67 protein-coding genes (1 of these 67 only partly in view) are annotated in these 55,673 nt (G+C 35.5%); 39 read left to right on the top strand and 28 right to left on the bottom strand.

Annotation, left to right across the window (positions count from 1 at the left end):
- Positions 1-450: 450 nt before the first annotated feature.
- From lepA to ACAM30_RS07180, 5 genes are all read right to left on the bottom strand, one after another.
- Positions 451-2,247, bottom strand: a complete 1,797-nt coding sequence (lepA, locus tag ACAM30_RS07200) for a translation elongation factor 4 (RefSeq protein ID WP_369617871.1) — start codon at positions 2,245-2,247, stop codon at positions 451-453.
- A 224-nt stretch (positions 2,248-2,471) separates the two neighbouring features.
- Positions 2,472-3,146 (bottom strand): hypothetical protein, encoded by a 675-nt coding sequence (locus ACAM30_RS07195; protein ID WP_369617870.1) that lies wholly within the window; start codon positions 3,144-3,146, stop codon positions 2,472-2,474.
- A 4-nt stretch (positions 3,147-3,150) separates the two neighbouring features.
- Positions 3,151-4,143, bottom strand: a complete 993-nt coding sequence (locus ACAM30_RS07190; protein ID WP_369617869.1) for an alpha/beta fold hydrolase — start codon at positions 4,141-4,143, stop codon at positions 3,151-3,153.
- A 119-nt stretch (positions 4,144-4,262) separates the two neighbouring features.
- Positions 4,263-5,363: a helix-turn-helix domain-containing protein gene (locus ACAM30_RS07185; RefSeq protein ID WP_369617868.1), complete on the bottom strand. Its 1,101-nt coding sequence runs from the start codon at positions 5,361-5,363 to the stop codon at positions 4,263-4,265.
- A 133-nt stretch (positions 5,364-5,496) separates the two neighbouring features.
- On the bottom strand, positions 5,497-6,024 hold the full coding sequence (locus ACAM30_RS07180; RefSeq protein WP_369617867.1) for a CvpA family protein: 528 nt from the start codon (positions 6,022-6,024) through the stop codon (positions 5,497-5,499).
- 242 nt (positions 6,025-6,266) lie between these two features.
- Here ACAM30_RS07180 and ACAM30_RS07175 point away from each other — a divergent pair, with 242 nt between their 5' ends.
- From ACAM30_RS07175 to ACAM30_RS07165, 3 genes are all read left to right on the top strand, one after another.
- Positions 6,267-6,623, top strand: coding sequence for a hypothetical protein (locus tag ACAM30_RS07175; RefSeq protein ID WP_369617866.1), 357 nt, complete (start codon positions 6,267-6,269; stop codon positions 6,621-6,623).
- A 108-nt stretch (positions 6,624-6,731) separates the two neighbouring features.
- Positions 6,732-7,751, top strand: a complete 1,020-nt coding sequence (gene pheS / locus ACAM30_RS07170) for a phenylalanine--tRNA ligase subunit alpha (protein ID WP_369617865.1) — start codon at positions 6,732-6,734, stop codon at positions 7,749-7,751.
- Between the two features lie 80 nt (positions 7,752-7,831).
- The gene (locus ACAM30_RS07165) at positions 7,832-8,239 is read left to right on the top strand and encodes a hypothetical protein (RefSeq protein WP_369617864.1); all 408 of its coding nucleotides are present in this window, start codon (positions 7,832-7,834) and stop codon (positions 8,237-8,239) included.
- A gap of 75 nt (positions 8,240-8,314) precedes the next feature.
- On the opposite strand, the gene ACAM30_RS07160 is transcribed toward ACAM30_RS07165, so the two are convergent.
- The 3 genes from ACAM30_RS07160 to ACAM30_RS07150 all read right to left on the bottom strand — a co-directional run bounded on the left by ACAM30_RS07160 (position 8,315) and on the right by ACAM30_RS07150 (position 11,721).
- Positions 8,315-9,310, bottom strand: coding sequence for an NAD(P)H-dependent glycerol-3-phosphate dehydrogenase (locus tag ACAM30_RS07160; RefSeq protein WP_369617863.1), 996 nt, complete (start codon positions 9,308-9,310; stop codon positions 8,315-8,317).
- A 327-nt stretch (positions 9,311-9,637) separates the two neighbouring features.
- Positions 9,638-10,795: an iron-containing alcohol dehydrogenase gene (locus ACAM30_RS07155; RefSeq protein ID WP_369617862.1), complete on the bottom strand. Its 1,158-nt coding sequence runs from the start codon at positions 10,793-10,795 to the stop codon at positions 9,638-9,640.
- Between the two features lie 164 nt (positions 10,796-10,959).
- Positions 10,960-11,721: a type 1 glutamine amidotransferase domain-containing protein gene (locus tag ACAM30_RS07150; protein WP_369617861.1), complete on the bottom strand. Its 762-nt coding sequence runs from the start codon at positions 11,719-11,721 to the stop codon at positions 10,960-10,962.
- An 85-nt stretch (positions 11,722-11,806) separates the two neighbouring features.
- Here ACAM30_RS07150 and ACAM30_RS07145 point away from each other — a divergent pair, with 85 nt between their 5' ends.
- The 10 genes from ACAM30_RS07145 (at position 11,807) to ACAM30_RS07100 (ending at position 20,642) form a co-directional block, all read left to right on the top strand.
- Positions 11,807-12,712, top strand: coding sequence for a LysR family transcriptional regulator (locus ACAM30_RS07145; RefSeq protein WP_369617860.1), 906 nt, complete (start codon positions 11,807-11,809; stop codon positions 12,710-12,712).
- Between the two features lie 66 nt (positions 12,713-12,778).
- The gene (locus ACAM30_RS07140) at positions 12,779-13,135 is read left to right on the top strand and encodes a PKD domain-containing protein (RefSeq protein WP_369617859.1); all 357 of its coding nucleotides are present in this window, start codon (positions 12,779-12,781) and stop codon (positions 13,133-13,135) included.
- Positions 13,136-13,250: 115 nt separating this feature from the next.
- Positions 13,251-13,943 (top strand): NUDIX domain-containing protein, encoded by a 693-nt coding sequence (locus ACAM30_RS07135; protein WP_369617858.1) that lies wholly within the window; start codon positions 13,251-13,253, stop codon positions 13,941-13,943.
- A 76-nt stretch (positions 13,944-14,019) separates the two neighbouring features.
- Complete coding sequence (gene prs / locus ACAM30_RS07130) at positions 14,020-14,853, top strand: ribose-phosphate diphosphokinase (RefSeq protein WP_369617857.1); 834 nt, start codon at positions 14,020-14,022, stop codon at positions 14,851-14,853.
- 102 nt (positions 14,854-14,955) lie between these two features.
- Positions 14,956-15,483, top strand: coding sequence for an NADAR family protein (locus ACAM30_RS07125; RefSeq protein ID WP_369617856.1), 528 nt, complete (start codon positions 14,956-14,958; stop codon positions 15,481-15,483).
- Positions 15,484-15,492: 9 nt separating this feature from the next.
- Positions 15,493-16,947: an O-acetyl-ADP-ribose deacetylase gene (locus tag ACAM30_RS07120; RefSeq protein ID WP_369617855.1), complete on the top strand. Its 1,455-nt coding sequence runs from the start codon at positions 15,493-15,495 to the stop codon at positions 16,945-16,947.
- A gap of 5 nt (positions 16,948-16,952) precedes the next feature.
- Entirely contained in the window at positions 16,953-17,507 is a 555-nt protein-coding gene (locus ACAM30_RS07115; protein WP_369617854.1) for an RNA 2'-phosphotransferase, read from the top strand.
- Between the two features lie 63 nt (positions 17,508-17,570).
- Positions 17,571-18,410 (top strand): ADP-ribosylglycohydrolase family protein, encoded by an 840-nt coding sequence (locus tag ACAM30_RS07110; RefSeq protein ID WP_369617853.1) that lies wholly within the window; start codon positions 17,571-17,573, stop codon positions 18,408-18,410.
- Between the two features lie 3 nt (positions 18,411-18,413).
- Positions 18,414-19,145, top strand: coding sequence for a metallophosphoesterase (locus ACAM30_RS07105; RefSeq protein ID WP_369617852.1), 732 nt, complete (start codon positions 18,414-18,416; stop codon positions 19,143-19,145).
- A gap of 24 nt (positions 19,146-19,169) precedes the next feature.
- Positions 19,170-20,642 carry a nicotinate phosphoribosyltransferase gene (locus ACAM30_RS07100; RefSeq protein WP_369617851.1) on the top strand — a complete coding sequence of 491 codons (1,473 nt, stop codon included), beginning with the start codon at positions 19,170-19,172 and terminating at the stop codon, positions 20,640-20,642.
- Between the two features lie 262 nt (positions 20,643-20,904).
- Here ACAM30_RS07100 and ACAM30_RS07095 read toward each other — a convergent pair whose 3' ends face one another.
- From ACAM30_RS07095 to ACAM30_RS07075, 5 genes are all read right to left on the bottom strand, one after another.
- A complete protein-coding gene (locus tag ACAM30_RS07095) occupies positions 20,905-21,609 on the bottom strand; it encodes a hypothetical protein (protein ID WP_369617850.1) in 705 nt (234 codons plus the stop codon).
- Entirely contained in the window at positions 21,610-22,191 is a 582-nt protein-coding gene (nadD, locus tag ACAM30_RS07090; RefSeq protein ID WP_369617849.1) for a nicotinate (nicotinamide) nucleotide adenylyltransferase, read from the bottom strand. It abuts the gene before it with no gap.
- A gap of 96 nt (positions 22,192-22,287) precedes the next feature.
- The gene (gmk, locus tag ACAM30_RS07085; protein ID WP_369617848.1) at positions 22,288-22,860 is read right to left on the bottom strand and encodes a guanylate kinase; all 573 of its coding nucleotides are present in this window, start codon (positions 22,858-22,860) and stop codon (positions 22,288-22,290) included.
- Positions 22,861-22,950: 90 nt separating this feature from the next.
- Positions 22,951-23,811 carry a YicC/YloC family endoribonuclease gene (locus tag ACAM30_RS07080; protein ID WP_369617847.1) on the bottom strand — a complete coding sequence of 287 codons (861 nt, stop codon included), beginning with the start codon at positions 23,809-23,811 and terminating at the stop codon, positions 22,951-22,953.
- Between the two features lie 186 nt (positions 23,812-23,997).
- Positions 23,998-24,348, bottom strand: a complete 351-nt coding sequence (locus tag ACAM30_RS07075; RefSeq protein WP_369617846.1) for an arsenate reductase family protein — start codon at positions 24,346-24,348, stop codon at positions 23,998-24,000.
- 77 nt (positions 24,349-24,425) lie between these two features.
- Between ACAM30_RS07075 and ACAM30_RS07070 the strand changes: the two genes are divergently transcribed.
- On the top strand, positions 24,426-24,881 hold the full coding sequence (locus ACAM30_RS07070) for a DinB family protein (RefSeq protein WP_369617845.1): 456 nt from the start codon (positions 24,426-24,428) through the stop codon (positions 24,879-24,881).
- A gap of 76 nt (positions 24,882-24,957) precedes the next feature.
- On the opposite strand, the gene ACAM30_RS07065 is transcribed toward ACAM30_RS07070, so the two are convergent.
- The 8 genes from ACAM30_RS07065 to ACAM30_RS07030 all read right to left on the bottom strand — a co-directional run bounded on the left by ACAM30_RS07065 (position 24,958) and on the right by ACAM30_RS07030 (position 33,234).
- Positions 24,958-25,449 (bottom strand): septal ring lytic transglycosylase RlpA family protein, encoded by a 492-nt coding sequence (locus tag ACAM30_RS07065; protein WP_369617844.1) that lies wholly within the window; start codon positions 25,447-25,449, stop codon positions 24,958-24,960.
- A gap of 90 nt (positions 25,450-25,539) precedes the next feature.
- Positions 25,540-25,962: a hypothetical protein gene (locus tag ACAM30_RS07060; RefSeq protein ID WP_369617843.1), complete on the bottom strand. Its 423-nt coding sequence runs from the start codon at positions 25,960-25,962 to the stop codon at positions 25,540-25,542.
- 105 nt (positions 25,963-26,067) lie between these two features.
- A complete protein-coding gene (locus tag ACAM30_RS07055; RefSeq protein WP_369617842.1) occupies positions 26,068-28,896 on the bottom strand; it encodes a TonB-dependent receptor in 2,829 nt (942 codons plus the stop codon).
- Between the two features lie 321 nt (positions 28,897-29,217).
- Positions 29,218-30,861 (bottom strand): glucose-6-phosphate isomerase, encoded by a 1,644-nt coding sequence (pgi, locus tag ACAM30_RS07050; RefSeq protein ID WP_369617841.1) that lies wholly within the window; start codon positions 30,859-30,861, stop codon positions 29,218-29,220.
- 112 nt (positions 30,862-30,973) lie between these two features.
- The gene (locus ACAM30_RS07045) at positions 30,974-31,309 is read right to left on the bottom strand and encodes a hypothetical protein (RefSeq protein WP_369617840.1); all 336 of its coding nucleotides are present in this window, start codon (positions 31,307-31,309) and stop codon (positions 30,974-30,976) included.
- Between the two features lie 45 nt (positions 31,310-31,354).
- Positions 31,355-31,720 (bottom strand): hypothetical protein, encoded by a 366-nt coding sequence (locus ACAM30_RS07040; protein ID WP_369617839.1) that lies wholly within the window; start codon positions 31,718-31,720, stop codon positions 31,355-31,357.
- 609 nt (positions 31,721-32,329) lie between these two features.
- Positions 32,330-32,566, bottom strand: coding sequence for a hypothetical protein (locus ACAM30_RS07035; protein WP_369617838.1), 237 nt, complete (start codon positions 32,564-32,566; stop codon positions 32,330-32,332).
- Positions 32,567-32,577: 11 nt separating this feature from the next.
- Complete coding sequence (locus ACAM30_RS07030; protein ID WP_369617837.1) at positions 32,578-33,234, bottom strand: helix-turn-helix transcriptional regulator; 657 nt, start codon at positions 33,232-33,234, stop codon at positions 32,578-32,580.
- A gap of 347 nt (positions 33,235-33,581) precedes the next feature.
- Between ACAM30_RS07030 and ACAM30_RS07025 the strand changes: the two genes are divergently transcribed.
- The 18 genes from ACAM30_RS07025 to ACAM30_RS06940 all read left to right on the top strand — a co-directional run bounded on the left by ACAM30_RS07025 (position 33,582) and on the right by ACAM30_RS06940 (position 44,892).
- Positions 33,582-35,570 carry a hypothetical protein gene (locus tag ACAM30_RS07025; protein WP_369617836.1) on the top strand — a complete coding sequence of 663 codons (1,989 nt, stop codon included), beginning with the start codon at positions 33,582-33,584 and terminating at the stop codon, positions 35,568-35,570.
- A gap of 16 nt (positions 35,571-35,586) precedes the next feature.
- Positions 35,587-36,432: an AAA family ATPase gene (locus ACAM30_RS07020; protein WP_369617835.1), complete on the top strand. Its 846-nt coding sequence runs from the start codon at positions 35,587-35,589 to the stop codon at positions 36,430-36,432.
- 1 nt (position 36,433) lies between these two features.
- Positions 36,434-37,078: an ATP-binding protein gene (locus ACAM30_RS07015; RefSeq protein ID WP_369617834.1), complete on the top strand. Its 645-nt coding sequence runs from the start codon at positions 36,434-36,436 to the stop codon at positions 37,076-37,078.
- Positions 37,079-37,081: 3 nt separating this feature from the next.
- Positions 37,082-37,474, top strand: coding sequence for a hypothetical protein (locus ACAM30_RS07010; protein ID WP_369617833.1), 393 nt, complete (start codon positions 37,082-37,084; stop codon positions 37,472-37,474).
- Positions 37,475-37,479: 5 nt separating this feature from the next.
- A complete protein-coding gene (locus ACAM30_RS07005) occupies positions 37,480-37,626 on the top strand; it encodes a hypothetical protein (protein WP_369617832.1) in 147 nt (48 codons plus the stop codon).
- Positions 37,627-37,630: 4 nt separating this feature from the next.
- Positions 37,631-37,930, top strand: coding sequence for a hypothetical protein (locus tag ACAM30_RS07000; RefSeq protein WP_369617831.1), 300 nt, complete (start codon positions 37,631-37,633; stop codon positions 37,928-37,930).
- Entirely contained in the window at positions 37,917-38,645 is a 729-nt protein-coding gene (locus tag ACAM30_RS06995) for a hypothetical protein (protein WP_369617830.1), read from the top strand. The genes ACAM30_RS07000 and ACAM30_RS06995 overlap by 14 nt, the downstream gene beginning before the upstream one ends.
- 331 nt (positions 38,646-38,976) lie before the next feature.
- A complete protein-coding gene (locus ACAM30_RS06990; RefSeq protein WP_369617829.1) occupies positions 38,977-39,321 on the top strand; it encodes a hypothetical protein in 345 nt (114 codons plus the stop codon).
- Positions 39,322-39,677: 356 nt separating this feature from the next.
- Positions 39,678-40,037 (top strand): hypothetical protein, encoded by a 360-nt coding sequence (locus ACAM30_RS06985; RefSeq protein ID WP_369617828.1) that lies wholly within the window; start codon positions 39,678-39,680, stop codon positions 40,035-40,037.
- Entirely contained in the window at positions 40,034-40,366 is a 333-nt protein-coding gene (locus ACAM30_RS06980) for a hypothetical protein (RefSeq protein WP_369617827.1), read from the top strand. The genes ACAM30_RS06985 and ACAM30_RS06980 overlap by 4 nt, the downstream gene beginning before the upstream one ends.
- Positions 40,366-40,875, top strand: a complete 510-nt coding sequence (locus tag ACAM30_RS06975) for a hypothetical protein (RefSeq protein WP_369617826.1) — start codon at positions 40,366-40,368, stop codon at positions 40,873-40,875. Before ACAM30_RS06980 ends, ACAM30_RS06975 begins: the two co-directional genes overlap by 1 nt.
- An 18-nt stretch (positions 40,876-40,893) precedes the next feature.
- Positions 40,894-41,121: a hypothetical protein gene (locus ACAM30_RS06970; RefSeq protein WP_369617825.1), complete on the top strand. Its 228-nt coding sequence runs from the start codon at positions 40,894-40,896 to the stop codon at positions 41,119-41,121.
- 19 nt (positions 41,122-41,140) lie between these two features.
- On the top strand, positions 41,141-41,617 hold the full coding sequence (locus tag ACAM30_RS06965; RefSeq protein WP_369617824.1) for a hypothetical protein: 477 nt from the start codon (positions 41,141-41,143) through the stop codon (positions 41,615-41,617).
- 5 nt (positions 41,618-41,622) lie between these two features.
- A complete protein-coding gene (locus ACAM30_RS06960; protein WP_369617823.1) occupies positions 41,623-42,000 on the top strand; it encodes a hypothetical protein in 378 nt (125 codons plus the stop codon).
- Positions 42,001-42,224: 224 nt separating this feature from the next.
- Positions 42,225-43,334, top strand: a complete 1,110-nt coding sequence (locus tag ACAM30_RS06955) for a reverse transcriptase domain-containing protein (protein WP_369617822.1) — start codon at positions 42,225-42,227, stop codon at positions 43,332-43,334.
- A 144-nt stretch (positions 43,335-43,478) separates the two neighbouring features.
- Positions 43,479-43,781, top strand: coding sequence for a hypothetical protein (locus tag ACAM30_RS06950; protein ID WP_369617821.1), 303 nt, complete (start codon positions 43,479-43,481; stop codon positions 43,779-43,781).
- Between the two features lie 238 nt (positions 43,782-44,019).
- Positions 44,020-44,517 carry a hypothetical protein gene (locus tag ACAM30_RS06945; RefSeq protein WP_369617820.1) on the top strand — a complete coding sequence of 166 codons (498 nt, stop codon included), beginning with the start codon at positions 44,020-44,022 and terminating at the stop codon, positions 44,515-44,517.
- Positions 44,518-44,616: 99 nt separating this feature from the next.
- A complete protein-coding gene (locus tag ACAM30_RS06940; protein WP_369617819.1) occupies positions 44,617-44,892 on the top strand; it encodes a hypothetical protein in 276 nt (91 codons plus the stop codon).
- Here the strand turns inward: ACAM30_RS06940 and ACAM30_RS06935 are convergent.
- From ACAM30_RS06935 to ACAM30_RS06905, 7 genes are read right to left on the bottom strand one after another with little or no spacing between them, the layout of a single operon-like run.
- Positions 44,889-45,341 carry a hypothetical protein gene (locus ACAM30_RS06935; protein WP_369617818.1) on the bottom strand — a complete coding sequence of 151 codons (453 nt, stop codon included), beginning with the start codon at positions 45,339-45,341 and terminating at the stop codon, positions 44,889-44,891. The two genes, ACAM30_RS06940 and ACAM30_RS06935, sit on opposite strands and share 4 nt — an antisense overlap.
- Positions 45,338-45,904 (bottom strand): hypothetical protein, encoded by a 567-nt coding sequence (locus tag ACAM30_RS06930; RefSeq protein WP_369617817.1) that lies wholly within the window; start codon positions 45,902-45,904, stop codon positions 45,338-45,340. The genes ACAM30_RS06935 and ACAM30_RS06930 overlap by 4 nt, the downstream gene beginning before the upstream one ends.
- Entirely contained in the window at positions 45,901-46,728 is an 828-nt protein-coding gene (locus ACAM30_RS06925) for a phage minor head protein (protein ID WP_369617816.1), read from the bottom strand. The genes ACAM30_RS06930 and ACAM30_RS06925 overlap by 4 nt, the downstream gene beginning before the upstream one ends.
- Positions 46,729-46,769: 41 nt before the next feature.
- On the bottom strand, positions 46,770-48,017 hold the full coding sequence (locus ACAM30_RS06920) for a DUF935 family protein (RefSeq protein WP_369617815.1): 1,248 nt from the start codon (positions 48,015-48,017) through the stop codon (positions 46,770-46,772).
- Positions 48,018-48,019: 2 nt separating this feature from the next.
- Entirely contained in the window at positions 48,020-48,481 is a 462-nt protein-coding gene (locus tag ACAM30_RS06915; RefSeq protein ID WP_369617814.1) for a phage protein Gp36 family protein, read from the bottom strand.
- 3 nt (positions 48,482-48,484) lie between these two features.
- On the bottom strand, positions 48,485-50,011 hold the full coding sequence (locus ACAM30_RS06910) for a hypothetical protein (protein WP_369617813.1): 1,527 nt from the start codon (positions 50,009-50,011) through the stop codon (positions 48,485-48,487).
- The gene (locus ACAM30_RS06905) at positions 49,998-50,561 is read right to left on the bottom strand and encodes a hypothetical protein (protein WP_369617812.1); all 564 of its coding nucleotides are present in this window, start codon (positions 50,559-50,561) and stop codon (positions 49,998-50,000) included. The genes ACAM30_RS06910 and ACAM30_RS06905 overlap by 14 nt, the downstream gene beginning before the upstream one ends.
- A gap of 192 nt (positions 50,562-50,753) precedes the next feature.
- Between ACAM30_RS06905 and ACAM30_RS06900 the strand changes: the two genes are divergently transcribed.
- From ACAM30_RS06900 to ACAM30_RS06870, 7 genes are all read left to right on the top strand, one after another.
- Positions 50,754-51,746: an HK97 family phage prohead protease gene (locus tag ACAM30_RS06900; RefSeq protein ID WP_369617811.1), complete on the top strand. Its 993-nt coding sequence runs from the start codon at positions 50,754-50,756 to the stop codon at positions 51,744-51,746.
- A 10-nt stretch (positions 51,747-51,756) separates the two neighbouring features.
- The gene (locus ACAM30_RS06895) at positions 51,757-52,671 is read left to right on the top strand and encodes a hypothetical protein (protein WP_369617810.1); all 915 of its coding nucleotides are present in this window, start codon (positions 51,757-51,759) and stop codon (positions 52,669-52,671) included.
- A gap of 61 nt (positions 52,672-52,732) precedes the next feature.
- Positions 52,733-52,996: a hypothetical protein gene (locus ACAM30_RS06890; protein WP_369617809.1), complete on the top strand. Its 264-nt coding sequence runs from the start codon at positions 52,733-52,735 to the stop codon at positions 52,994-52,996.
- On the top strand, positions 52,996-53,451 hold the full coding sequence (locus tag ACAM30_RS06885; protein ID WP_369617808.1) for a CHAP domain-containing protein: 456 nt from the start codon (positions 52,996-52,998) through the stop codon (positions 53,449-53,451). The genes ACAM30_RS06890 and ACAM30_RS06885 overlap by 1 nt, the downstream gene beginning before the upstream one ends.
- Positions 53,448-53,954 (top strand): hypothetical protein, encoded by a 507-nt coding sequence (locus ACAM30_RS06880; RefSeq protein WP_369617807.1) that lies wholly within the window; start codon positions 53,448-53,450, stop codon positions 53,952-53,954. The genes ACAM30_RS06885 and ACAM30_RS06880 overlap by 4 nt, the downstream gene beginning before the upstream one ends.
- Positions 53,954-54,502, top strand: a complete 549-nt coding sequence (locus ACAM30_RS06875; RefSeq protein WP_369617806.1) for a hypothetical protein — start codon at positions 53,954-53,956, stop codon at positions 54,500-54,502. The genes ACAM30_RS06880 and ACAM30_RS06875 overlap by 1 nt, the downstream gene beginning before the upstream one ends.
- Positions 54,502-55,673 carry the 5' portion of a DUF2586 family protein gene (locus ACAM30_RS06870; protein WP_369617805.1) on the top strand. It continues 25 nt past the right edge of the window, so the window shows 1,172 of its 1,197 coding nt (coding positions 1-1,172); it begins with the start codon at positions 54,502-54,504; its stop codon lies beyond the right edge, outside the window. The genes ACAM30_RS06875 and ACAM30_RS06870 overlap by 1 nt, the downstream gene beginning before the upstream one ends.

Below are 55,673 nucleotides of genomic sequence, written 5' to 3'. Positions count from 1 at the left end.
TCTTTGTTTATATAATTGTTATTGTTTGCTCCAACGGAGCAAAATATTAATAGAAAATAAAAGTGATGTTTGTAAGAAGGTTTCAACGGTCTGGCTGAGCGAAGTCGAAGCCATTCTCCGTTCTATAAATCTTCGACTCCGCTCAGGGTGACATCGCGGTTGTATGAAGTTTTTATTGGTTTTATTTTTAATGAATCTGTTAGGCAGAGTTAGAGTCGAAATTCTAGTTTAATCAAGTCTCAACGGTCTGGCTGAGCGAAGTCGAAGCCATTCTCCGTTCCATAAGCCTTGGACTCCGCTCAGGATGACATCGCGTGTATGAAGTTTTTATTGGTTTTACTTTATTCTTAACAGCACTAATAAATATCCCCAAAAAAAAAACCTGACAATTTTTCATCATCAGGTTTTCTCTATATTCTTTGTTCTTTACTCTATTCTCTAAAAAAAAGCTTAGTCGTTCAATTTCAAAACAGCCATAAACGCCTCTTGTGGAATCTCAACGTTTCCTACTTGTCTCATACGTTTTTTACCTTTTTTCTGTTTTTCAAGAAGTTTACGTTTACGAGAGATATCTCCACCATAACATTTTGCGGTAACGTCTTTACGAAGTGCTTTAATGGTTTCACGAGCGATAATTTTAGCACCAATTGCAGCCTGAATCGGAATGTCGAATTGTTGTCTTGGAATCAGCTCGCGTAATTTCTCGGTCATTTTTTTACCAATGTTGTAAGCGTTGTCTTCGTGAATCAAAGCAGAAAGCGCATCCACCGTTTGAGCGTTCAAAAGAACATCCAGTTTTACCAGTTTTGAAGTTCTCATTCCAATAGGAGAGTAGTCAAAAGAAGCATAACCTTTAGATACTGTTTTCAGACGATCGTAAAAATCGAATACGATCTCTGCCAGCGGCATGTCGAAATTCAATTCCACACGTTCTGTTGTCAGATAGGTTTGGTTGGTAATTAAACCGCGTTTTTCGATACACAAACTCATTACGTTTCCAACGAAATCAGCTTTTGTGATGATAGTAGCCTTAATGAAAGGCTCTTCAACTCTGTCTAGTTTTGAAGGTTCAGGTAAATCTGATGGATTGTTTACAACTAATGGAGTTTCCGGATGTTTTTTGGTATAAGCCAGGTACGAAACGTTAGGTACAGTAGTAATAACCGTCATATCGAACTCACGCTCTAAACGTTCCTGAATAATTTCCATGTGTAACATTCCTAAGAATCCGCAACGGAAACCAAAACCTAAAGCGGCTGAACTTTCAGGAGCAAAAACCAATGAAGCATCGTTCAATTGTAATTTCTCCATAGAAGAACGTAAATCTTCGTAATCCTCTGTGTCTACAGGGTAAATTCCGGCGAAAACCATTGGCTTTACATCTTCGAAACCTGTAATCATATTGGTAGTCGGCACTTTTGCATCGGTAATGGTATCACCCACTTTCACCTCGCGTGCTTCTTTAATTCCTGAAATCAAATATCCAACATCCCCGGCAGAAACCACACTTTTGGGAACCTGATTTAATTTTAAAGTTCCAATCTCGTCAGCAAAATATTCATTGTCCGTAGCCATGAATTTAATTTTTTGCCCTTTTTTGATTTCTCCGTTTACTACTCTGAAGATAACCTCAATTCCACGGAATGGGTTGTACACCGAGTCAAAAATCAAAGCCTGTAATGGTTCTTCAGGATTTCCTTTTGGAGCAGGGATTTTTTCGATAATGGCTGCTAAGATATTTTCAACACCAAAACCGGTTTTTCCTGAAGCATGAATAATGTCTTCTAATTTACATCCCAATAAATCGATAATGTCATCACTAACTTCTTCAGGATTAGCACTTGGTAAGTCTACTTTATTCAAAACCGGGATAATCTCAAGATCATTCTCTAAAGCCAGATATAAATTAGAAATAGTTTGCGCCTGAATACTTTGAGCTGCATCAACGATCAAAAGAGCTCCTTCGCAGGCTGCAATAGATCGTGAAACCTCGTATGAAAAGTCGACGTGACCGGGAGTGTCAATTAAATTTAAAATGTACTCCTCGCCTTTGTAGGTGTATTCCATCTGAATGGCGTGACTCTTAATGGTAATTCCACGCTCGCGCTCCAGATCCATGTTGTCAAGCAATTGTGCTTTTTCTTCACGAGCTGTAACGGTTTGTGTAGCACCTAATAAGCGGTCTGCCAGTGTACTTTTACCGTGGTCAATGTGTGCAATAATGCAAAAGTTACGTATCTTCTTCATTTTAATATGTCAATTCTCTAAACGAGTTTAAGTAATTTCCGGGTCTAAATCTGCACTGTAGCAATTGCCTTAGAGCATGTTAATAAACCGCAAAGATAGCGCAAAGTTTTGGATTCTGGAATGTTGATCTTCGATAGTTGAATGCGGAATTTTAAAATAGTTTTTAAAAGACTAAATAATACAGCAAACCCGACAGCTTTTTAAAACCTGTCGGGTTTAGAAAATTATTCTAACTTAAAATTGTAACCTAATTGAAAGTACAGCGGAATCATAGGTTTTGTTTTAAAATCTTGTGTGATAGTTTTTCCCAGCCGCAAAGTAAGATCGCTTCGGCGAAACGAGTATCCGGCTTGTAGGCCAAAGTTAAAGTTACCTCCGGTAGCAGGTTCGTACCAGCCGTCTTTTGCATTGGGATAGACTTCTTTGTAAATAGCCGAGTTTTTAAAATGTGTGACAATGGCTTTGTCGAAACCAAATTCTCCGGCCACAAACCATCTCGGTTTATAGTATCCAACAATTGCGGTCGCGTCGGCACCAAAGTTTTGCAAGGTAACTAACGGATTTTCGTATCGGCGATAAATTCCGTGAATTGAGGTGGTAAAACGGAAGTGATTTATCTGATAAAGATTTATTTGTCCGCCAATTTTACTTTTAAAATCATCGAATACAGCTTCGCCTGAGGGTAAAGAAAAGGAAACATCAGCCACAATGGGTAATTTGGTTTGAAAATGGTAACCGTATGCGAGTCCATAAACAAAACTATATTCCCATCCGGCATTTGCATGTAGAAGGTGTTTTTGATTCTTGTCAAGGCTTTCCCAGTTTAAGGTTTGAGAATAGGTTTGGCCTATGAAAAGAGAGAAGATAAAGATGCTGATTAATACTACTGTTTTCATCATGGGATTATTTTAGGTCGTTTAAATAGTTCAATACAAACGGATGCACATTTTCCCATTTGAAATAAATCATTTCATGTCCGGTACCTTTTACTTCGGCTATGGTGGTATTAGGAAAAAAGGCAGCTTCCTTTTGGGCAAAGGATAGACCATAGGACTGATTTAATTCACCATACAGAAACAGGACTTTAATTTTGTACTGGCTTAAATTTGTAGTGAAATCAAAGCCTTCATTTTCAGCAATGTCAGTTAAACTTTCTAAAACGGTTGTTCCGATTCGCCAAAATGGGGATGGTCCTGAAATACCTTCCTTGTTGCCTTTTGCATAAGAGAAACCCGAAGAAACTCCTAGTTTATAGTCAAGAATTTCGTGCTGGTTTTCTTTTCCGGTTAGGAATTGATCGATATACAGTAAATTGCTGGTGGCTTCGGAGAATAATTTAATTTTACGACTCATTTCACCGTAATCGTCCAATAGCTTCTTGTTTAAACCTCCTGGTTCCGCCAAAATAACACCACTAATGGCCGTTGGGTATTTGTTGACATAGGCGGCTGCAAGCATGGCGCCCCAGGAATGTCCGAAAAGAAATATTTTTTGAGTGGGTGTTTTGTGGTAATATTTTATGACTTCGGAGAGATCGTCGATCATCAATTGAATGGAGTAGGTATTTTTGTCGTGTCTTTTGGATAATCCGGAACCTCTTTGGTCGTAAAAAATCACATAGTAACCTTCGTCGGCGAGTTGTTTTACATTCAGGCCATTTCTGTAATCTGAGCCGGGACCGCCATGCAGGAAAACCAACATTGGATGGTTGGGGTTTCCGAAAGTTTCTGCATGCAGCTGTGTTCCGTTTACCAATATCGAAGGTAACGTTGGATCCTGATCGACTGTTTTGGGAACTAAATTTCCGGGTTCATCGACATCATTTTCCTGTTCACATCCCCAAAAAAGGAAAAGAGAAAGGACAATTGTGACAGAATAAAAAGCTTTGTTTTTCATTGCATAAATTTTTAAATTTCTGCAAAGATGCCTGCTGTAACACTATTGAGCGCCCCAATATGTAAGGTGGTTCCAGTTTTGAACTATAAATTTAAAACCTGTTGGATTTAGAATGGAAATTATTTAAAATATTCAGAAGGAGACAGGCCGGTTGCTTTTTTGAAGTTTCGGTTGAAAGCCGTTTTGGAATTAAATCCGCATTCAAATGCTATGGAGAGAAAAGTAAATTTTTGATTTTCGGGTAAAAGAATGGTTCTTTTAAATTCTTCCACACGCTGGGAATTGATGTAATCGTAAAAATTTTTCTGTTCTGCTGAGTTGATAACCTGTGAAAGAGTATTGGGATGAATGTTTATTTTCTGAGCGAGTTCAGTTAAAGTCAAATCAGCATTTTTATAGATTTTCTCCTCTTGCATGAGTTGCGTCAGTCTTTGATGGATAGCCGTTAACTCTGAAGAAGTCAGTCCTGATTTCTCGTATTTAATTTTTTCAGATGTATTTTCAGTAACCGCTTTTTCAAATGTTGAAGTCTCATAATAATTGTTTTCGGATAGCGGTTGATTGGTAAAAATTCCAACTTGTTTAACCCCGAAATAGCCAATAAAGATCAGATAGAAAACCACAACTGAGAAGATATACTGATCTTCAAAGAAGATAATTACCAGCCAGATGATACAAGACCCAAGGATTAAATACCGGAGCCAGGTCAGGTTGATTCTTTCGGTATGCGAAAATTGATTATTGATGTTCTTTCGGTGTTTTACAAGTTTTTGCAGCGAAAGTAACGGATAAATAATTCCTGAAAGTACGATTGCGGTATACAAAACAGAAATAAGGGTTTCGTAGCCTTTACCCTCATTTTTAAAAACTGCTGCTTTTTCTTCGAAAGACAAAGAATAAAACGGAATCAGTGTCAGAATAGCAATTAAAAAAGGACTAAAATGTAAAAGATTAAACTTTTTATACCGGTTCTGGTTGGTTAAAGCTGAGGTATATAAAAATAAAAAAGGTCCCTGAACTAAAGGCATTGGCAGTTCTAAACCCAGTAAAAAGGGAAAGTCGCTGTAATCTTTTTTGTAATGAAGGTAGAATAGAAATAAATGAAAGCCTGTGAAGAATAACCAGAGTGCCAGAATCTTGTCGGCTTCGGTTTTATTTCTTTTACTTGTCAGTATAACAACTAGAAAAAAAGTAATGATAATGCCGGTCAGGTACAACATACTGGTCTGGGGTATAAATTAAATCGGTTGTTAAAATATCAGCCAAGATAATTTATTTTGCTCAATTGTCTGCGGTCGGGGTGTTTTGCAAAGATTAATTTTTTATAACGCGTTAGGCTTAGTGGTGAGACTATTATTCCTTTTTAGAAGTTTCGGTATGATGGTCTTTAAATTCCCCGTACCATTTTTCGACAGAAGGATAAACAAAAGCGGCTACTTTTTTTACAGGATTGTAAAAAATAGAATGATCTAAGGTTTCCTTTTTGGCAAAAGTATTGTTGAAATTTATTTTTTCGAAAAGAGCTATGAAAATGCTCAGGATCAGAATGGTTTTTAAGACTCTGAAAAAGCCTCCGCCTAATTTATTGGGTAATCCCAAAAAGGCAAAATCGGCAATTCCGGTAAGGATCTTAGCTAAGAAGTAAATACCAATTACTACTAGAATAAAAGTGAGAACAAAAGCAGTGACTTGTATCGTATTAGGATTCCAGGAAACATGCTTTATGATCAATTCTTTCATAAAGGAGGAGAATTTAATCGCAATATAAATTCCCAGCAATAAAGAGATAAATGAAGCGACTTCTACAAAAAGTCCATTTTTAATTCCCTTGTATAAACTAAATGCTAAAAGTGCGGCAACAATTATATCGAAAAAACTCATTTTTGACGTGTTTAAAAAAGCGCAAAGATATACTTTTTTAGGTACCGAGGCTTAGATAGGCAAAGGTTCAGTCGTTTTTTTGGAGCTCACTTTTTGGATGTGTTTAATTTTTTTAGGCACAATGTATTGAACTATGTATCTTTGTAAATCAAAATTTAGAGTTAAGATTGTAGTTCTGCCCCCTCAGAATGGATTTTTTTAATCAGCAATCTAAAATCTACAGTCAAAAATCATAAATAAAAATGTCCAGAGATACACAACTAAAAGAGCGATGGGAAAAGCTCGTCGATATATTGTCGAATCAATTTTCGCAAGGAGAAGATTTAGATTTAGACGCCATAATTTATCTGATCGGAGTTCAGGAATTCGGAAAAGTACACCGTGAATTCAAAAAAGATGAAAAATTAAACCTGATGCATATTGCTATTTGCCGATTGCTGGAACCTTACGGGTTTTATGAATTTGAGTTTTTTGATGCCGACGGATGGCCACATTATAAAGTAAAAGAAGAATTACCGCCACTAAAGGCAGGAGAACAATCGGTTTTGATGAAAGAAGCCATTGTGAATTATTTTTTAGAAAGAGAACTGATTGACTAGTTTTTAGTCTCAGTCTCAGTTTTCAGTCCAATTCAGACTGAAAACTGAGACTGAGACTGTATACTTTAAACTAAAATTATGTAAATTTGCACCTTCAAAGCAAGACTGATGATAGACAAGATAAAAGAACATATAGAGGAAGCGAAAGCCTTTAATGATAAAAATAAAGAATCTTTAGAGCAGTTCCGTATTAAGTATTTAGGGAGTAAAGGTTTATTGAAAGAGCTTTTCACAGAGTTCAAAAATATTCCAAACGATCAGAAAAAAGATTTCGGACAAGTAATCAATACTTTGAAAGCTGTTGCTGAAGAAAAAGTAAGAGTTATTCAGGAAGAGCTGGAAAGCAAACAGGAAGTAAAAGGAGTTTTTGGCGATTTAACACGTGCGGCCGAACCGGTAATTATTGGTTCGCGTCACCCGATTTCGATCGTGAAAAATCAGATTATTGATATTTTTGCCAACATTGGTTTCAACGTTTCTGAAGGTCCGGAAATCGAAGACGACTGGCATAATTTCACCGCTTTGAACTTACCGGAATACCATCCGGCGCGTGATATGCAGGATACTTTTTTCATTCAGACTAATCCTGACGTATTGTTGCGTACGCATACATCATCTGTTCAGGTGCGTTATATGGAAAATCATAAACCGCCAATTCGTACTATTTCTCCGGGACGTGTATTTCGTAACGAAGCGATTTCGTCACGTTCGCACTGTATTTTTCATCAGGTAGAAGGTTTGTATATTGACAAAGAGGTATCGTTTGCCGATTTGAAACAGACTTTACTTTATTTTACAAAAGAAATGTTCGGAAAATCGAAGATTCGTTTGCGTCCGTCGTATTTTCCATTTACAGAACCAAGTGCCGAAATTGATATTTATTGGGGTTTAAAAACTGAAACCGATTATCGTATTACGAAAGGTACAGGCTGGCTGGAAATTGGTGGTTGCGGAATGGTAGATCCTAATGTTTTGAAAAATTGTGACATCAATCCGGACGAATACAATGGTTTTGCTTTCGGAATGGGAGTAGAACGTATTGCCATGTTACTGTATCAAATTGGTGATATTCGTATGTTTTATGAAAATGATGTTCGTTTCTTAGAACAGTTCAAAGCCAATATTTAAAAATAAATTTATTAGTAAATAGTGATTAGTGAGAAACTTTCTTTCTAATCACTATTTACTTTTTACAAAATATTAAGATTATGAAAAAAGATATAATAATTCCCGAAGTAGAAAACGTATTTCTGGCAGCAGTGCAGGAATGGAGCGATGACTTTATGGAAAAAGTATGGTACGCTTACTTGGTAAACGACAGTGATTTTAACCTGGACAGTGTAATGGTAGTTTCAAAAGCCTTTGGAACAATCGACGGAGAGATGAAGAAAACATCTATTCTGCGTCACGCTTTTGTTGAGGTTCCTGCGGTTTCTGTTGTGAAAATAGAATTGGTTGAAAAAAGCCTTTTAGTACTTAATAACGAATTTATGGTGACTTTCTTCATCGGAAATACGTTATACGATAAGAAGTTTGTTTTTAAAGCAAATTCGCTTGATGAAAATAAAACGGAAGAAGTGCCAATCCTTTTTGTTGAAGGAATTATGGTGAAGTAGTTTTTTTAGTTTTCAGTCGCAGTTTACCTATTCAAAGTAATTGAAAACCGCGACTGAAAACTGAAACTGAAAACTTTAATCCAAAGACTCCGTCAATTTCTTAAATACTGATCTTGCATCTTTCCCTTCATATAACACAGCGTAGACCGCATCAATAATTGGCGTTTTTGCACCATAGCCCTGATTAAGTTTGTAAGCACTTTTAGTGGCATAATAACCTTCGGCCACCATACTCATCTCCATCATCGCACTTTTTACCGTATAGCCTTTCCCAATCATATTTCCGAACATTCTGTTTCTCGAGAACACAGAATACCCCGTAACCAATAAGTCGCCTAAATAAGCTGAATCATTGATGTTACGTTTCATTTTATGAACTTTGCGGATAAATTTCTTCATTTCGCGAATTGCGTTGCTCATAATAACCGATTGAAAGTTATCTCCATAACCTAATCCGTGCGCAATTCCGGCTGCAATAGCATAGATGTTTTTAAGCATCGCCGCATATTCAGTACCGATAATATCATCAGAGATTTTGGCTTTGATATAATTTCCGGATAAATGTTTGGCCACGACAGAAGCTTTTTCCGGATCTCCACAGGCGATTGTTAAATAGGAAAGTCTTTCCAGTGCTACTTCTTCAGCATGGCAAGGACCGGTAATTACACCGATATTGTAGTAAGGAATGTCGTATTGAATGTGAAAATGCTCTCCAACAATCAAACTTGTTTCAGGAACAATTCCTTTAATAGCAGAAAAGATAATTTTATCGGACAATGAAACCGTCAAGTTTTTCAATTCACCGTCTAAAAAAGCAGAAGGAATAGCAAAAATCACATAATCTGCATAGGCAACTGCTTCATTAATATTATTGGTCAGTTTAAGTTTTGCCGTATCAAATTCAACCGAACTTAAGTAATTCGGATTGTGTTTGTATTTCTGAATGTGTTCTATAGCAGCATCATTACGCATGTACCAGGCAATTTCTGAAAGATTTACACATAACATCTTTGCAATTGCCGTTGCCCAGCTTCCTCCTCCAATTACTGCAAATTTTAAATTTTCGCTCATTATTTTAATAATTTAAAGCAAAAGTACTTAATAATGTAGTAATAATACAAAATCTCATTTAAGAAATTTGGAAAGTCTCTTTAAATACAATGGTTTCCGAAGAATTTAAATTGGAATAGAAAATATTTTACAGATTGTACAATAAAAAGGCAATCAGTACGTTGTAACTATTTATAAATTAGAATTTAATGAGTTTAGCAAGAATTGAGTTAGTTAATTTTGTTTTAGTATTGTAAGAAGGCGTTCCCATAAAATGAGAACGCCTTTTTTGTAAAAATCCAAATGAGCTTAAAACTGGAATTTGTTTTTTTATTTGAAATTAATGCTTTAATAGCTCATTTCAACAATCGATTTTACTTTGTCTAAAGTAATGAGTTGTTTTTCGCCCAAACCTTTCCAGCCTCTTTCATTAAATCGGTTTACAATAAAATCAGCCGTTTTGCTATAATCGTTTGTGTATTGCGAAAGTTTAGTATCCATTCCCATAGTATGGAAAAATGCTACAGTTTGATTGATTGCTTCTTTTGCCACTTCATCGTCAGAACCTGTTAAATTGAAAATCCTTCTGCCGTATTGGGCAAGTTTTTCTTTTTTGGTCTCAAACATCGTTTGGTATAAACTAGGTCCGATAATTGCCAAAGTTCTGGCATGGTCAATTCCGTATAAAGCCGTTAATTCGTGTCCGATCATGTGAGTTGCCCAGTCTGAAGGAACCCCTTTTTGAATTAATCCGTTTAATGCCATAGTACAGCTCCACATGAAATTAGAGGCCAAAGCATAATCGGTTGGATTTTCAACCACTTTAGGGCCAACTTCAATTAGAGTCTGTAAAATTCCTTCGGCAATACGGTCTTGTAAATAACCTTCGTGAGGATATGTCAGGTATTGCTCCATCACATGTGTATAAGCATCTACGACACCATTTTGTAGTTGTCTTTTGGGTAACGAAGCAATTACAGTTGGATCGCAAATTGAAAATTTAGGGAAAAGAGCACTTCCGCCGAAAGCCAGTTTTTCCTGAGTAGCCTCGATCGTAACAACCGCTCCCGAATTCATTTCACTTCCCGTTGCAGGTAAAGTCAAAACAGTTCCAAAAGGCACAGCATTTTCTTTAATGAGTAATCGTTTTTGTAAAATGTCAATTGGATTTCCGTCGAAATTTACGGCTGCAGAAATGAATTTTACACCATCGATTACGGAACCACCGCCAACAGCTAAGATGAAGTCAATTTTTTCAGCTTTGATCACAGCAACCGCTTTCATCAAAGTTTCAAAATGTGGATTGGGTTCGATGCCGCCAAATTCTACAATATCGAAACCTTTTAAGTTTTGAATAACCTGTTCGTGAATTCCGTTTTTAAAAATACTTCCGCCGCCATAAGCCAGTAAAATTTTGGCATCTTTAGGGATTAGAGTCGAAAGTTTTTCAATTTGCCCTTTTCCGAAAATTAAATTCGTCGGATTGTATAATTCAAAGTTTAGCATTTTTTTTAGAGTTTCTTAGATGCTGAGGTGCTAAGGTTCTAAGTTTTTTTTAGATTCTTAAAATCTCAATGTCTCAGCATCTTTCATTATAGTAATTGTTTTATTTTAATGTTTCTAAGTCCTGTTGCTTAGAACCTCAGAACCTTCGTATCTCAGAATCTTTATTACTTCAATTGCTGTAATAATTTACCTGCGACTAATTTAGACGAAGCAGGGTTCTGTCCGGTGATTAAAAGACCGTCTTCTACAGCATAAGGCTGCCAGTTGGCTGCTTTCGAAAATGCAGCGCCATTTTTTGTTAAAGCATCTTCCAATAAGAACGGAACTACTTTGGTTAAGCCTACCGCCTCTTCTTCGGCATTTGTAAAACCGGTTACTTTTTTGCCTTTTACTAAAAATTCGCCTTTAACTTTTACGTTTTTTAAGACTGCCGGAGCATGACAAACAAAAGCAACAGGTTTTTTATTAGTATAGAAAGATTCAATTAAAGCAATGGAATTTTTATCTTCTACCAAATCCCAAAGCGGACCATGACCTCCTGGGTAAAAAACAGCATCGTAATCTTTCTGGTTGATGGTAGAAAGTTTATGTGTGTGTTTTAACTTCTCTTGCAAAGTTTTATCAGCGTCAAAGCGTTTGGTATCTTCGGTGGCTGATGCAGGATCGGCACTTTTAGGGTCAATTGGAGGCTGACCTCCCAGCGGAGAAGCAATCGTAATTTCAACACCCTGATCTAATAATTCATAATAAGGTGCAGCAAATTCTTCCGACCAAAATCCGGTTTTCTCTCCGGTATTTCCCAGTTTGTCGTTACTGGTCACAACAAATAGTACTTTTTTGGCACCTTTTTTTGTTGTTTTTTGTGCTATAGCGGAAATGCTAAAAGCACTAAAGGCTATAATCGTAAGTAAGGTTATCTTTTTCATAAGTTTAAATTTTGATCAAATTTACGGCTAAAGTGATATCAGTAAAAATAAAATAAACTATGTTTGTTATAAATATATTTATGTCATGGTGAGTCTGGAGTGGTACAGAACCTTTAAGGCTGTATATAAAAACGGGAATTTTTCTATCGCTGCAAAAGAGTTATTTATGAGTCAGCCTGCGGTGAGCCAGCAAATCTCTATGCTGGAAGCACATGTTGGAAATAAATTGTTCAATCGAAAGTCAAAAGGCGTAGAACCAACGGAATACGCTAAGTTACTGAATAATTTAATCATAGATGCGCTGGATCGGCTTGAAAATGTAGAAAGCAGTTTTCGGGCAAAAGCGGAAGATGCCAATCGGTTAATTTCTGTTGGGATCTCCAAAAATCTTTTTAATTGTATTGGAAACCTCCTGATCGCTAAATTTGATTTGATCGATTTTACTTTTGCAGAAAATGATGTGCTTTTTGAGTTGGTAGATGCTAAAAAACTGGATTTTGCAATCACCACAAAAAGATTTGACACCTTTGATACGGTCTACGAAATTGTTGGAAAAATTAAGCTGATCATGGTGGCTCCGGTACGTTTGGATGGAACAGAATTTCGTCAGAAACTAAAATCAGATAATTATACAGCAGTAGAGCAGTGGCTCAATGAGCAAAAATGGTACAGTCACGATGCCAGAATTCCACATATAAAATTATTTTGGCTGCATGCTTTTAATAAAAAGCGCCCATCGATGGTTCCGAATTATATTATTCCATCCGAATCTGAGATGTTAAGGATGTTGGCGGACAATGAAGGAGTAGCGATAACCTGGAATTGTAATGCGAGAAAATATATTAAAGAGAATAAATTGCAGTTATTGTGGAATAGTTTTCATGTGCCGGAAGAGTATGTGTATGTATTGACCGCTAAAAACAACAATTTGAATTCGTTTTTTGAAATTATTTCCAAAGAGTTAAAATTATTTTTTGGTAACCGATTATGATGAAAATCATTGTTTTCTGTCTTTTTATGAAATATTTTTGATAAATAAATTCTTAATATTTTAAAAATGAAAAAGTTAGTATCTATTATAATGGTTGCTCTCGTGTTGTATACGGTTAATTCCTGTACTAAACGTGAAGAAGATGAGATCGCAGATTGCCTTACAGAAGCAATTTTTGTAAAACTACATAATTCAACTGATGCTACTAATCCAAAATTAATGAACTATTCAGTTGGATATAGTGGAACCGGAACTTTAGTTAGTGTAAATTGGACATTTGGCGACGGGACTACCGGAACGGGTAAAGATATTACACATCTTTATCCGGCAGCAGGAACTTATGAAGTTAAAGCAGAGGTTACAGTTGCAAAAGATGGTGCAAACTGTACTTCTATTCCAAAGAGAACCGTAACAATAAACTAGGCAGGCCAAAAGAAATAGAATATTGATGAGAGTCAATTTTATAATTTATTGCTGATGTGATAGATTATAAAATTGGCTCTCATTCGTTATATTTGTAAGATAGGAGTTTTAAAATATGGAAAATTTTCAAAATATTCGAATTGCGGTTGATGCCATTGTGTTTGGATATAAGAACAACAGTTTGTATGTGCTTTTAATTGAGCAAAAGTTTGGTTCTGCAGATAAGTATTGGGCTTTACCGGGTGGATTAGTAAAACAGGACGAATCTTTAAGTGATGCTGTGATTAGAGAGCTGCACGAAGAGACCAGCGTTCAGCTTACTTTTATGGAGCAGCTGTATACTTTTGGAGATGATATTAAGAGAGATTCCAGAAATCGCGTAATTTCGGTGGCTTACTATGCTTTAGTTGATGCTTCCGGACTCGAAATTAAAGCGGATACTGATGCCGAACGCGTACAATGGTTCAAAATAGATGAGATTCCCGATCTGGCATTCGATCATAATTTAATTGTAAAAACTGCATTAGCAAGACTAAAAGCAAAACTGACTTATGAACCGGTTGGTTTCGATTTGCTTCCTCAGGAATTTTTATTTTCAGACCTCGAAAATCTGTACTGTACTATTTTGGAGAAAGAAATAGACCGTCGAAATTTCAGAAAGAAGATACTCAGTTACGGCTTTTTAGATCAAACTGATCATTTTTCACCTATAAAAAGCGGCCGCCCGGCTAAACTTTTTAAGTTCAATTATCTGAAATACAAAGAGTTAAAAGGAAAAGGCTTTCACTTCGAAATAAAGTTTGCGTAAATTTTACACAAAATAAATTGTTTAATAAATATATTGCTCTATATTTGCGTATAATTAACGCAAACTAAAAAAAACTATGATACTTAATTTAGACCCAAAATTCACTCCAATTCTTAATAAGGAAGAAATCAAATTTCAAAGTTTCACATTTTCAGGAGGAGAACCTCATATTAAAATCAGTCCTGATTTTGATCCTACACAAAAAGTAACCATTACCCATCGATTAAATTCATTCAACGATTTAGGTCTGTTGTGCATCACAGTAGATGCATTGCGCAGAATGGAAGTTAAAGTAATCGATCTTTTTATTCCATATTTCCCGGCAGCCAGACAGGATCGTGTGATGATTAAAGGCGAATCGTTATCTGTAAAAGTATATGCCGATATCATTAATACGCTTCAGTTGAATAAAGTATTTGTTTTTGATGCGCATTCTGAAGTGACTCCGGCCTTAGTAAACCATTGTGAAGTGATCCCGAATCATACTTTTATCGCGGAAGTTTTGAAAGTAATTGGCGAAAACGTAAAATTAATTTCTCCGGATGGCGGTGCTTTAAAGAAAATCTACAAAGTTTCTGAATTTCTTGGCGGAATCGAAGTAGTAGAATGCAGTAAAAGCCGTGACGTAAAAACCGGAAGATTGTCTGGTTTTAAAGTATATGAAGACGATTTAAACGGAATGGACTGTTTAATTGTAGATGATATTTGCGATGGAGGAGGAACTTTCGTCGGATTAGCTGAAGAATTAAAAAAGAAAAATGCCGGAAAATTATACTTAGCAGTAAGCCACGGAATTTTCAATAAAGGTTTCGAAGTTTTGGATTGTTTCGATGCCATTTTTATCACCAATTCAGTAAAAGATTTTGAAGGCGAAAGCGTTCAGGTGATTGGATTGGATCAATTAATTTGAAAAGTTTCAGGTTTCAGGTTTCAAGTTATATAGGGAACCTAAAACCTGAAACTTGAAAAAAAATAACAGAGAACTCGCTTCTTTGTTTCAATAACAAAAAACATGAAATACAATATAGATACCATAGCTCCGGAAAGTAAGTTTTTATTTTTCTGGGGACATCAGCCTAGTAAAGACGGAACGATTACCAAAACCTGCTTTAGTCAGTGGTGGTTAAGTTCTTTTAAAGTAAATGGCGTGACGTACAAAACTGCCGAACACTGGATGATGGCAAAAAAAGCAGAATTGTTTAACGATAATGAAGTTTTAGCAAAAATTATTAAAGCTAATTCTCCTGCCGAAGCTAAAAAATTAGGCCGTCAGGTTAAAAATTACAATGATGCAATTTGGTTAGCTGCTAGATTTGACATTGTGAAAGAAGGCAATTATCATAAATTCAGTCAAAATCAAGAACTAAAAGCTTTTTTGCTAAATACAAAAGATAGAGTTATAGTAGAAGCAAGTCCCGTAGATGCAATTTGGGGAATTGGAATGGCAGGTGATCACAAAGATGTTCTGAATCCTGAAAAGTGGAAAGGGCTTAACTTATTAGGTTTTGCTTTGATGGAAGTTAGGGATGAATTGAGATAATGGTAGGTTATGAAAATAGAAATTCTAAAAGGAGATATCACTGAAATTCAGATTGACGCAATTGTAAACGCAGCGAATACTTCTTTATTAGGCGGTGGTGGAGTTGATGGGGCTATTCACAGAAAAGGAGGAAAAGCCATTTTAGAGGAATGTATTCAAATTCGAAATAAACAAGGCGGCTGTAAAGTTGGCGATGCTGTACTAACAACAGCGGGTAATTTGCCTTCAAAATATGTGATTCATACTGTTGGACCTGTTTGGAATGGAGGTAAAAGTCTGGAAGTTGAATTGTTGCAAAATTGTTATTTGAGTGTTTTAGAATTGGCGGTTATAAATAATATAAAAACAATTGCTTTCCCTAATATAAGCACTGGTATCTATAAGTTTCCAAAAGATTTGGCGGCGGAAATTGCGATTAATGTGATCGATAATTTTGAATCAAAAAATCAATTCGAAAAAATTGTTTTTGTTTGTTTTGATGAAGAGAATTTCAAAATTTATAATGATATAATAGAAGATGATTTCAATTATAAAATTAAATCAGGTTTATTTGGATTGGCTGTTGGCGATGCTTTAGGCGTTCCTGTAGAGTTTTACTCTAGATCTGATTTAAAAGAAAATCCTGTTTCTGAAATGATAGGTTTTGGAACACATTACCAGCCAGCAGGAACATGGAGTGATGATAGTTCTCTAGCTTTTTGTTTAGCAGAAAGTTTGTGCAATGGTTATGATTTATCTGATATTGCAAGAAATTTTGTAAAATGTTATAACACAGAATTATGGACGCCACACGGGAAAGTTTTTGATATTGGAATAGCAACCAGAAATGCAATTCATAATATTGGGAAAGGACATGAACCCGAATTATGTGGTGGTTTTGAAGAAAAAGATAACGGAAATGGTTCTTTGATGAGAATCTTACCTTTAGCTTTTTATCTTAAAAACGAAAAAGATATTGAAGACATTTATAAAAAAGTAAAAGAAGTCTCGTCTATTACCCATGCCCATTTTAGATCAGGATTTGCCTGTTTTATTTACGTTGTTTATTGCTTAGAACTTTTGAAAGCCACTGATAACACAGAAGCATATAGAAGGATGCAGGATGTTGTCGCTGACTTTTTACGAGATAAGAAATTTAATCCTCTGGAGCTTCAATTGTTTGATAGGATTTTAAAAAATAATATAGCAGAATATCCCGAAAATGAAATTCATTCGTCAGGTTATGTTCTTCATAGTTTAGAAGCTAGTTTATGGTGTTTTTTAAATTGGAATTCCTACGAGAAAACCGTTTTAAAAGCTGTAAACTTAGGCGGAGATACCGATACAACTGCTGCTATCACAGGAGGTTTGGCGGGTATTTATTATGGAATTGACAACATTCCTCAAAAGTGGATTTTGGGAGTAGCAAGAAAAAACGATATTGATGATTTGTGTGAACGATTGTCTTTAAAGTTAAAAAATTAAAAATCATGAATGAAAGAATAGCAAAAAGCGTCAGTAAATTTTTAAGTCTGGTGCTTAGGCATTCACCCGAAACCATTGGTATTAAGTTAGACGAAAATGGCTGGGCAGATGTTGAAGAGTTAATTATAAAATGTAATAAAAACGGAAGCCAAAGTCAGATGACGGCTGAACTTTTAGATTACGTAGTAGAAAACAACGATAAAAAACGATTTGCTTTTAATGATGACAAAACAAGGATCAGAGCAAGTCAGGGACATTCCATTTCTGTTGAATTAAATTTGAGTGAAACGGATCCGCCGGAATATTTATACCACGGAACGGTTGGGAAGTTTATGGAAAGCATTCAGAAGGAAGGTTTGAAAAAAATGAGTCGTCAGCATGTGCATCTTTCTAAAGACAAAGAAACCGCAGTAACGGTAGGAAGCAGGCGCGGAGCTCCGCAAATTTTAACCGTAAGAAGCGGCAGTATGCATCGGGACGGATTTAAATTCTATTTGTCTGAGAATAATGTTTGGCTTACAGATGAAGTTCCGGCAAAGTATATAGAGTTTAGAATGTAGGATGTAAAATGTGAAATGTGGGATGTGAGAAGCAACATTTTAATTATTTGAGAATAACCAATTATGATAGTAGAAGCGGCAATAGGTGATGCGTACGGGGCAGGTTTTGAATTTCGGGATTTAGATTTTATTTCTCAGAACAACCATTTAACCCAGTATCACAAACACGGACTTTATACTGAAATTTACAAACGCTATACAGACGACACTCAAATGGCAATTGCAATTTCGGAATTGTTATTAGAAGAGGAAAACTGGAACGAAATCAAAGTAGCAGATAAGTTTGTTGAAGTATTTCACAGAGATAAAAGGAGAGGATACTCGGATAGAGTTTACAATGCACTTGATGCAAGTAAAAACGGTTCTGATTTCATTAAGATAATCAACAACGGAAGTAACGGAAATGGTTCTGCTATGCGGGCTTATAGTATTGGATATTTAAAAGATATTGATCAGTTGATGGCTTTCTGCGAAATTCAGGCAAGAACTTCTCATTATACTGTTGAAGGGATCAGTTGTGCGAAGCGTATTGCTTTAGCTGTTCACTATTTTAAATACAATTTGGGTGACGGATCGAGTTTAGTGTCATTTTTAAATGAAACGCTGAAGGAGAATGAAACCTATAAAATTACTTCGCCAATCGATATGCATGGATACCCAACTACACAAGCGGTTATTAAAATCGTTTCCGAAGCGACTTCTATGAAGGATTGCTTGAAAACCAGTATCAATTATGGCGGAGATACTGATACTGTTGCTGCTTTGTGTATGGCAATTTTAAGTAACAAAAAAGACTGTGATAAAGTGCTGCCTGCATTTTTGTATGAAGGTTTGGAGAACGATACATTTGGAAAAGACTTTCTAATAAAATTAGATGCAGCTCTCGATAATAAGTTTAATTAAATCATGAAAAGAACCTTTGTTTTTGGGGATATTCACGGCGGATTAAAAGCATTAATTCAGTTATTAGAGAGAATTGATTGCTCAGAAAAGGATCGGTTTATTTTTTTGGGAGACTATGTAGACGGCTGGAGTGAATCAAAACAATTAATTGATTTTCTGATTGATTTATCTCAAAAACAGCAGTGTATTTTTATCAAAGGAAATCATGATGTCTGGTGTCAGGAGTGGTTAGAGAATGATGTTATAAACGATATTTGGTTTTTGCATGGAGGGAAATCGACTATAGAGAGTTATGTCGATATTGAATGTTCGGAAAAAGAAAAACATCGCCATTTTTTCAATACCATGAAAGATTACTTTGTAGACGAAAACAACAATTTATTCATTCATGCCGGTTTTTCGTCGATGCATGGCCCGGAGAAAGAACATTACCAAAGCAATTATTCGTGGGATAGAACGTTGTGGGAAATGGCTTTGGCAATGGATAAGAGAATTAAAAAAAATTCGCTTTCCTATCCGAAAAGATTGTTACTTTATAATGAGATTTATATTGGTCACACACCAACCCTTCATTATAATGTTGAGATTCCAATGCAAGGATGTAATGTGTGGAATGTCGATACCGGGGCTGGCTTTTATGGCAGATTAACGGGTCTTGATGTGGAAACAAAAGTATTTTGGCAAAGTGATATAGTACAAGGGCTTTATCCAAATGAAAAAGGAAGAAATAAATAATTGAAAAAATAACTAAGAAATTTTATGAACCCATTATTATTAACCGACGGTTACAAAGTTGACCACAGAAGACAATACCCAGACGGAACAACATTAGTATATTCTAACTGGACGCCAAGAAAATCAAGAATTGAAGGACTAGAAGAAGTGGTGTTCTTCGGATTGCAATATTTCATCAAAAAATATATCATTCACGATTTTGAGACCGATTTCTTTAAAAAGCCAAAAGAAGAGGTGGTTAAAAAATACGCTCGCAGAATCAATAATTATTTAGGTGAAAATCAGGTTGGAACCAAACATATTGAGGATTTACACGACTTAGGATATATTCCGATGGTTTTTAAAGCGTTGCCGGAAGGTGTCAGCGTACCCCTAAGAGTGCCAATGTTTACGATGTACAATACGCTTCCGGAGTTTTTCTGGCTGACTAATTATTTCGAAACCTTATTGTCTGCTGTAATCTGGCTGCCATGCAACTCTGCTACTATTGCAAAAGAATATCGAAAAGTACTGGACAAATATGCCGACGAAACATCATCAGTTCCTGAGTTTGTAGATTGGCAGGCGCATGATTTCTCCATGAGAGGAATGGGTGGAATCGAGGCAGCAATTACTTCTGCAGCGGGACATTTGCTGAGTTTTACAGGTTCTGATACCATACCGGTAATTGACTTTTTTGAAGAATACTACAATGCTAATTCTGATACCGAATTGATTGCAGGTTCGGTTGCGGCAACGGAGCACTCTGTAATGTGTATGGGAACAACTGAAGGGGAGTGCGAGACGTTTAAAAGACTGGTTACTGAAGTGTATCCAAAAGGAATTGTGTCTATCGTTTCGGATACCTGGGATTTATGGAAAGTTTTGACCGATTATTTACCAAGATTGAAAGAAGAGATAATCGCCAGAGAAGGTAAAGTGGTGATCCGACCTGATAGTGGTGATCCCGTAGATATTATTTGTGGTAATCCAAACGGAAAAACTGTAGAAGAGAAAAAAGGGGTAATTGAGCTGCTTTGGGATGTTTTTGGAGGCACAGTTAATGCAAAAGGATATAAAGAGCTTATTCCGCAAATTGGTGCTATTTATGGAGATAGTATTACAGTAGCAAGAGCAACTCAAATTTGCGAAAGATTAAAAGAGAAGGGATTTGCCTCTACAAATGTTGTTTTAGGGATTGGTTCGTTTACCTATCAATACAATACCAGAGATACTTTTGGTTTTGCAATGAAAGCGACTTATGGAGAAGTTAACGGAGAGGGCAGAGCTATTTTTAAAGATCCAATTACAGATGACGGAACTAAAAAATCAGCCAAAGGATTGATGAAAATTGATTTGGTTGATGGTGTATATCATTTAACCGATAATGTTTCCTGGGAAGATGAGAAACAAGGCGAATTGAAGGAAGTTTTTAGAGATGGGAAACTTTTAACAGATCAGTCTCTAACAGATGTTAGGTCTCGAGTTAAAATTGATAGTGCTGTTGAAAAAGTATAAACTAAGTTAATAAATCCTGGAGGGATGATCTATCAATAGTTTTGATAGCGGAGTGATTTAAAAGAACCCCATCGGGGTGACATAGTTTCGATGGTAGAATTAGAAATCGAAATACCGCTCCGCCAAAGCTTTAAAACGCATTTGCATAATTAACTATTAATAGTACAATCCTTTGGAGTTGTTTGTATGATGAATATATTAAAAGAGAAAGCCTGAATTTTAGAATTCAGGTTTTTTTTGGGGGTAGTATATTGTCAGATTTTTAACAACAGTATTTTTCTCTTAATTCTTTTGCTTGAACATCAGAATCGTATCCAATTAGCAGTAATCCTTCTGTGCATTCGATTCTCTTTTCTTTGATCAATTTTGCGATGAATAATTCAAACTTGATGTATGTACGATGTTCTAGGTTTATTAGATTCAGATATTTTCTTTGGTATGGAATTTTTTCATTTGTAATGATTTGCAATAATGCTAACTGCAATTCATCAATATGTCTTTCAGAATCTAATTTAAAATTTCGCCAGATTTTTTCACCTTTATAATTAAAAGAAATTAAATTATTTGTTCCATTGCTGTACATCGGGCCAGATCTAGTGTTTTCGTTTCTTTGACCAGAATAAGAATTTCCATGTAGAATTAGATTTTCTATTTTACTATATTGATATTGTTTAGCATCTATAACTAGAAATTCATCTTCAAAAGAAATTGTACCTAAAAAAGTTCCATTTATATTTTCGTATTCTGTTAGTCTAATAGCGCCTCCAATGATATAAGTTATAATGGGAACGATAAGTAGATAATAAGCATATATTGAAATGTCATAGCCAAATGAAGTTTCTATAAACAGAAGCAATAAAACATATAAGATAATTGCAATTATAGAATAGAAAGTTAACTTTTCAGACAAAGTAAAGTCAAATGACCTAGCTCTCTTTGGGTAAAAAATCGAAGCAGAAAAGAGCATCTATTTCTTGTAAAAATTATTGTGATCAATATATTCCCAGACTTTTGGTGGTAAAAGAGGCTGGATGTTTTTGCCTTCTTTGATACTGTTTCGGATAAAAGTAGAAGAGATTTCTACAATGGGAGCATCAATAATATGAACTTTTGGATGTGATTTTAATTCGATGTTTTCCTCTTCTTCAGAAATCCGGGGATAAACATAAATATTGTAATGTTCTAAAAGCACTTCGTAGTTCTTCCATTTATGAAGCGTTTTCAGATTGTCCTCGCCCATGATTAAGGAAAAGTCATGAGTTGGATATTTTTCATGCAGATGAACCAGTGTATTGACGGTATAATTAGGCTGTGGTAATTTGAATTCTATGTCTGAAGGCCTTATTTTAGGATAATCTTCAGTGGCTAAATACACCATCTGCAAACGCTGATGATCGTCCAGCAAAGTAGATTTCTTTTTAAGCGGATTGTGTGGTGTAACAACCATCCATATCTGATCTAAATCGGCAAACTCAGCCATGTGGTTGGCAATGATTAAATGACCGACGTGAATGGGATTATACGTTCCGAAATAAAGGCCTATTTTCATAAGTGTTCTGTTTCGCAGAGATTCGTAAAGTATCACAGAGCTTCACAAAGTTTTTGTGCTATTTTGTGTTTGTATTTGTGAATCTTTGTGGAATAATTACTTGTTTATGAATTCTTTTACCAGTTGATAGGCCTCTTCTTTGGCTGTATCTAAATCATAATTTTTGATAATCATATCAAATTGTGGGGCAGTAGCTAGTTCCACAGAGGCTTTTGCAATTCTCATGTTTATTTTATCATCACTTTCAGTAGAACGTTGTTTTAGTCGGCGTTTTAATTCGTCAACACTTGGAGGTTTCACAAAAACAGCTAAAGTTTGTTCCGGGAATTTGTGTTTGATACGTAGTCCACCCGCAACGTCAATATCAAAAATCACATTTTTCCCTAAAGCCCAGATTCTTTCAATTTCTGATTTTAAAGTTCCGTAAAAGTTATCACGATACACTTCTTCCCATTCTAAGAATTCTTCGGCCTTGATGTGTTTTTTGAATTGCTCCAGTGAAATAAAATAATAATCTTTTCCGTGTTCTTCATCTCCACGTGGGTCACGGGAAGCTGCCGAGATTGAAAATTCTAAATTTAAATCTTCTTTTCCCAGTAAATGTCTTACTATCGTTGTTTTTCCTGATCCCGAAGGTGCCGAGAAAACAATTAATTTTCCTTTGTTCATTATGTTTGCTTTAGGCTTTAGGCGGTAAGCCTTAAGCTCTCTTAGTAAATGTTTTTTTGCTGAAAGCCTATTGCTTAAAGCTTACAGTTTTTAAAGTACATTCAAAACCTGTTCTTTGATTTTTTCCAGTTCATCCTTCATCATCACAACCAGTTTCTGCATCTGTGCATGATTAGATTTTGAACCCATTGTATTGATTTCACGACCCATTTCCTGAGTAATGAATCCTAGTTTTCTGCCGTTAGCTTCAGAACCTTTTATAGTCTCAAGGAAATAATCCAAATGATTAGTCAAACGAACTTTTTCCTCAGTAATATCAAGTTTTTCTAAGTAATAAATCAATTCCTGTTCGAATCGGTTTTCGTCTACATTCACTTGTAATTCTGAAATAGCTGTCTGCAAACGGTCTTTAATGGCTTTAATACGTTCCGGATCAAGCGCCAGAGCGTCATTCATGTATTGACGAATATTGGATATTCTTAGATTGAATTCTTTTTCAAGAGATTCACCTTCGTCTTTTCTAAAAGTCAAAATGTTTTCTAAGGCCTCTTCAATGATTAATTGAATTTGTTCCCAGTCATTTTCGTCAATTTCTTCACGCTCGGTCTTTAGGGTATCCGGCATTCGAACGGCCATTTTCATCAGCTCCGTTTCATCTGCATCCGGGTAAACTTCTTTTAGTTGGGCAATGTAGTTTTTTACAACAGGAACATTTACCTTAGTTGAGGTTTGTTCAGAAGTACTTTCAACGTAAATTCCGAAATCAATTTTGCCTCTTTCCAGTTTCGTAGAGATTTGAGTTCTTAAACCTAGTTCCATTTCACGATATACCGATGGCATTCTAACATTTAAATCTAAACCTTTACTATTTAAGGATTTTACTTCAACGGTAATTTTTTTTGTAGGCAATTGCAAAGAAGCTTTGCCAAACCCTGTCATAGATTGTATCATATAATTGAGTATAAAGGCGCAAAGATAAATAAAAGTTTGCAGTGTTTGGCTGTAAAAAGCTAAAGTGTTAAGAGTAAGGTTTTTTAAGGTTTTTCGCCACAAATTTCACAAATTTACACAAATTCAGGAGCTTATATAACCGAATTACAAGAACTATAAATTTGAAATAGGTTTGAGGAAATTTTTTTAGGCTAAAGCTTTCATTACCTGTAAAATGTTCTGTTGACTGTTACCAGTATAGATTTTGCCGTCAATAATAAAAACAGGGCGGCTTAAAAAAGTATAGTGCTCTAAGATGTATTTTTTAAAATCGGCTTCCGTTAAAGATTTGTTCTTTAAATCCATCGACTTATACAATTGTGCTTTTCTGCTGAATAAAGCTTCGTAACTCCCCGAAAGTTGGTACATTTCTTCTAGTTCAGTTTCTGTAATCGGGTTTTGTTTAATATCATGAAAAACCAGGTTATGACCTTCTGGTAATGCTTTAATAATTTTTCGGCAAGTATCGCAGGATGCTAAGTAATATATTTTGTTCATAAGTTTAAATTTAAGAGACTACAAAGAAAATTCATTTGAAACTTAAAATTGCCTAATTTTAGAAAAAAAATAAAAATATGAACCCAGTTTTTGAAGTACAAAAGACCATTAGAGAGATTCTTTTGAAAGTTTTAGACAGTCATTCATTAGAACAATTAAACAAAATTCCGCAAGGATTCAATAACAATATCATCTGGAACATTGCGCACTGTGTGGCTACGCAGCAGGCAATAGTTTACAAATTATCAGGTTTACCGGTTATGGTTTCTGAGGAATTTATGGCTAAATACAAAAAAGATTCGAAACCGGAAGGGGATGTGTCACAGGCAGAAGTAGATGAAATACGAACATTGCTTTCAGCTACTTTTGAGCAAACTATAACTGATTTTGAAAAAAGTGTTTTTGTGAATTACCATGAATATCCTACCAGTTTAGGGTATACATTAAAGAACATCAATGGAGCTTTGGATTTCAATAATTACCATGAAGGCGTTCACACCGGGGTAGTAATGAGTATTCGAAAGTTTGTTTAATCTTTTCTCAATCCATTAAAAGGAAAAAACCCGACAGGTTCTTAAAATCTGTCGGGTTTTGTATTTTAAAAAGACATTATTCGACTATCGTTTCGATTGTGACTTTCATGGCGCCGCTTCCTTTGCTTTTGGCGATTTCCATAAAGGCTCTTTTGGATAAATCGAGATCTCTTGTTCGAACAAATGGTCCACGATCGGTAACTTTTACAATTACAAATTTTCCATTGGCTTCGTTGGTAACTTTTATTCTGGTTCCGAAAGGAAGTTTCTTGTGTGCGGCAGTGTAAGCACTGTTGCTGAATCGGCTTCCGTTGGCTGTTTTTTTACCGTTGAAACGATCAGCGTAATAAGAGGCATGTGCATTTTTTTTATAAGGTTTTAATTTCAGACCCTTGTCTGTAAAAACAGAATCAGTTGGTATTGCAATTAAATTCGGTCTGGCAGTTTTGACAGTATCCTGAGTAATTTTAGGTTCAGTTGCAGGTTTTGTTTGGCTTATAACATAGCTAAAACAACTTAAAAAAGTTATAGTAAGTGCAGTGAGTAAAATATGTTTTTTATTTCTCATGTTTTATTTTTTTTCAGACTTGGGGAGTTTGTACAAATAATATGCCGAGATAAAAAAAGCCCTATTTTCAGGGCTTTAATTGGTTTTTTCTTAGAACCATAGGCTCCATGGGATTCTGCTTAAAATAAGCAATAATCCTAATCCGTAAAAAATAGCAAACGTTTTAAACTTTGCATCGCTATTGATTAATTTTTTATGTTTAGACCAACCGATTGTGATCAAAATGATAGCAATAATGTTAATTAAAGGGTGTTCTAATGAAGTAAGTCTAAGTGCTGCATTAGACATTTGACCAAAAGCAGCTTTCCCTAAAGGGGATACAAAATAAAGGATTAAACCAACTAATAATTGTGTATGAGTTCCGATCAAGGCAAATAATGCAATCTTGCGATCTTTGCCTGTAAAGTCTTTTTTGGAAGTAAGGCCAATAATGGCATTTACAGTAGCAATTAATAAAAGCAACAGTGCTAAATAAGCCCATCCTGAATGGAACTTTTGTAAAAAATGGTACATAAATTAGATTTTTTGATAAAACAAATATAGCAAAAAAGGGTATAAAAAAAGCGGCATCAGACTAAAAGTCAATGCCGCTTTAGGTATTTATTTAGATTCTAAATATTAGAAATCGTAACGTAGAGAGAAGTTCCATGTTCTTCCGAAACCGAAGAAAACCTGGTTAACGTTTGCTACTCCGTTGTAAAGCATCCCGTTAGATGCATAAGTTCCTTTTGAACCAGCTGGTTGACCAGCAGCTACAGGAAGGTTGTCATCAGCGAAAGTATTTGTTCTTGATTCAGCAATATAGATTTTATCAAGTACGTTGTTTACGTTTAATCTGAAGTTAACTGATTTGTCTTTGTTTTTTCCAGTTAACATTTTGTATGAGAAACCAGCATCAAGTAAACCGTAAGAAGGCAATTGTAATGCTCCTTTGTTGTTTGGATCTGCAAAGTTGATTGGGCTTAATCCAGCGTACAATTTATCGTTGAAATTGTAGTTAGCATCAAGAGTTACTCTAGTTAAAACTTCGTAAGCAGCACCTAAAGAAGCTGTCATTTGAGCAGCATCACCTACTTTTACTTTGTCCATATAAACTGGTGTAGCAACGTATCCTACAACAGGAGTATTGTCTGCCTGGTTGTATGCGTTAACAGTAGCATTTCCTTTGTATTCCCAGATTCCGTAAGATACCATTCCTGTTACTTTTAATCTGTCAGTGATGTTAGAAGTTGCTTCTACCTCAACTCCAGAGTGTACCTCGTTTAGACCTAAATATTCAGTATAAGTATTTGGGTCAGTTGGTAATGCATTACCTTTTAAGTATCTGTCGTTCCAAGTTGTGTTGTAAACGTTTACTGTAGCGTTGAAAAATCTAGAACGGAAACCGTATCCAGCCTCAAATCCAATGATTTTCTCATTAGTAAGGTTAGGGTTTACTGTTGATCTGTTGTTTGGATAAACAGAGTTAAAGAATGGTTGTCTTGAGTAGTAACCAGCGTTTACATAAACGTTGCTTTTTTCGCTTAAGTTGTAGTTAGCACCACCTTTTACGTTTCCTCCTAGGATGTTTTTGTAAGGAGTAGAAGTTAATGGGTCAGTTGGAAGGTAAACAAAGTCATCTTCTCTTTTGAATCCTTGTTGAGAAACTGCTCCCTGAACGAAAGCTGTTAAATTATCTTTAGAGTACTCTAATTGTGTAAATACTCCGTACCATTTCACTTTTCCAGTGCTGTTGAATGAAATTTTATCATATTGTCTTTTGTCAAAAACATTCCATTGAACATTTGTAGAAGCTGTGGTTGTAATACGTCTTCCAGTTGGTTTTAAGCTTGCAATATTGTTGTCAAAAAATTCACCTCCGCCTAATCTGTCGTTAACAACAGTAAAGTGGTAACCAGTATAAGTTCTTCCGTCAAGACCGAAATCTAAAGTAAGTGTGTTAGATAATTTTTTGTTCAAGTTAATAACAGCTCCAAACCAGTCATGTGAGTTGATAGATGACGTTTGAGAGATACCTGATGTAGTATTGTAAACATATGGAGATGCAGTAGTTCCTGCTCCTGTTCTACCAGTTGAAGAACTGTTTTGGTAAACACCACCAATTTGTGTTCTTGTTCTGTTTGCTCCGTTAAAGAAAACTTGTCCTGTACCATTGTTCCAAGCTTGGATTTTGTTGTAATCAACTAAACCATCAGCTGTTAAGAATACTGCACTGTTGTAAGTGTTTCCACCAACACCACCTGTTGCTCCTGCACCAGCTCCACGTCCCATAGACGCGTAAAGTACAGTTGAAAGTTTTGTAGTTTCGTTGATTTTGTAATCCCAATTAAAAGAAGCTACCGGTTTGTGGTAGTAGTTCTTTCTGATGTTATATTCTTCACCGTTTAAATATCCTGCATCAGCATTATATCTAATGTTTGGATCTCCATTGATACCGTATTTTTGGTAAGTAGCGATTGTTGGTACAGTAGATCTTTGGTTGTGCCATTGTGGAGCTCCTGTTACTGTAAGTTGAAAGTCATGTTTTCCACTTTTGCTGCCGTATCCTAAAGCAACATAGTAGTTAGAACCTTCAAATTGGGTTCCGTTCACGTATCCGTCTCCCATTGTTTGAGATAATAAGATAGAAGCAGAAAGACCATTGTCTAGTTTTCCGGTGCTGTATGAGCCTTGAACTTTAAAGTTTCTTCCATTACCAAATCCGGAAGAAAAAGATCCTCCTTCTTTTCTGTCGGCAGCTTTAGTTACAATGTTGATTGTTCCTCCTACAGAAGGAGTTACCAATTTTGAAGCTCCTAAACCTCTTTGAACCTGAATAGCTGAAGCTACCTCAGATAAACCAGACCAGTTACTCCAGTAAACAGAACCATTTTCCATGTCGTTAACCGGCATACCGTTGATCATTACAGCGATGTTGTTTTGGTTGAAACCACGAATGTTGATTCTTGAATCTCCAAAACCACCACCAGCTTTAGTTGCGTATACAGAAGGCGTGTTTCTTAAGATCTCTGGAAATTCCTGAGTTCCAAGTTTTTCCTGGATTTCAGCAGCTTTAATTGTTGAAACCGCTACAGGAGTTTTTCTGTCTTTTGCGATGTCAACGATAGTACTTTTTACAACAATTTCGCTTAATTCATTAGAATTAGAAGTCAAAACGATTGTTCCTAGATTTGTAGTTTCACCATTTTTAACTGAAAATCTAAGAGTTAAATTCTCGTAACCTAAAAAAGAAATAACGATTTCTCCTGTACTTGTTGTTGCATTAAGAGTAAATTTACCGTCAAAATCTGTAGAAGTAGCAACTGTAGATCCTTTGATCACAACGTTTGCTCCCGGAAGTGAACCCACTCCGTCGGTAATCATACCGGAAATTTTTCCTTGAGAAAATGCGGTTGAAACTATCATGAACAGTAGTCCAGTAAGTAACCAATTTTTCATTGTCTTCATTTGTTAATTAGTTTATTGTTTTTGGCAAAATTATAACAATAAAATCAGATAATGTTATCAAAGTGTTAAGAAAGTAAAGTTTTGTATAATGTGTTGCGCATTAAAACGATTTTTCTTTTTTTTGTTAGGTAAAATGATTTTTTTTTGAATTTTTTGACGTGAATTTTGTTAAAATCGTAACTATTTTAGTTGTCTTGTAGCGCTAAACTTGCAGGAGACTGTATTTTGAGACGTTTTTGATGTTTATCTGTACGAAAAAACGCCTTAATTTTTATTAAATCAAGGCGTTTCAGTATGTTGTGTATTGTACTTTTTTGAGTTTTACTTGTTTTTCAAAAAGTGATTTAACAAGAAAGAAGTCGAGCTATCATGATTTTTTACCGTCTTGGTGTTAATTTCATCCAAAATTGAATTCGCTAATTGCTTTCCTAGTTCTACTCCCCATTGATCATAACTGAAAATATTCCAGATAATACCCTGAACAAAAATTTTGTGTTCGTACAATGCAATCAGTGATCCCAGACTTTTTGGGGTTAGTTTTTGAATTAAGATCGTGTTCGTCGGTTTGTTTCCTGTGAAAACTTTAAAAGGCAACAAGTAAGAAGCTTTTTCTGCTGACAATCCTTGTTTGTCAAATTCGGACTGAACTTGTGTAGTGGTTTTTCCGTTCATTAAGGCTTCAGTCTGAGCAAAAAAGTTAGACATCAGTTTATCATGATGATCTTCGTTTCCGTATAAAGGTTTGATAAATCCAATAAAGTCTGTCGGAATTAATTTTGTACCCTGATGAATCAATTGAAAAAAGGCATGCTGTGAATTCGTTCCCGGTTCTCCCCAAATGATGGTTCCGGTTTGATAGTTAACAGGTTTTCCGTCACGACCAACACTTTTTCCGTTACTTTCCATTGTAGCTTGTTGCAGGTAGGGAGCTAGTTTTTGCAAATATTGGGTGTATGGAATCAATGCTTCGCTTTCGGCACCAAAGAAATTATTGTACCAAATGCTTAGTAATGCCAGAATTACAGGAATGTTTTTGTCGAACGGTGTTGTCTTGAAATGTTCGTCCATTTCATTAGCTCCTTTTAACAGTTCGTTGTAATTGTCGAAGCCAATCGCTAACGAAATGCTTAAACCAACAGCGCTCCAAAGTGAAAATCTTCCTCCAACCCAGTCCCACATTGGGAAAACATTATCAGGATTAATTCCAAATTCGGTTACTTTTTGAATGTTGGTTGAAACCGCAACAAAATGTTTTGCAATATCTTCCTGAGAGGCTGATTTCAAAAACCACGTTTTAATAGTTTCAGAATTAGATAAGGTTTCCTGAGTGGTAAAAGTTTTAGAAACAATTAGGAATAAAGTTGTTTCCGGATTCAGTTTTTTAATCACTTCGTTTACATGGTCGCCGTCTACATTGGAAACAAAGTGTAAGTTTAAGTGGTTTTTGTAATACTGTAAAGCTTCAACTGCCATAACCGGTCCAAGGTCAGAACCTCCAATACCTATATTTACTACATCAGTGAAAGCTTTTTCGGTGAAACCTTTTCTTTCTCCCGAAATAACCCCATGTGTGAATTGTTTGATTTTGTTTTTTACCTCATAGACTTCCGGGATTACATTTTCGCCATCTACTTTAATAACTGCCGATTCGGGTGCACGTAACGCAGTATGTAAAACGGCTCTGTTTTCAGTCTGGTTGATTATTGCTCCTTCGAAATATTGTGAGATGGCTTCTTTTAGTCCGATTGAATTGGCTAATTCCAATAAAAGAGAAACGGTTTCCTGACTAATATTGTTTTTGGAATAGTCAACTAAGAAGTCGTTCCATTGTAAATTGAATTTTTCAACACGGGTATTGTCCTGTTGAAAAAGTTCTTGTATTGTAGTTTTGTGAATTGCGTTATAGTGGTTTTGCAGATTTTTCCACGCTTCAGTCCCGGTTGGGTTTGTAGTGTTTAAAGCCATTTTTTGTTTAATTGAGAATGTGGTTATAAAAAAACAAAAATACTGAAATTAGTTCTAATAGCTTTAAGCTTCACAATTATATAACAAATAGTTACGAAAACGATATAACTGTTTATTTGTTCTGAATACTTGCTGTAATTATGATAGCACCATCGTTTTCTTTTTCATTGTAAATGATGCGGCTGCTGTTTTCGTTTAAAAAATCTATACTAATAATGTCAGTTTTTTCAAGAGGCAAAATTATAGTGTCTTGCTTTTTGTCATATCGAAACGGAACTCCGTTGATCACAATTAAAGGTGATTTTTTAATTATATCTTTTTCGATTGCCTGTTGGATGGATTCCGATACAAAGTATTGGTTTTGGTTCTTATCGTTTAAAAGAAAAGTGTGTGGATTCGAACAGCCCGCAGCTATTGTACAGGAAAGTAGTAATAAGAATCGTTTCATGCGTCGATGTAGGATTTGACAGATACTTGTTTTTAAGTGGAAGTTTTACCAAATTTTCCACCAGGGCTTTTTGTTGATTTCGATTCGCTTTTGGGTTTTGTTGATATCTATTCTTTGAAGCTCTTCTTTTTTGATAGTGGAATCGTCAAAGTATAATTCACCGGAACGACTGATGCCAATAGGGGCTTTTGTTTTTTCTCTCCAGACTTCGGTTTGTAATTCCGGAATTAAAGGTGAATTAATTTTAGCGGTGAATTTTTGTCTCGCTTTTTCTGTAATTTCTTCTTCAAGATTTGAAGTTGAATTTTTGAAAAGCGGAAGTGAGTTTCCGGGAATGTTAAGTAAGAGAATCTGAGTTTTATTGTCAATGTTGTAAATGTCCAGTACTTTAAAGAAAGAATTGTCGTCCAATAGAGCATGTCCGTTTTTTACGGAATCCGGATTGAACTTGGATAAATCTCTTGCTGCTGCACTTGCAATTAAAAATCGGCAGTTACCGGAGAGACCGCTACCTAGGGGCTATTAAATGAATTGTACAAAAGTAACTAATACAAAAAAGGTCGAAAAGTCAACAATATCAGGACTTAACACACAAAAAGGGCGATAATAATAATAATTTGAAATGTACATTATACTACTACAAAGTGCTATTTAACTACCATTGAAATAGCTACAAGTTTGCCTTTTAAGTAATAAAATACATTATACAAGTAGAAAAATAGCTAAACATACTATTTTCAAGGATTATAGGCAATTTTTAACAGCAAGTAGCCCTCAAATAGGAGGGCTTTTTTGTATCTATTTTATAAAAAATGCAGAAAACAAAAAAATGTATAAAAAAGATCTAAATGGACAAATAGGTAGACAAATAGGTAGACAAAAATCAGTAAAAAAACAGCACGATAGTTTACTAAAAATACATAAAAATGGTATTTAGTACTTAAAAATTACTTGAGAATGGGGGTGTAAATACATAAAAAACACAGTTATAAACTGGTAAACATCTGTAAATAAGCAACTTTAATGTATTTCCCAATCTTTATAACCTTGTTTTTTTAATTCATCAATTCTATCATTGTACTTATTAATACTTTCAAAATCATCAAACAAAGGGATCATTTTATATTTGTCAAATAGTTTTTGTTTTTGTTCCTCTGTTAGCTCTAATTTGCTTTCATTCCTTACATTATAGTATTTTTCAATAAAGTAGATAGGATTACACCTTACTCGATTAAATTCTTTTAAAAAATCTTCCATATATAACTTGTTTATTCTAATCGTATTACACCTACAACCAAAGCTATTCCGGTTATTTCTTCTTTGGGAACATTAAAAGGATCATAATTTTCATTATCCGAAATCATGATAAGGGAATCTTCAGAAGCGGCCTTTTTTATTCGCTTAATAATTATTCCCTGTTCTTTAGTTGCAATAACATGTGTTTTGTTCCATTGTATAAAACGACTTTCTTTAATAACTGTACAAGCCACAATATCTCCGCTGCTGTATTTTGGATACATACTACTACCTTCAACCTCAATCATAAAGTCAATTTTTTTATTGCTAAATTTTGGAATGTTGTAATAGTCTTTAACATCTTGAGGAAGTATAGTGAAAGCATTATTGCCAAAGCCTCCTATGGCAGTAACAGAAACTAAAGGATATCCATTAGTACTACTTGTTTTTATAGCTATTGGTGTATTCTTACTTTTCAACATCGGTTCTTTACCAGTTAAGAGCCATTCTGAATTATATTGGGGATAATTTTCAACTAATTTTAAAATCCATTTAGCTTGAATATCACTATTATTTGCAATTGCACGTGATAAAACTCCCTTACTAGCACCTATCACTTGTTCAAGCTTTGTTATTGTAACACCTTCGTTTTTAGCAACTTTACTAAAAGAGTCTAAAATATTATTCATAAAAATTGAAAATTATCACCTATTTGTTTTGATGTGTTGAAAATTATCTTCTATATTTGTAAAACAAATTGAAACAGTTAGAACAATGGACAAAAGTAAACAAAAAAAAGAGTACGCAAGTCACAACCCTGTAATTATAAAAAAATTAAAAGAAAAATATGGTTTGACTATTCAATTCATTAACGCTTCTCTCCGAGGAGATAGACAAAGTGATACTTCCATTAAGATTTGTGAGGATTACAAACTAATGGAAAAGGAGATCAATAAAACAATCCAAAGATTATAATAATAAACCCGTCACGGCTTGCATGGTTTCGACACCACGACGGGAACAAATTCATTTTAAAATGTACGAATATCACAATAACATACTCTCCATACCTGCCAAACTTCTTTATGAAGACTGGGGATTAATTTCGTATGGCAATTATCAAAAATTATGCAACAGAGGAAAGTTGATCCGTACAAAAGAAGGAAGAGGACCAGGTAATGAACCCTTTATAAGCTTTCACGATTTACCCGTACATCAAGGAACAGATTTCAAAAAAGTATGTATTGAAAAACTGAAAGACCCTAAAGATGTAGTTGTACGTAATCATCTTGAGAAGTATATACTTCCGGATTCGAAAGCAATCAAGTTTTTTGCAGAACATCGTAAGCCATGCGGCAAACCACTATCTCTGGAAGATCAAAGAGAAAAAGCGACAAACGCAATCATTTTAAACGCCATTAAAACAGTGCTTAATGATCGTTTAGTTAGATCTAAAGTATTTGGCCGCAAAACTACGGAGATTTGGAAAAACATCAGTGAAGCCGTTAATGCTATTAATACCAAAAAGTGGACATATTCCCTACCGGGCAATCCGCGTAGATTAAAGGCCAAATATGACGAGTATCTAAAAAACGGTTACGAAGTATTCCTTCACAAAGGAGAAGGCCAAAAAAATGCACAAATAATTAAAGACGAAATAGCTGATTTTATCTTAGCTAAATATTGTTTGCCAATAAAAATGTCTATTCCGGAAGTTTTACAGGATTATGAACGTGAGGCAATAAAACACGATTGGAAATCTTTAACCGAATCGGCGATTTACAATTGGCTCTATCAACCAGAAAGAGAACGTATATGGACATTAGCCCGCCACGGATTGGCAGCTTACAATAAAAAATACAAGCACACCATCACCAGAGATAGAAGCGATTGGTTCCCTAACGCATATTGGGCGATTGATGGTACAAAACTGGATTGGATTCACTACTGGGATGAAAGCTCAAATAAAATGGGAGCAAAACTTAAAATTGACGTGATGTTTGATGTGTATAGTGAAAAGATCATAGGTTGGGATATCTCATTTACCGAAAGCCATATTGAACATTTCAAAGCTATTAAAATGGCAGTCAATGAAGCACAATGCCGTCCTTACTATCTGACTTATGATCATCAAGGAGGTCACAAAATGGACAGAATGCAGGATTTGTACGATTCACTTATGGCTATTGATGGTCACGGAACACATCACCCAAACAAGGCAAAAAATCACTCCAACCCTGCTGAGAATCTTTTTGCACGTATTCAGCAGGAAGTCATTACCAAGTTTTGGTTTTCGGATGGACAAAGTATAACTGTAAGACGTGATGATAATAAAATGAATGCTGATTTTATTCTGGAGAATAAAGCACATCTAAAAACGGTTGACGAGTTGCAAAAAGCGTGGATAGCAGCTGTAAATATATGGAACAATGGCGAACATCCACATTTTGATAAAACATCAAGAAACCAAGTGTATCAACACGAAATGCCAATGAAAGAACCACTAACGCTTTGGGAAATAATGGATAAAATGTGGATAGAAGAAACCAAACGATTAGTGACCTACAAATCAAGTGGTATGAATTTAAAAATTGGAGGTACTGATTACGAATTTGAAGTGTATGACAAAACCGGAGCGGTTGACCTTAACTTTAGATACAAAAACATTGGCAATAAATTCAAAGTACGCTATGACCCTGATTTTCTTGATGGCTATGTTCAACTCTATGCTAAGGACGAAAAAGACAATTACGTTTGGATAGCCAACGCAGAACCTAAACGAAAACATCAAAATATCCCTGCCCTAATGAAAGAAGGTGATAAAGAAAAATGGCTTGCAGATATGCAAGTTAGAAAATTAGAATTAGAACGCACCCAAAGAGAGCTTAAAGCCCTTGAAAATAGGACAGGAATTAACAGAGAAACACTAATAGAAGATACTGAACTACTTATAAAAATGGGTGGAAATATTAGCAAAGTAGAACAACTAATTGCTGAAGCAGCAGACCAGGAGTACGATTTTTAACTTAACCAAAACTACCATGACAACATCACAAAAACAACAGATTACCAAAGAAATAAAGCACTTATGTGCGTTAACCTCTCAAAATAAAGTAGCTACCAAAGCAGGAGTATCATCGGCCACCATAAGTCAGATGATAAATGAAAACTGGGGGCTTATAAAAGATGAAATGTGGCGCAAAGTAAAAGTGAAACTTCGTATAGAGTTAGACTGGAAAACTGCTCAAACTACCAATTTAGAGTATATCTATCGCCATGCTGAAAAAGCAAAAGAAAAGTCTATAAGTTTTGGAATTTCTTACGATGCAGGCGCAGGAAAAAGCCAAGCCTATAAATTAATTGCTAGCACTTTACCAAATGTGATTTATATCGAATGCAAAACATTTTGGAAATCAAAAAGTTACGCTAAAGCCTTGGTGACAGCTTGCGGATTAGATGATTTTGGAACCACAGAAGATTTGGTAGAGCGTTTTATTGATCATTTGAGCACACTGGAAAAACCTTTAGTGATAATTGATCAAATGGACAAACTAAAAGACGGCTCTATGGATTTCTTTATTGATTTCTACAATGATCTGGTTGGGCATTGCGGCTTCTTACTCTCCGGTGTACCTGCACTAGAAAAAAGAATCAAACGAGGAGTGAAAGCAGATCGCTCCGGTTACTTCGAATTATGGTCAAGAATTGGCCGAAAGTTTCTAAAATTAAAACCTCTTACCCTAACTGATGTATCTGCAATATGTATAGAAAATGGTTTAACTGACATGGATAGAATCGAAACAATCTTTTGTAATTGTGAAGGTGATTTAAGACGCGTTAAACAAGATGTAGAAAGTTATTTCCTTAATCAAAAAAAGGCTGCCTAATATGATAAAAGTTCCAAGAGCTTACAGCTACGAAGATATAGACCGGATAAATTTTAAAACCATAAAAGTAGATAAAGAGTGGAAGGAACACCTAGGTGAACCTCAGTTAGGAAATAGTCATTGGTTGGTTTATGGAGGTTCAGGCCAGGGAAAAACATCTTATGTGTTACAAGCTGTAAAACAGATTTGTTTGAATTCCCAAAAAGTGCACTACAACACTTCTGAGGAAGGAATGAAAAAAGGGTTTAAAATGGCGTTGAAACGAAGTAACATGAAAGGTGTACCTGGATTTAACTACCATCAGGAAAATATAGTTCAGCTAACAGCAAGGTTAAGCCGACAGAGGCAGCCAAAAATAGTAGTTATTGATTCGGTTCAGTACTTTTTTAGGAAGATGAGAAGCGAACATTATTTTGAATTTATTAGCCAATTTCAAGATACAACCTTCATTTGGATTAGTGGTGCTGATGGTAAGAAACCCAAAGGAAAAATAGCAGAAGATATTTATTATGATGCAGATATAGTAGTCAATGTGACAGATTATCAGGCAATAATTGAGAAAAATAGATTTGAGGCTTACGAACCTCATGTCATTTGGCAAAAAGGTTACAACGACAGACAAGTAAAACTATTAGAAAAAGGATAAGTTATGAAAACAACAACAAAAGAATCTGCAACAGATTATTTAATGGATCATTTAAAAGTATGTGAAACCAAAGAAGATTTAATACTTGCATTTTGGTTTTACTGGGTCGAAAGTGTAACGATTAGCTCTTTCGAGTTTAGAAAAGTTGTAACCTCTTCGGCAGTTAGTAAATGGTTTACAATCGAACTTCATAAAGAAGAATTAGAGTTTAAGGATTTAATAAAAAGATATCCTAGAGTGAATGGAAGAGATAAAGACAGACTTTATTGTAAGTGCATAAGTAAACTGATGTCACGCTTTCCAATACCGTTGCTTAATGAAGCAAAAAAACGAGATCAACAACCTTCAAAAGTACCAGGTATCAGAGTACCATTCCCAATAGAAATTTTAAACTAATCACTATGACACCACAACAAGTAAAAAATAAAATTGCCGATTTAGAGCAATGGTTGAGGGATAATCCAAACCATTTAAATAGAGTTACAATTGAATCTGATCTTAGAAATTTAAGAAGTAAGCAGGTAAGTAAAAACAAAGATAAACTTTAAAAGGATGAATGATAAAACACAAATAGACCAAAGATTATCAGATTTACACAATGTACTGTATTACTGTTCAGAACAGCAGAAACATGGCCGTATTCATGTCTTTAAAACATGTGAAAGAATCTGCATAAATCAAGAGCGAGGTGCTCTACTGTCACAGATTAGCAAAGAAAACTTCCCTAGCGAAGTCAGGTACTACAAAGTAACGGCAGCACTGGAAGCCAAAGTAAAGTTAACTCTCGAAAAGCTTGAACAGACATCATGGGGCAACCTAATTCAAAATCCTTTTGAGAATGAAAATTACTAACGAAATAAAAAACATTAACGTAAAAGACCCAATTATCATGGAAACGCAACAATTAGATATTACAAAATTATCCCCAACAGATAGAAAGACTTTAATGCAGGAGTTAGCAGCTGAAGAAAAGGCAAATAAACAAAAAGCAAGATCCGACAAGGCAGCATACAAAGAGCTATCCACGGAATTTTTGATCAATAACATTGATCCTCTTATTGATCGTCAAAACAATATGGTTGAATTAGTTGATTCTGTTTTCAAAAACTTTAATGATGTTTTAAAACTGAAAACAGATATCTACGGTTTGGATAAACTGGAACAAGAAAGTCATACAGTCACACATCCAGACGGATCATGTAGTATTACAATCGGTCATAACATTACTATTTCATTTGATGGAACAGAAACCGCCGGAATACAGAAAATAATGAACTATATAACTGCATTATCCGGCGATGAACAGGACGAAAATAGTGTGAAGTTAACCAAGGCGGTGACACATCTTTTGAAGCCAAATATTAAAACCGGAATGTTGAATCCTGCAAAAATCATCCAATTAAATCAAATGCGAAGCGATTTTAACTCACCGGAATTTGACGAAGGAATGGACATTATTATTGAGGCTCAGAACCGAACAAAAGGCAGCTCCTATGTAAGCGGTTACAAGTTTGTAGAAGTTGGCGAAAACAGAACAAAAAAGGTAGAGTTCAGATTCACAGTGTAATGGATAAGTATCTAAGTACTGCCATTTTAGCGACAGGGTTGCTAATCTGGTCAAACAAAAAAGTAATTGCCACACAAATTGAGTGGTTCTGTTTTAAAGTAAAAACAATTTATAAACAAAATCGAAATGACCGTCACAATAATACCAATAGCAGATCACGAACATTATAGTGTAAATGGACACCAAGTCCATAAAGACAGTTCTGAAAGATACAGAAGCATGACACCATTATCAGATACAGAGCTGAAAGCTTTTAACAGATATAGGAAGTTAGTTATTGATAACCAAAGATTTAGACGCCATATAAAATCAACATATAAAGACTAGTAAAATGACACCCACTAAGCCACAAGTTTACACTGGAACTGGTTCTGCGATAGACAACTATAACAAGCCCAAACAACATCTTAAAAATATCGTTCAGGGCAATAGTAACAACTGGGGATTATTTGATAAAAATAACAAACAACATTTAACTGTTCTGGCACATTTACGCACATTACAATGGACTGTTAAAAATGATCGTTGGGGCGAAGTAGCTGATATTAACCGTTTATCTGACTTTTTAAAGAGTGATAAAAGCCCAGTTAAAAAGCCTTTAAAGAAGATGGAACCACAGGAACTTTCAAAGATAATTACCTGTTTAGAATCGATGATAACAAAAAAATACAAGTAACATGACAAACATATTAATAATTATTGCCCTTTTTTCAGCTTTCCTTTTTGCATTAGTTGGAGGCTTCTTAACTGGTTTATATCTCGTTTGTAAAATTGAAGCTGACGATTATAACGACGAAGCCCTCCCGGATGAGTATTGTTTCGAATGCGAAATTGAAATGCCGGTCAAAGAAAAGAATGGTCGTCTATACTGCGCAAATTGTGGCTTGTATCATTGACATCCAAAAGCCCGAAAAGTGCCCCCACAATAGTACAAGAATAAAAGTATTGGATGCTGTTTGTGGATGTGAAAAAACAGTAATCGTATGCGACGATTGTCAAAAAGAAATTTCAGAACCTAAAACCGAATGTTAAATGAGAGCAATTACGAGCAAAGAGTTACTTCTAAAGAAACTAAAAAAAGAGAATGTTTTGAGCGATGGCCATATCTGTTACTTAACAGATTTTCATAAGACCAAATGTGGAAAATCACTAGTTACTAAATTAATTAATGATAGAATACTAGAAAAAACAAGCGGAAATGCAAAGTGGTTTGAAACTGAATGGAAATTACGTAAGCCGGTTGGCAATCATTTGGGTGTCGATATTTTTTATGATCTCATAAGAAATCAATTCTTTTTTAGGGTCAAAAAAGGCACTTATGATTTGGACACTTACGAAATATGTATCAATAAACTCAACTATCTGAACAACCTCAAAGAAAAACTAAGATGAAAATAGATTTAAGACTATCAAACGAAACAATTACAATAATTACAGCGACACTACAGCCAGTATATAACAGTAAGCCAATTAGTAGAAGAGATAAATCGACACTTTCAATCGCCTTAGATGTTGTTAATATACTTGATAAAAAATTCAATCACCAAAAATTAAAAACAGATCTTTTTAATACGGCAAAGAAAACGAAAGTGACTTTTAGGCATCATGAAGCTGACATGTTAGAACTCTTATTGATTGACCAAATAAAGACAGTAAATGACGTTTACATCCGACAGCAAATACAAAAGGTTATTAATGACTTAAATCAAAAATTAGCGTAATGGATGAGCCACTAACCACCTATAGAGCTAAAGGCAAAGAAATAGGCTTAGTTTTTCTGTTTAAATATGATTTATTGGGCAATTTAAGGCTTTTTGAAGTGTCTGAAGGAGTTTTAAACAAAGAGCAAAGGCAATGGTTGTTAACAGGTTATTTACCCGATGGTGCTCAGTTTGAAAACGCAAAAGAATTATTATCACAATTGGAACCAAGGTTTCCACATGAAGAAAGCATTATGAAAACAATTTGGATGAAACTCAAAAAGTATCTAAAGGTTTTTGAAATCGAAAAATCTCCTGCTGATTTAAGTTTTGATGCACTATGGGATATGTACGGTTACAAAGAATCAAGAAAAGATGCTGAAAAAGCTTTCGGAAAATTAAAAGAAGCTGATAAGATAAAATGTTTCATTCAGGTTCCGAAATACAAAAAAAAGCTTGCACAATCAACTATTGCTCAGGCATTGTTAGCCACCTGGATAAACAAACAAAGATTTAACGACGAGTATTAATTATAAACTAAAAAAAGTATGGGATTTATAAAACAAACATTCACAGGAATTGAATGTGATAACTGTAAGGAACAGTTTCGCGAATCTGAAGAAAATGCGTTTTTCTTCGATGAAGACAACGCAAATGAAGCGGTAACAGATGAAGAGTGGCACATAGATAACAATAAGCATTACTGCGACAAATGCCACTCAATCGATGACAATGATATCACAGTCATTAATCACGAAAGGTTTAAATCAAATTAACTTTAAAAACAACTATAAAATGAATGAAACATTAACAGCCGATAAAGGCAGAGTATTAAAAGCTTATGAGAAAGCTAAAACAGGAAGAAAGGTAATGTTGGAAAACCTTTTTGGAATTAAAACTTTTCAGCCAAACATTGTGGAAAGAATAAAATCCTTTGATGATGTGTGTAAAGAAATGGCAGTTAGTCCTAAAAATTACATCTGCCAAAGTGACGACCCGGATGATATTTCCGCTAATGCCCTGAGACAAGCATTACTAATCAGCCGTTGTTTTAATGCTGATAAAAAAGAAGTGGTCAACTGGGCAGACAGTAATCAGGCAAAGTATTTCCACGTTTATAAGTATTCTCCCTCTTCGGGTTGGTCGTTGTACTTTGTCGATCGCTGGTACGCGGTTACGAACTGCGGCTCCCGCCTGGCGTTCCTCGATTCTGATCATGCGGAATACGCCTGGGAAACCTTCAAAGAAATATACATCAACTTAATCAAATAAAACCAATGGAACAATTAACAATCAACACAATTGAAAAAGCTTTTTTAGCTGAAGGATTAGACATAACATTAATGCCAGGTGTAGATCACCTGCAAAATGAATCAGACAAAAACGCTGTAATCAAAAATTACATTGCAGATGTCGTAATCAGAGCCTTAAATAACGAAGGACAGGACAAACCGTGGGTTGCTGATTATTCAGATAGTGATCAGCTTAAATATGAAAACTGGTATGAGTATTCTCCCTCTTCGGGTTGGTCGTTGCGCTTTGTCGTTTACTGGTTCACGGTTACGAACTGCGGCTCCCGCCGTGTGTTCAGAACGAGAGCGATCGGCCGTTACTTCTGGGAAAACTTCTCTGATCTGATTAAAGAGATTTTATAAGGGATAAAGGTTGTGCATTGAATGCTGTGGTTTTTGGTCGTTCTCCCTCTTCGGGTTGGTCGTTGAACAATGTCGATAACTGGAACACGAATACGAACTGCAGCTCCCACCATGTAAAAATATTTGTTCAATGCAAACCCTGCCAACAGGGCAAAAAATCACAATTTTAACGGGGCATTAGTATTCTGTTTTTGTAAAGAAAGTGACCCAATAATACAAAGGCTTTGAAAAGATACAATAATCTATACAGTAAGATAATCAGTATTGATAATCTCGAGTTAGCTGATAAAAAAGCACAGAAAGGCAAATCAAAGCAAAAAGGTGTAATCATTCACAATAAGAGTAAGGAAAGTAATATTTTGAAGCTTCATGAAATGCTGAAGACCAAAACTTATCAAACTTCAGAGTATTCAACCTTCAAGGTTTATGAGCCAAAAGAAAGGATCGTTTCAAAATTACAGTTCTTTCCTGATCGCATTACACACCACGCTGTAATGAATATTTTAGAGCCAATATTTACAAAGTTATTTACAACTGATACCTACAGTTCGATAAAAGGAAAAGGAATACATTCGGCCGCCAAAGCTCTTAAAAAAGCTTTGGCCGATGTACCCGGAACAACCTACTGTTTGAAGTTGGATATTACTAAATTTTACCCCTCTATAAATCACCAAATTTTAAAGAATCAACTTAGAAGAAAGTTTAAAGACAATGATCTTTTATGGTTACTGGATGAAATCATAGACAGTGCAGAAGGTATTCCAATAGGAAATTATCTCAGTCAGTATTTTGCCAATTTCTATTTAACCGGGTTTGACCACTGGATCAAAGAAACTCAAAAAGTAAAATACTACCTCAGGTATGCTGATGATCTGGTAATACTATCGAATAGCAAAACAGAACTTCATCGTATTTTATCAGTGATTAAACAGTATTTAAACAGTAATTTAAAACTTCAGGTAAAAGGAAATTGCCAGGTGTTTCCGGTTGATAAAAGAGGGATTGATTTTGTTGGATATGTATTTTACCACACGCACACCAGGCTTCGAAAAACAATCAAAAAACGTGCTGCCAAAGCATTCAAAAAAAAGAACAAAGCAGTAATAGCGGCTTATATGGGCTGGATAAAACACTGCAATTCTAAACACTTACTAAAAAAAATAAACCCAAATGACCAAGTTTTCAGATTTAGGAATACAAAGCGAGGTGAATCACTTCACAGGAAAAAGCATAAAAATAGACGAAATATTGAACATACTGATAACCGTCCACGGCTTCAAAGTAGAACCATCCAAAAAGAAATCCAACTCCGATTATTTGACTTTGCAGATTGAAGTTGATGAGCGAAAAAGAGTTGTTTTTACCGGTGCAACAGTTCTCATTCAAACTATTAAAAAAGTTCCTAAAGACAAATTCCCATTTACAACAACTATTGTCAAACGAAATGAATATTTAGAATTCACTTAAAAACAAATATTATGTCACTACAAATAGAAATAAAGTCAAAAAGAAACAAGTATTATGAAACTAGTGTTATTCTAAAACTGAGAGAGTTTGAAAATAGCAATAGGTCACTTTGTTCTTTTCCTGAAACCTTTAAGGATAGTCTGAAAGTAATACCAAGAAAATCAGTTGGACGTGCTGAAGACTTTTACAGAGCAGTCTTGTCTGAAGATCAAAAGAAAGTTGAAATTTGGCATTTAACCGTAAAAGGTGATACTGATAGATTACTTGCAGTTGTAACAGATAATGGAAAACAGTTTAATCCTTTTAATTTTTAGATGCAGCTATGGATTTCCGTAAAATCATTTTTAGGCAACTTTTTATCTTTGAAATCATGACAGATAAGTACAAGCAAATTAGAGACATTAACGAAATTGAAATGACAAAACAACTTGTAGAGATAGACGAAAACTATAAAATGATTTTTAAACAAATTTACATTGACAGTGTTATTTTTACTTTGTTTTGGACTTATATCTGTTTTTTTTGTTTATTTGAGTAACTAAAATAATTCCTATGAAAAATACTATAGTAACTGCTTTACTTTTGATTTCTTTCTTTGTTAATGCTCAAGATTACACTACCATAGATAAAATGCAGAATGGAACATTGAGTGCGTTAAAAGAAGTGACTAACAAACTTGCAAACCTTTCAGGTAAAAGTTTTGAACTAATCAAAGAGAAAGATATAGGAGAATATTATTTATTAGTTTACTTACCAACTGGTTTAACTGTCGAGCAAAAGGAAGAATCAAGGGTAAATCGTTATGAAAATGGCATCATTTTTAAGTTGCTAAAATTAAATTCTGGTGCATATAAGTTAAAAGAATTTTTGGCAGAACCAACAACAATGTTTAATGTTGTAAAAACTGTTTTTTATCCTGATGCTATTCCACAAGAAGATTATTTAATACAAACTAAGTACAGATACTTTACTGACAGTTCTAAAGGATATAAATTTTTCTTCTATGCCGGTGATTCTTTTAGATCAAAATATACTTTTGTATCAAAGTAAAAAAAGCGCTCGAAATTGAGCGCTTTTTTATATTTAGTTGCAAACTGTAATCAAAAAAGTTAGTTTGCTTATAATTTGTAAGTTATTTATCTTTGTTGCATGTCAGTAACAATTAATAGAAGTTTAGGGATTCAGCGTAATAAATTACTACGTTACAAGCTTATTAAAGAATTGTATCAAAAAAGCATCCAGGATCACCCTTACACACCCACTACAAAAATTCTGGAATACTACATTGCTCCTGTTTATCCAATTTCACGTACAACTTTGTATGAAATTTTATGTACTCCGGTTACTACAGAATTGAGAGAAATTGAAGAGGCAATCGAAAAACAAAAACAGATTAAGGCAGCACAAACCCGTTTATTCGATTAGACATTTGTAAATCCAATTGAGTAAGTAACTTGATATTCCTGAATTCCGTCATCGCGTCTTATTCTTCGAAGTCCGGTTCGCATTAAAGCCCCGGATAACTCAACCGGTCTCCATCCGTGAAACTCCTGGTGTATCTTTTCTATTATTTCCCAAATTTTCCAAGCATTATCTTTCTGCGATTGTGGCGCATGAAAACTGGTATTACTTAATTTCAAATCAGCAATTATAAACGTTATTGTTCCTTCCCCAGTCTGCCGGTGGATAGGATTAGCGTTGTTGTCCTTTCCAATATTGGAAAAAATTAAATTTGTGATATCGATCAAACCACATGGAAACTTTGCCGGAGGGTTCGGACTGTAACTGTCCAATTGTCCCCAATCTTCATCGATGCTTTTTAGTTCAGATACATTTCTCATTTTAGCCTGAACATTTTCTAAGAATGCTTTCATTTTTGTTTTAATTCGTTATAAAAATACTGTTCCAGTTCTTTCATGTTTAAGGCGACAATATCTTCAATCCTTTCTCTCACGATAGGATGATCACCGATGAACTGACGTTTTTCAATTTTCATTTTAGAGCCTGTTTTCATGAGTGCTAAATTTTTCCATTGCTCAGCCTCAGCAGATAATTTCTTATTTCGTGCTGTTTCGCGTATTACTACATTATCATCACGATCCTTCTTTTTGGTTATTGCGCCGGCAGATTTATAATACATCGCCCAGAAGAAACGTTTCATTTTCTCAGTGACGGTGATCTCACCACCATCATTTTGGATTGTAGCGTATGGCAAAGAACTTGACCAGGTAACGGAGTTAGGATCTTGTTTTGGAGACATAATCGATCTTCTTAATTTTCCTGATCTGGCCAGTAGTGATCCTCTTCTGTTTTGAAGTTTGGTTTCACTCCATTTTTTAGTGAAAAAAGATTTCCTTTCAAAGTTTCGATCAAATTCTTCGCTGATGTCAACTTTGACATCTGACAAAACATTCTTTAAAAAATCGTTTGGATTCATAAATTGTCTTTAACTGTTTTTGCTCCTTTAACTTTTCCGTATGGGTGTGCAGGTGGGAAAACTACCTTTTGTGCACCAGGATTAAACCGGAATATTTCTAACCTGTTTTTACCATCTTTGCCCTCTTGTGTTGTTGCTTTTTCCCCTGCTACATTTGCTTTTTCAGAATCGCTTTCCTCATATTTTCCCTTCAGAACCTCTATAGCCACACATCTGCAACGCCATCCATTTGGGGGGTAGAAAAAATTCCAAAAAGGATCATCTTTTGGTAACGTAATATCATCCAACGTCTGATGTGAAGCTCTTACACGTTCATCTTTGGCGGTACGATATTGTAAATTGTACCTTGATCCCGTTGCCAGATTTGCCCATTGTGCGGCTGCCTGTGAACTGGCTACAGAAAACTCATATTCAGCCTCGAGATAATTTTGATTGTATTTTACATTCAGATCATCAAACTCTTTTACTACTTCAGAGAAAGGTTTTAAATTACCTTCTTTGGTAAGCAACAGTTTAGAGGCTTCAAAAAGTTGCGCATTGGTTTTTAGTGATCCGAACAAAAAAGCATCGTCCTGAAGTGCTTTTCGCATTTCTTCGGGCATGTCATTGTCTTTTATAGCAAAATCAAAAACGTCAAAGGTTGACTGGATTAATTTTTGGTATGGCTTTTCGGTTTGTAAATCTTCAGGTCTGTAGTTTCCTCTTTTGTGCAGGTGTTTAAATGCCTTTTCACCGGCATTTAAAAGCTGTTTAAACTTTTCACTAACTCCTAAATTTAAAACCGTTGCTTTTCGCTCACAATCATCACAGCCGCAATTATACAAGTTATCTAACCGGGTATGTAATGCCCTGAAATAATCAGGGCTTAAACGAAAAAACCTTCGCCCATGCTTAATGATAGCTGTGTTGCCGGTTCTGTTTTCTTAGTTCCTATTACTTTTATCCCGAACTTTTGTTCAATCCATTTCGGATCAATTTCTAAAAACTTAGCAGCTTCAACAACCATTTTCCACAAAGCGTCTAAATCTTCAGTTGCATCATATTTGTACATAACACCAGCCGGTAAAACTCCCAAAGCTTGTAGTGCAGGTATAACAGTATCACGCCAACATTGCTCAATTAGTGAAAGATCACTATCAACTAAATCTTCTAAAATACCAATGGAAGTTTTTTCCTTTCCGTTTGATCCGTTTTTGGTGTCCTGACCAACTACGGTTCCAGAAATACCCATTGACATTTCATTGTTACAGAAATTTTTAAGCGTGGTATAAACTTCTCCATTTGTAGTAACACCTTTAGCGAACTCAAAAGTTTCTGAATCATCAATGATAAAATATGCCGCAGTACCCATATCAGCCATCATTTGTTTGGCACGTTCAACCATCACCTCATCCTGTGTGTTGGTTTTCATCACGCGAGGCGGAATACCATAAATCTCACATAGTTCACTGTGACAACTGTTCGCAAAACGTTTAAACAAAACCATTGGCACGCAGCCATCAAGTAAGCCAAGAGTTGTATTCTTTTCTCCAAACTCAATAAGCCAGGAACCATATTCTCTCTGTTCCCTGTACTTTACTTTTTTATCATCCGTATAGTCATAATAGATATATCCATTAACCGGGTCTACGTTTTGACGGGCGATGGTATCGAAAGTTAAAACTGGCTCATTGTTTACCATTTTATACTCGAATTCTCCAAGTGAATGCCGGCGGAAAATGGTTTCTAAAATTGCTTTGTTGATCTGAAAAACAAATCCTTTATTTTGCAGGGCTGTTGTCAGTTCTTCGTTGGTTGTCCCGTCAGCATTCTTAATTGTAAATGCCCGGGATAATGATTTTAGCATTCTATTGTTGACCTGTGACTGTAGATGTAAATCGCGTAGGATATTGTCATACAAATTATGTATAGGATAAAACTTAGGATCCTGCTCAAGCTGTGCGGCATTCTGAGCATCAACATAGTTTTTTATATCTTGCCTGGTCTGTGATACTGTTTTGGGAATAATTTTTGAAATATGACCACCTGATGAACCTGAAGTTTTCCCTGCTGCCAATTCAGTTGATGTTACCTTTTTTCCAAAGGCTTCTTTCCAAAGTGTTTTTATACTCATAATTAATAGTCGTGATTAAATTTTGTTCTTGAACCCATTTCAAATGGTTGTTTATCGCCTGCTGTTGTGTCGTCACGTACAAGCTGAGGCAGTGATGAAACGTTTATTTTTCCTTCAGCTACTTTTGTAAACCAGGACACAGCTCTATCATACCTGTCTTTTGCTTTTTCATAGATGAAATCAGCATTGCATAGCTCCGCTAAATACCATTTTGCCATCGTACTACATTGGCGTACAATTAGCGAATGCCGGTCATTTCCAGTTTTATTAAAGATGTTTTCTACATCATACAATAACCTACCGTCGAGCCATTTTTTATTATCCGGGTTAGGGGTTAGATAACTTTTGGCCTCTTCAATTGCTGCATTACAGGCTTGATCTACTTTTCCATTATCACCATCGGTAATCTGGTCGATCTGGTAGTCATAAATCGTACTGCCTAAATCTTCTTTATCTATAAACATAACTTAGTATTTACGGTTGTCAATTTTTCTAACATGGTGATCTGTAACTTCTTTAGTTGTAATATTTTCAATAATCCAGATACCCCCTTCAAATCCATCAGGTCCGTCCATCATTTTGGAATTTGGATCAACACCTACAAATTCTTCCTCCATTCTTTTCATGTGTGGATTGTCTTTTTCTTCGACATTGAAGTAGATACAACCTTGTTTGTATTTCGGCTCTATGGTTCCTTCAATACGAGTGTATTTGTCGCCTTTACTTCTTTTGTCTAATGACATGAACAAAGGAAATTTACTAAGCAATCTGGCTACAGTCTTAATCAATGGTTTTAAAACCTGTTGATAAAATGGATCCTGAAGACTATTGTTTTCAATCCAGTTTTTAAAGGTGTCAACCTTTCTTTCTTTTACATAGTCATGTGCATGATAGAGGTTTTCGACAAAGGTTCTCTGTGTCATATTATCCAACCATACTTTGTACAAGAAGAAGTTTCCAGATTTGTAACCAATAACACCTGTAAATTTTCGTGAACTGCCTTTCGTACTTTTGTTACTGGTTGCAGGATCAGAATAAACCAAAACATGGTCACATGATTTTAAAGGCGGACACTTAGCCCAGTTGACTTTTTTAAATATTTTACCGACCTTAATCGGGTTGTTGTAATACTCCTTTTGAATAGCACTTGAAGTCATATTTTCGAGCGCAATATCTATGAGTTCTTCAGTATTTCTCTGAGGCCATGTAGAACGTCCGTTGTCATCCCTAATGTTTACAATGTCATGTATTTTGGCTTTTTTGGCCATTTCTGTAATACAGCAATACTTAGCAATAATATTTCCACATGCTATTATTAGCAATGGTACGGAGATTGAACGCGTCGGAATCAATGCATTTACAATCCATTCATATTTTTTTTCAATAATATCAGGGTTCAGGCAGTCCTGATCCGTATCAATATCATCAATTAATATCACATCCGGTCGTGCCGCATCATTACGGGTTCCACGAGGTGATTGTCCGGCACCAACAGCCCTGAAAGAAACGCCTTTTCTTGTAGTAAAATCACCCTCTTCCCATCCGCTTAACGCTTGCTGTTCTCCATAATCATTTTTTATTCGATCATTGACTTCAAGACATTTTTTGTAAGGATTTAAAAGCCTTGCTGCATCATCATAAGTTGCGGATGTTAGAATAACAGTTTTCTTTTTTCCAGTAAGAACTAGTTTTAAAACATCCATCATAGTTCGACCAGACTTGGATAAATCACGCGCCCACGATCGAACCTCGTTCCATTCCGGATTGTTATGAACCCTTATTGAAGATTTAATATGAAATGGCGCGGGTTTTGAGGTGTAAAAGTTTGGAAAATAATACTCGTACCATGCTTCATGGTCAGCCTCTAACTTTTCTATTCTTTTCAGCTTTTCAGTTGCCGTTTCATTCAGATCAATGGGAGTTGCTCTAAATTGATTCGTAACAAATTCATCCCAGGCAGTTAACTGGAGTTTGTCTTTTCTACTTAGTGCCATCGTTCATTTTTTCTTTTACAAAAGCGTCACAATAGGTCGTTAATTGATTGGCAAATTTTGGATCAATAAGCCTTATAAACATGATCAAACTTTTAACAACTGATATTGTTTCACCAATATTAGTTTCAGTTTCCAAACGTTTTATAGCGGTTGTAAGCTTTGAAATAATATCAGTATCTTTTGAGTTGGGGAAATTCCCAATCAAAATAGGATAGTCTTCAGGATCAAACTTTGGATATTCTAATTTTTCGTCACCTGAACTATCTTTCAGTTTAACAGGCTTTAACATGAAGTTAGGAATATCGCGAACAATTGGGCGTGTTCTTATTTCTTCAGTTGCATTTGCTAATTGGTGATACAAATTAGTTAATTGTTTGTCTTTGGTAACAAGTAAGGATATTTTTAGTTTTTCCCAATCCCCTTCTTTTACCCATTTACCAACTGTTTTTTCAGTGACTTTTAAACGCTCAGCAATTTCTTTCTGCGATACATTATCGTTCACAAAAAGCACTTTTGCGAGGTCTTTTTCTACCTGTTTTCGAGTTCCCATACTTTAATATTTATGTCAAAACTCCAAAACAGACAACTCTAAAAAAAACAGGCGTTTACTTGCTTTACAACTTTGTCCTCAGTCCAAACTCCGTTGTTTTGATAGTTGTCTATCAGTTTTTTAAGAAACAAAACCCGCTAATCTTTGTCATCTCAATAGGCGATAAAATGCCAGGATAAAAAAAGAAAAAAGATGCCAAAACCAGTAATTAAACCTTTTGTATTTAATGACGAAACAATTGAAAATACTTATGGTTTTTCAATTTTAACTGCCGGAATCGATTTAAAGCGATTTACAAAAAATCCGGTGATGCTTTCAGATCATTGGAACTCAAACTGGAATGTGATTGGAAAATGGTTTGATGTGAAAAAAGACAAGGGACTCTTACACGGAATGCCGGATTTCGATACGGATGACAGTGACACTGCCCTTATTGCCGGAAAGGTTGAACGTGGTTATATCAATGCCTGTTCAATGGGAATCATCTTTGACCACGAAAACCTTAAAATAATCGATGACAAAGTAGTTCTAACCAAATGCGAATTGGTAGAGGTTTCAATTGTTCCGGTTCCAAGTAATGCAAATGCTGTACGTCTAATGCACTCAGATGGTAAAGTAATGGATGAAAAGGAAATCCAAGAACTATCACTTTCTGTTATTCCTGGTATTAAAAATCCCGAATTAAATCTAAATCAAGACAATATGAAAAAAATCGTTTTAAGCATTGCCACACTTATGGCTTTGGGTTTTGATGATCAGCCAGCTGATGGTCTGGACGCATCTACAGTAGAATCCAAAGTTTTAGGACTGGCTAAGCAGGTTCAAAAGTTAACCACTGAAAACGACTCCTTGAAACTCGCTGCTAAAACAGCAAAAGAAAAACAGGAGGCCGAAGCCAAATTAAGAATCTCTACAAAAGTTGATTTGGCAATTACAAAAGGACAGTTTAAGGCTGATCAAAAAGAAGAAATGGTAAATCTGGGGATAGCTTCAGAAAGTGCACTTGATACCGTAATAGGTTCAATTCCCACAAAACAAAACTTCAGTGCAGGAATTAATGTACAGACAGGAAATGGTGGCACTGAAATTAAAACGATGGATGAGTTTGAGAAACTTGGCCATGAGCAAAAATTAAGCTTCAAGGAGCAAAACCCTGAAGCGTACAAAAAACTGTTTAATCAATAAATAAAAAAATATGCCAGCATCATTTCCAGAAATGTGGGAATCAAGGGTAAGAACCTTGCTTCAAGATGAGCAGTTAGCTCCGTGGTTAGATGGAATTCCAGAGATTGAAACTTCAGTAATTGAAGTAGGTTCCGGATCAGCATCTGAATCAAATTTAATTCATATCCCAATCACAACCTTTAGACCAGGTGTATTAATTAATAATACAGCCTATCCGCTTGCTTTAGTCGATTATGATGATACAAGTATGACAGTAAAGTTAGATAAATATCAAACTAATGTAACCACATTAACTGATGACCAGGCAAATGGTTCTAGCTATAAGCAAATTGATTCTGTAACTAAATCACATCGTGATGATGTTACTGAAGCAAAATTCGCAAAAGCAATTCATTCACTTGCACCGCAAACAACTGTTGCCGGGAAAACATTTGTGATTCAGGCCACTGGTGACGAAGTTACACCAGGAGGCAGAAGAAAGCTTCTTTGGAAAGATCTTATTACTGCAAGACGAGCAATGGATAGTGCTAAATGTAAAAAGAAAGGTAGAAGATTAGTGTTGTCATCAGATCATGAAAATGATTTGTTAGAAGATAATTCAAACAAATATGCTGACAAATTAGCTGATTATTTATCTGGCCAAATCAAAGGTATGTTAGCAGGTTTTGAAATGTATCAAAACATTGACAATCCTTACTATACCGCTGCGGGTGTTAAAAAAGCGTGGGGCGCAGTTCCTGGTGCAACTGATAGAGTTGCCTCTGTTATTTTTCATCCTGAAAATACTGTAAAGAAAACAGGTATGACAAGACAATATTTTGCTGATGCAAAAACGGCACCACGTACCCAACAAAACGAGTATAATATTCGTCATTATTTTATTGCAGTTCCGGTAATGGAACGTTACCAGGGAGCGATCATTTAAACCTTATTTAATTCATTTTTAAAGGCTGTTGAAATCAGCAGCCTTCTTTTTAAAATCACTTATGGATCAATTCTTATACCCAACTCTAACAGCTTTTTTCGCAGCCTTAATTACATGGTTTTTTAGTCGAAAAAGTACCGAAATAGACAACGAAATTAAATCAGCTGATTTTTATAGAAATCTATTAGACGATGCAACAAGAAGGCTTAATCAAGCAATTGACACCATAAACGAAAGAGATGAAAAAATAAAGGTGTTGATGTTGGAAATAGAACTTCTAACAGATGAACTTAAAAAATTTAAACAACTAAACGGTAAAAGCTAATGAGCAAATTATCCGAAAAAACTTTACAGATTGCCATCACGCAAATAGGTGTTCAGGAAGTACCTAAAAACAGTAACGCCGGTGCTGATGTAGAAAAGTATTTAAAGTCCGTAGGACTTGGAAAAGGTTACAGTTGGTGTATGGCTTTTGTTTACTGGTGTACTGTCGAAGCATCTAAACAATTAAATACTAGCAATACACTTCAAAAAACAGGCGGTGTCCTGGCAATGTGGAACGCCAGACCATTACTACGAGTTAAGGTACCACAACCGGGTGATATTATGATTCTTGATTATGGCGGAGGCTTAGGCCATACCGGTATTGTAGAGAAAGTAGTCGGAACAAAGATTCACACTATTGAAGGAAACACAAACGATGTAGGAAGCCGGGAAGGTTACGAAGTTTGTCGAAGAGTTAGAGAATTATCAAAAATTAAAGGATTTATAAGACCATGAAAAATATAAAAATTGGTTGTTTATTTTTTGTTCTCACCATGATCCTGGTTTCTTGCGCAGGCAAAAAACCAGTAGTGGTGCAGAATACGATAACAACAGAAAAAACAATCACTGAAACGGTACATGATACTGTGTTCAAAATTGAAAAAGACAGTTCCAGTTACAACGCCTTGTTAGATTGTATTAATGGAAAGGTAGTAGTAAAAGATGTCTTGCGAGCCGAACCAGGGCGCAACCTAAAAAGCCCAAAGGTTCGGATTGCCGACAACTTCCTCAAAGTTGACTGTGAAGTAAGAGCGCAGGAACTTTTTGCCCAATGGAAATCAACGTACATAACACAGAATAAGCAAGAGATCAAAGAAGTTCCTGTCGAAGTTCCTGTAGTAACAAATGAGCTTACCTCATGGCAGGAAAAACAGATACGCGGATTTTGGCTTTTGGTAGCAATATTGGCTCTTCTGGGTTATCTAAAAATTAAAAATACTTTAAAAAAAACAACATAATGAAAAAACATGAAATTTTCGAATCGAACCCGGATTTAAAAGAGGTTCACATGACATCTGACGGACAATCTTTTTTCAAAGAGAGCGACGCAAAGAATCACGCAAAAACCTTGCAAGACAAGACAGTTGAACTGGTTGTGAATCCCTCTGACTATGAAAATCTTTTGGACGATCTGGACGAAGATCAAGACGATTTTTCGGAAAGTGACTTAGGTAAAAAATTAATTGACGGTCTGAAATCATTTTCAGCAGATCAGTTTAAAAATGAAGCTGAAGGCAACTTCTTAAACTCAGATGCCCCCTTAGATAGTATTGTTGCTGATTTCAGCGGTGAAAAAGTTGGTCAGGCTACAAATGAGCCTTTAACTCCAATTACAGCAAACGCAGACGGTTCTGAAAATATTTTGGTTGAAGGAATTGGTGGTGAAATTGATCTAAATAACATTCCGGTTCTTTCTGTTGAAGAGACTCAGGCTGTTATAAATGCAGCTTCAGTTGAAGAAGTATCTGCTGACGAAAAAAAGAGCAACGCAAAAAAAGGTAAATAATGGCAAAACCAGGTGTAAACATATCATTTGAAAACGGCAATATAGGAACAGTAGCCACAAGTCCTGACGGCATTTGTGTAATTGTTTCCAGTGCCGTTGCAAATGGAAGCTTTGCCCTAGGCAAAGCATATACTGTCTATTCTTTGGAAGAGGCAGAAACTTTAGGCATAATTCCAACAGTTGCAGGAAACTATGAACTACACAAAACTATAAAAGAGTTTTACGCTGAAGCAGGAAACGGCAGCGAACTTTGGCTTTATGGAGTGGCTAAAACGAAAACACTCGATGAGTTGGTAACGGTCAGTAGAGAGGTTTTAACAGCTTCAAACAGACGAATCCGTTTTGTTGTTTTAAAATATGCACCATCGGTGGCCGAAACGGTAACAACCGGAGGATTAAGACAAGGATTTCCTGCGACACTCGCAGCAGCTCAGGCAATTGCTGAGGAATTTACAGTTGAGAAAACACAACCTGTTGTATTTATCATTGAAGCTTACAATTTTACAGGTGTTGTGGCTGATCTGGTAGGTTTCACGGACACCACTTTTAACAGGGTTGCTGTGCTGATTGGAGATACAGAAAAAAGAACCGGAATAACCGCTTCCAAAGGTGCCGCAGTAGGTGTTTTAGCGGGCAGAATTGCGAGTAATCAGGTTCATATAAATGTAGGTCGCGTTCGCGATGGTGCTTTAAAACCATTAGAATTTTACATTGTTGATACACCTGTTGAACAGGCAAACATTGACGCTATTTATGATAAAGGTTTCATCACTCCAACCACTCACACAGGAAAGAGCGGTTACTTTTTTGTAGATGATATGCTTGCAACAGAAGTATCTGACGATTATCATTTTCTTACGCGAAGACGTGTAATTGACAAAGCTTATGTTTTGGCCAATCAAGCATTAACTGATTTTATCCTGGATACGGTTCCACTGACAAACGAAGGTAAAATACAGGCCGCTTATGCAAAGGCACTTGAAGCGGAAGTAGAGAGGGTAATTGTACAGCAAATGACTTCTAAGGGAGAACTTTCGGCAGATGTTACAATTGCCAATGATACAGGTGTTGAATGTATCATCGATGTAACCAATAACATCGCCCAGGATTCAACAATCAAAGGAAGAATCAGAGTTCGTCCACATGGATATGGCAGATTCTTACAATTTAC

Origin of the sequence: Flavobacterium sp. CFS9 (assembly GCF_041154745.1) — a bacterium.
Classification (GTDB): domain Bacteria; phylum Bacteroidota; class Bacteroidia; order Flavobacteriales; family Flavobacteriaceae; genus Flavobacterium.
This window is presented reverse-complemented; position numbering and strand designations above follow the sequence as displayed.

Coding starts and splice junctions, on each gene's coding strand:
- lepA (WP_369617871.1), bottom strand. CDS start 2,247: ATGAAGAAGATACGTAACTTTTGCATTATTGCACACATTGACCACGGT.
- ACAM30_RS07195 (WP_369617870.1), bottom strand. CDS start 3,146: ATGATGAAAACAGTAGTATTAATCAGCATCTTTATCTTCTCTCTTTTC.
- ACAM30_RS07190 (WP_369617869.1), bottom strand. CDS start 4,143: ATGAAAAACAAAGCTTTTTATTCTGTCACAATTGTCCTTTCTCTTTTC.
- ACAM30_RS07185 (WP_369617868.1), bottom strand. CDS start 5,363: ATGTTGTACCTGACCGGCATTATCATTACTTTTTTTCTAGTTGTTATA.
- ACAM30_RS07180 (WP_369617867.1), bottom strand. CDS start 6,024: ATGAGTTTTTTCGATATAATTGTTGCCGCACTTTTAGCATTTAGTTTA.
- ACAM30_RS07175 (WP_369617866.1), top strand. CDS start 6,267: ATGTCCAGAGATACACAACTAAAAGAGCGATGGGAAAAGCTCGTCGAT.
- pheS (WP_369617865.1), top strand. CDS start 6,732: ATGATAGACAAGATAAAAGAACATATAGAGGAAGCGAAAGCCTTTAAT.
- ACAM30_RS07165 (WP_369617864.1), top strand. CDS start 7,832: ATGAAAAAAGATATAATAATTCCCGAAGTAGAAAACGTATTTCTGGCA.
- ACAM30_RS07160 (WP_369617863.1), bottom strand. CDS start 9,310: ATGAGCGAAAATTTAAAATTTGCAGTAATTGGAGGAGGAAGCTGGGCA.
- ACAM30_RS07155 (WP_369617862.1), bottom strand. CDS start 10,795: ATGCTAAACTTTGAATTATACAATCCGACGAATTTAATTTTCGGAAAA.
- ACAM30_RS07150 (WP_369617861.1), bottom strand. CDS start 11,721: ATGAAAAAGATAACCTTACTTACGATTATAGCCTTTAGTGCTTTTAGC.
- ACAM30_RS07145 (WP_369617860.1), top strand. CDS start 11,807: ATGGTGAGTCTGGAGTGGTACAGAACCTTTAAGGCTGTATATAAAAAC.
- ACAM30_RS07140 (WP_369617859.1), top strand. CDS start 12,779: ATGAAAAAGTTAGTATCTATTATAATGGTTGCTCTCGTGTTGTATACG.
- ACAM30_RS07135 (WP_369617858.1), top strand. CDS start 13,251: ATGGAAAATTTTCAAAATATTCGAATTGCGGTTGATGCCATTGTGTTT.
- prs (WP_369617857.1), top strand. CDS start 14,020: ATGATACTTAATTTAGACCCAAAATTCACTCCAATTCTTAATAAGGAA.
- ACAM30_RS07125 (WP_369617856.1), top strand. CDS start 14,956: ATGAAATACAATATAGATACCATAGCTCCGGAAAGTAAGTTTTTATTT.
- ACAM30_RS07120 (WP_369617855.1), top strand. CDS start 15,493: ATGAAAATAGAAATTCTAAAAGGAGATATCACTGAAATTCAGATTGAC.
- ACAM30_RS07115 (WP_369617854.1), top strand. CDS start 16,953: ATGAATGAAAGAATAGCAAAAAGCGTCAGTAAATTTTTAAGTCTGGTG.
- ACAM30_RS07110 (WP_369617853.1), top strand. CDS start 17,571: ATGATAGTAGAAGCGGCAATAGGTGATGCGTACGGGGCAGGTTTTGAA.
- ACAM30_RS07105 (WP_369617852.1), top strand. CDS start 18,414: ATGAAAAGAACCTTTGTTTTTGGGGATATTCACGGCGGATTAAAAGCA.
- ACAM30_RS07100 (WP_369617851.1), top strand. CDS start 19,170: ATGAACCCATTATTATTAACCGACGGTTACAAAGTTGACCACAGAAGA.
- ACAM30_RS07095 (WP_369617850.1), bottom strand. CDS start 21,609: ATGCTCTTTTCTGCTTCGATTTTTTACCCAAAGAGAGCTAGGTCATTT.
- nadD (WP_369617849.1), bottom strand. CDS start 22,191: ATGAAAATAGGCCTTTATTTCGGAACGTATAATCCCATTCACGTCGGT.
- gmk (WP_369617848.1), bottom strand. CDS start 22,860: ATGAACAAAGGAAAATTAATTGTTTTCTCGGCACCTTCGGGATCAGGA.
- ACAM30_RS07080 (WP_369617847.1), bottom strand. CDS start 23,811: ATGATACAATCTATGACAGGGTTTGGCAAAGCTTCTTTGCAATTGCCT.
- ACAM30_RS07075 (WP_369617846.1), bottom strand. CDS start 24,348: ATGAACAAAATATATTACTTAGCATCCTGCGATACTTGCCGAAAAATT.
- ACAM30_RS07070 (WP_369617845.1), top strand. CDS start 24,426: ATGAACCCAGTTTTTGAAGTACAAAAGACCATTAGAGAGATTCTTTTG.
- ACAM30_RS07065 (WP_369617844.1), bottom strand. CDS start 25,449: ATGAGAAATAAAAAACATATTTTACTCACTGCACTTACTATAACTTTT.
- ACAM30_RS07060 (WP_369617843.1), bottom strand. CDS start 25,962: ATGTACCATTTTTTACAAAAGTTCCATTCAGGATGGGCTTATTTAGCA.
- ACAM30_RS07055 (WP_369617842.1), bottom strand. CDS start 28,896: ATGAAGACAATGAAAAATTGGTTACTTACTGGACTACTGTTCATGATA.
- pgi (WP_369617841.1), bottom strand. CDS start 30,861: ATGGCTTTAAACACTACAAACCCAACCGGGACTGAAGCGTGGAAAAAT.
- ACAM30_RS07045 (WP_369617840.1), bottom strand. CDS start 31,309: ATGAAACGATTCTTATTACTACTTTCCTGTACAATAGCTGCGGGCTGT.
- ACAM30_RS07035 (WP_369617838.1), bottom strand. CDS start 32,566: ATGGAAGATTTTTTAAAAGAATTTAATCGAGTAAGGTGTAATCCTATC.
- ACAM30_RS07030 (WP_369617837.1), bottom strand. CDS start 33,234: ATGAATAATATTTTAGACTCTTTTAGTAAAGTTGCTAAAAACGAAGGT.
- ACAM30_RS07025 (WP_369617836.1), top strand. CDS start 33,582: ATGTACGAATATCACAATAACATACTCTCCATACCTGCCAAACTTCTT.
- ACAM30_RS07020 (WP_369617835.1), top strand. CDS start 35,587: ATGACAACATCACAAAAACAACAGATTACCAAAGAAATAAAGCACTTA.
- ACAM30_RS07015 (WP_369617834.1), top strand. CDS start 36,434: ATGATAAAAGTTCCAAGAGCTTACAGCTACGAAGATATAGACCGGATA.
- ACAM30_RS07010 (WP_369617833.1), top strand. CDS start 37,082: ATGAAAACAACAACAAAAGAATCTGCAACAGATTATTTAATGGATCAT.
- ACAM30_RS07005 (WP_369617832.1), top strand. CDS start 37,480: ATGACACCACAACAAGTAAAAAATAAAATTGCCGATTTAGAGCAATGG.
- ACAM30_RS07000 (WP_369617831.1), top strand. CDS start 37,631: ATGAATGATAAAACACAAATAGACCAAAGATTATCAGATTTACACAAT.
- ACAM30_RS06995 (WP_369617830.1), top strand. CDS start 37,917: ATGAAAATTACTAACGAAATAAAAAACATTAACGTAAAAGACCCAATT.
- ACAM30_RS06990 (WP_369617829.1), top strand. CDS start 38,977: ATGACACCCACTAAGCCACAAGTTTACACTGGAACTGGTTCTGCGATA.
- ACAM30_RS06985 (WP_369617828.1), top strand. CDS start 39,678: ATGAGAGCAATTACGAGCAAAGAGTTACTTCTAAAGAAACTAAAAAAA.
- ACAM30_RS06980 (WP_369617827.1), top strand. CDS start 40,034: ATGAAAATAGATTTAAGACTATCAAACGAAACAATTACAATAATTACA.
- ACAM30_RS06975 (WP_369617826.1), top strand. CDS start 40,366: ATGGATGAGCCACTAACCACCTATAGAGCTAAAGGCAAAGAAATAGGC.
- ACAM30_RS06970 (WP_369617825.1), top strand. CDS start 40,894: ATGGGATTTATAAAACAAACATTCACAGGAATTGAATGTGATAACTGT.
- ACAM30_RS06965 (WP_369617824.1), top strand. CDS start 41,141: ATGAATGAAACATTAACAGCCGATAAAGGCAGAGTATTAAAAGCTTAT.
- ACAM30_RS06960 (WP_369617823.1), top strand. CDS start 41,623: ATGGAACAATTAACAATCAACACAATTGAAAAAGCTTTTTTAGCTGAA.
- ACAM30_RS06950 (WP_369617821.1), top strand. CDS start 43,479: ATGTCACTACAAATAGAAATAAAGTCAAAAAGAAACAAGTATTATGAA.
- ACAM30_RS06945 (WP_369617820.1), top strand. CDS start 44,020: ATGAAAAATACTATAGTAACTGCTTTACTTTTGATTTCTTTCTTTGTT.
- ACAM30_RS06940 (WP_369617819.1), top strand. CDS start 44,617: ATGTCAGTAACAATTAATAGAAGTTTAGGGATTCAGCGTAATAAATTA.
- ACAM30_RS06935 (WP_369617818.1), bottom strand. CDS start 45,341: ATGAAAGCATTCTTAGAAAATGTTCAGGCTAAAATGAGAAATGTATCT.
- ACAM30_RS06930 (WP_369617817.1), bottom strand. CDS start 45,904: ATGAATCCAAACGATTTTTTAAAGAATGTTTTGTCAGATGTCAAAGTT.
- ACAM30_RS06920 (WP_369617815.1), bottom strand. CDS start 48,017: ATGAGTATAAAAACACTTTGGAAAGAAGCCTTTGGAAAAAAGGTAACA.
- ACAM30_RS06915 (WP_369617814.1), bottom strand. CDS start 48,481: ATGTTTATAGATAAAGAAGATTTAGGCAGTACGATTTATGACTACCAG.
- ACAM30_RS06910 (WP_369617813.1), bottom strand. CDS start 50,011: ATGGCACTAAGTAGAAAAGACAAACTCCAGTTAACTGCCTGGGATGAA.
- ACAM30_RS06905 (WP_369617812.1), bottom strand. CDS start 50,561: ATGGGAACTCGAAAACAGGTAGAAAAAGACCTCGCAAAAGTGCTTTTT.
- ACAM30_RS06900 (WP_369617811.1), top strand. CDS start 50,754: ATGCCAAAACCAGTAATTAAACCTTTTGTATTTAATGACGAAACAATT.
- ACAM30_RS06895 (WP_369617810.1), top strand. CDS start 51,757: ATGCCAGCATCATTTCCAGAAATGTGGGAATCAAGGGTAAGAACCTTG.
- ACAM30_RS06890 (WP_369617809.1), top strand. CDS start 52,733: ATGGATCAATTCTTATACCCAACTCTAACAGCTTTTTTCGCAGCCTTA.
- ACAM30_RS06885 (WP_369617808.1), top strand. CDS start 52,996: ATGAGCAAATTATCCGAAAAAACTTTACAGATTGCCATCACGCAAATA.
- ACAM30_RS06880 (WP_369617807.1), top strand. CDS start 53,448: ATGAAAAATATAAAAATTGGTTGTTTATTTTTTGTTCTCACCATGATC.
- ACAM30_RS06875 (WP_369617806.1), top strand. CDS start 53,954: ATGAAAAAACATGAAATTTTCGAATCGAACCCGGATTTAAAAGAGGTT.